Genomic DNA, 51,011 nt, shown 5'->3' with positions numbered 1-51,011 from the left:
GCTTTGGCCGAATAGAGGACGCATTCGGACTTTCAAGATCGGGTATCCGCGTGCTTTGGCCGAATAGAGGACGCATCCGGACTTTCAAGATCGGGTATCCGCGCGCTTTGGCCGAATAGAGGACGCATCCGGACTTTCAAGATCGGGTATCCGCGCGCTTTGGCCGAATAGAGGACGCATTCGGACTTTCAAGATCGGGTATCCGCGCGCTTTGGCCGAATAGAGGACGCATTCGGACTTTCAAGATCGGGTATCCGCGTGCTTTGGCCGAATAGAGGACGCATTCGAACAATCTAGCAAGAAACCGAGAAGCTAAGGCATAATACAACAACTATTCGGCCGAAAATAGAATAAATGACTGTTTCAGAAAACAATCGTTTTTTACTGGAACTTGATATTTGTTAGATTTTCGCATCTTGTGCTAGCTTCAGAAGTTATTCAAGACATTCTTTTTAATCGATAGTTTCTAATGGTATAAGAGAGCATGCACTTAGGCTGCGAACCAATTGTGCATAAATATTATCCACAGGTTGTTAATAATGTGGATAGAGTTGAATATTACAGATTTCAATTTAAATAAAAAATGTTAGTAAAATGGGCTAATATTGAGCCAAAATCTGTGGATAATGTTAATAACTTTGTGGACGACTGTTATATTAGCATTTCCTCTGTGGATATTTTATAGCGATGTTGCTATGCAGTCCATCTCCTGTAAAATCAAGCACTCACATAAAATGGACCAAATATTGTTTAACAAAGTCGATTTAAAAAAGACAAAAAAACAGTGCTTCATTTTAGAAACACTGTCAGCCTGAAGGGCAACTGCTATCTATCATTTTTGACTCTTCTCACTCTAACTGTTATGTAGATGGTTACATTTCTATGATCGATTGGATATTGATCATATAGGGCTTGAGGCGATACTCAACTGACTTTTTAGCAACCAAATCTGCAATAGCTTTTTCTTGTGAATCCGCAGTGACTAAGCTTCGGCCTTCCAACACAGAACCCTCTTCAACAACGGCAAACCATGTGATTCGATATGACTTCATTCCCACACCCCATATTTAGTATACTTCCTGATGTAAAACTATCATACTACTTATTTCTATTTAAAGAAATCGATTTAAAAAAATTGAATAATTTTTACAATTGATCTGTACAACTTGGAAAATATTTGATTCAATATACAGAGAACCCTTCAAGTTTTAAACATAATATGACTAAGTTTTTTGAAAGGGAATATTATGCATGGAAAAAAATTATGAAACGAAGCATATTTTTTTAGCAATTGCTCTTGTTATTGCTATATTTGCACCGATTTTTTATTTTTTCCTTCCACAGACCATTGCAGACATTGTCCATAATAAGGACGATGTTTTTTTCGTAGCGGTACCAGATGAAAATTTCACCATTTTTGCTATTGGCTATGGATTTATTTGTTTAGCTTCTTCAATACTCTTTTTATTTAATATTCGTAAACTATCCATCGCCATCAGTATTTTGTGTTTAATCCTAGCTTTTTGCATCTTTTATATCGGCTCTCAATACTATCAGACTCTTGCAGCTAGCACCATTTCGTATAGCCCTCTATTCACTTTAAAAAAAGAAACGTATTCTTGGGATGAAGTCACGCAAATCATACACTATCGAAGCGAAAATGGGGATATTTCTGAATATGAATTTGTATTTGCTGATGGCAATCAGATGAAGATAAACGACAATCATTATTTTCAACATGTTTCCTACAAATTTTCAAAAAAGCTGCATGAGAAAGGTTTAACAGTGGAGCTTATTCTCATTAAATAAAAATAAGCCCCTATTGGTTTTCACCACAGGGGCAGCGTTTTTCTATGCTTTCGTCCAGATGTTGCGTATTGGTACACCTGCATCCTTGATTGTTCTAAATAAAGGGCAGCGTAAGTCCACCATTTCTTGCAATTCATTGATCCTCGCTTGCGTTTCACTCGTCTGTAAGATTGCTTTAACCGTTACTTCCTGAAACTTTGGATCGACTTCTAAATCTCCCATCAATCCACTAATATCAATACTTCCTTCTACATCAAATGAAATCTTTTGCAAATCAAAACTCATTTCTTTGGCGATGATTTGTGCCATCACATTTTCGCAAGCAAGTAAAGCTGCTAAAAAAGTTGATAATGGATCAGCAGCAGAGTCATTGCCACCCATTGAAGCCGGTTCATCGACAGCAATTTCATGCTTTCCGGCAGTTGCATCTAATCGCATGCCTGAACCAAATCCATCGACTTTTACTTGTAACATCTGCGTCATTCTTTCTCCTCCTAGACCATTTCTCGCAAAACTCTTGCAGCTTCTGCCATCGTTTTTAATTTTTCGAAGGCAACCTCATCACTATTCATCGGACGTTGGGCAAAAGTCCCGAAGCCACAATCAGGGTTCAAAAAGATTAATTCATCACCTATGATTTCGCGAACTTCCTGAACACGGCGCACCACTTTTTCCACCGTCTCAATTTCATCCGTTCTTGGATTGATCACTCCGAAGCCCAATTCTTTTCCAGCAAATTCCTTTATAATATCTATTTCTCCAGCGCGTGGAGTAGAGTATTCCAGAACAAGCTGATTGACCTTGACATTTGCTAAATAAGGAACTAACGGATCATAGGGTCCTCTAAGAAGGACATCTTCTTCTGTACTCCAATTTCCGCGGCAAACATGAACCCCTATCTTTGTTCCGCGCTCCGTCATCCCTTCAACCACTTGATTCATTAAATCCAATGCAAAGGCGATCTCTTCTTTTGCATCAGCTTTGGCTGTTAGCGCGCCGCACATAAAAGTACGGTTTGCATTTTTCTTCGTAAAAACAACCTCTGTTAAAACCGGTTCATCAAATTGAACAAAATCAGCTCCTGCTTGAATTAAGTCTTCTAGTTCTTCCCGTAGCACTTTAATGATATCTACCGCCAAATCTTCCTTTGTAGGATAGGAATCCTTCGATAATCCTTCGACCCACATTGAGCGTGTTAAAAGATACGGTCCTGGCAAGGTCACCTTTATGGATTTGTCTGTGTGCTTCTTAAGAAATAAATAATCATTTAAAGCTAACGGTTTCCTGCGCTTTATTTTTCCTGTAGCAGCTGGATTTGTCATTGAATAGGCAGGCACATCCAATGTTCCGAGAATTTCTTCAAAGCTAGCCTTATCTTCCACATAATCCAAAAGCTCAGCAACTGAAAGCATGCGGACATTATGCAAATGCTCAGCCACAAAGGAAATGTAATTATCTCTCCTTTGTTCACCATCTGATACATAATCAAGTCCCGCTTCTTCCTGCCATTTCACAATTTGCAAAATCGCCTTGTCAGCAATTTCCTGAAATTGCTCCTCTGTTATTCGGCCTACTTTTTTATCACGCATTGCTCTTTGAACTTCTTTCGTTCTTGGCCAGCTCCCAATCATACTTGTTAAAAATTTGCGATTACTCATTTCGAACTCATCCTTCATTGAAGTTACTTATTGATCATTTGCCTAGAAAACGACGGAAAGCTTAATGTCAATTTGAACTGTTTCTATTAACGTTTGGTAAATCGGTGACCTTTTTAATGTATCACGCCAAATTTCTTCGACTTGCTCTTCTTCATGTGGAGATGAAACATAAAAAGTTCCCAAAATTTTGCTGATTTTCGGACTGCCCTCATTCTCGATTTCCATATGATATAAAATATTGTCCAAGCTTCCTTTTAATGTTAGCTCAGCATCGTCAATTTCCACGTTTCTCTTTGAAGCGAGCGCCTTAAAACCAACAACCAAACAGCTTGCTAGCGATGCAAGTAAGTAATCGATTGCGCTAGGAGCGTCCACCTTTGCACTAAAGTCAGCAGGCTGCCCTGCCACAAAGGTGTGATTTCGAGAATGCACCTTTGCCGTTAAATCTCTCCCGCTTTGCGTACGTACACTCCATTGATAACCCTTTGCTGCAGCTAAATCTTGTTTTAAATCGGACTGTGACTGACCTTTACGGATAAAATAACGGGTCGTGCCCTCGCCTGGCTCTGAGCCAAGGAAATCGTGTTCTACCATCCGACACCAGGCAGGCAAATCTTCAGCAACTGTTCTTTCCCTGCTTCTGACCTCCAATATCTCGCCTGAGGTTATTGGGTCGATCGCCTTTTTTATAATGAGGAGAAGGCCTGAACCGCAATCCAAATCCCCTCCATCACAAACTGCATGAGGATCATACACTTACCTCACCCTCTATCTCTTCTTTAGTTGACTATACGATTAATAAGTGATAGATGCTGCTCCCTGACTGAGGAACTCTACTAATTTCGCCCCTCCGACAATGGTTGCCCCTTCAATCAAATCCTCTTCCTCTAATCCGCGTTTTTTATAGCAAGGGCTGCATACCCAAAGCGTTCCACCTGCTTCAACAAATTGATTCATTAACTCTTTTAACGGTGCAAATCCTTCCTCATTAATATCCTCAGCGTATCCCCTGGCAGCCAAATATGCGCCCTCAACATTTAAAAACACAACTGTTTCCTGCCCTGATGCCACAGCAGCATTAGCTACGACAAACCCAACTGTAGCTTTATCACCATCATTATTTGCGTGTGTAATACTTACTAGAAATTTTCCTGACATGTCCATACCTCCATTTTTATCTATGACTCATTTTTTTTGAATGTAATATTGGCTTACTTTTCCTTCATCTTCCCGTTTCAATAGAAGATGATTCTGCAGCCTGCACCAAGCTGGAATATCCTCTCTAGCACCTGGATCATATGAAATAACTTTAATGACTTGCCCATTTCTCATTTTTTTCATCGTTAAAAATAGATTCATAATCAGTTCGCCGCAGCCTGTTGGACCTGCGTCATACGTATGATCCGGCTCTATTCTGGCTGTCACTTAGCTACCTCCTAACATGAAAGCGCATACTAATAATAAAAAAGAGCACACACTTGTCATAATCTCTTAATATTTACAGCCCTCTTTCATTATAAAAAAGTGATAAACTTATATAAATTCAAGTTATCGATAATTCCCATATAAATGAATCGTTTTGATAAATATGTTTGATTGGAGAGTTTTAAAATGGAATTACATCAACTATTCGTCTTCACAAAGGTCGTGGAGCATAAAAGCTTTTCAAAAGCTGCTGAAGCAGTATACTTAAGCCAATCCACCGTCAGCTCTCATATACAATCATTGGAAAAAATGTTAAATGTCAGGCTCTTCGATCGGGTCGGCAGAGATACGATTGTCACTCCATACGGGGAACGTTTGTATCAATGGGCATTAAGATTGCTTGAACTAAAGGATCAGGCTCTTTACGATATTAAGGAAAGTGTCACTGATTTAAGAGGAAAAATCCACATTGGTGTTAGCTCGGTCCCAGGACAATTTTTAGTGCCAAAAATGATTAAAAAATTTCGGAAAGAATATCCGAATGTAACATTTTTAATAAGCGAATTCCCTTCGAAAATCGTTGCGGAAAATGTGACGAGCGGAAAAGTAGATGTGGGGTTTCTCGGTGAAAAATACGAGGATGAACGCCTTCATTATCTTCCTCTCCAAAAGGAAAAGCTGGTCGTCATTTCATCTGATGAATATCATTTGGATGCCCGCTTATCGATTGAAAATATTGTCCAGTATCCATTTATAATGAGGAAGTCTGATTCAGGAACGAAAGCAATTTTAGAGAAGTTTTTAAAAAGGAAAAAGATTAAAGAAGAGCAGTTGAACATTGTTGCCCATACAGACAGCAGCCAAACATTAATTGAATTCGTGAAGCAAGGAATTGGAATTGCGATTATTTCCGAAATTGCTGCTAAAGAGTACGCTTTAGCGAATAACCTTCATATTCACGAACTAATCGGGTTTGAAGATGAGCGCTATTTCTACCTTGTCTACAATGAGGCGAAAACATTATCTTTCGTTTCCAGACTGTTGATTGAGATGGTCAGTAAAAAGGTTCCCTGCTAAACAGGAGTGATCAAGAAAGACTATCCTCCTGTTCAGTTGCGGACGCTTCTTGAGCGTTAAGGCTATGTAAACCATATTCTCGCTATTTGCAATGGATTAACAACAGACTTTAACCTGCCATCTTCATGATATAGTTTAATAGCTTCCATTTTAGCAAAATCATACGCTGCGTCTTCCAAGTTTTTCATCAATGTAAGCGTCTCTTTTTCGTCCAGTTTAAAAGTCAGAGATTGACCAGCCATTAAAATATCCGCCTTTATCCCTTTTGAGTTGCTCCTTCTCCCTATCATGATCTTCTTCCTTCCATTTAATATTAGAAAAAACCCCCAACCCTATTATAACAGAACAGTTTAAGAGATAAGCTGGGCGACCAATTCCCCATTTTCTGCTTAATAGTACTTAATACCATGTTTTCTTTGCACGCGTAAATGGCTTCTTTTGCTCATCCTATTGCAAAACTAACCTAAAATTATGGAGGTTTCGGCTTATCGACAAAAGGGAGCAAAGTCATGATGTCTTTTATTTCATGAGATAACATTCGTAATTTCCGTTCAAAGGAATTGCTTTGTGTTCACCAAGCCTCCATGTCGGTCTTGTAAAGCGCAATTGGTCCGAAGCTTGAGTTCTCTACTCCAATTGAAGATGTATCGGACGCGAAAAAATCCTTTGGTTCCTGTCAAGTAGAAGCTGTATTGACAGAAAGAAACACCACGTCCTCGAATTTTCCGCTCGAATCAAAAACGCGAAGCAAAGCCAGCATGGTATAACGAAAAAGAGCTTAAAAAAACTGTAAACAAACTAATGGTTTGTCTACAGCTTTAATCTCAAATTTATTTACAACTTAAAATCCCCACTTGCCCTTTTATATATTTTGAACATATTGCTCGCTTGGAACTTTATTTAACATGACATATAAACTCGTATTTTCACCTGTGTCATTGACAAAGGCAAACTCCTCTTCGCCATCAGCGACGATTACATCATTGGCCTTTGCCTTTACATCCTTCCCATCAATTGTAAAGGTGCCTCCGCCGCTAAGAACGAGCAAATAAACATTCGTTCCTGGGTGTTTATGTTTTGGTAAAGATTGATTCGCTGTAAAGTTAAGGACAAATACGGTACTTTCTCCTTCTTTAAACACAATCCGCTTCGTAAAGTTATCTGGGCTATACTCAATATATTCTTGTAGATTAGCTTGTTTCACTGACATGCACACCTTTCTATTCCTTATGAGCTTTGACATCTTCATCATAACTGCTTTTATATTTTTACGGTGTGATCGATATCATCCGTTCGTCAATTCGAGCAACAATAGATAAGATGTAGTTTTGAACAAAATTTTTTCTTTTTTCGGCAGCACGCTGGAAAAGTTTCAACTATAACAAAAAGTAGTATAATGAAAACAGACTTCACACTTTTATCACAATATTTTATAAATTGCACCAATCTGCAAAATAACGATTAGGGGTTGAAAAAATGAAACAAAAGTTAATGGAGAGGCTCATTCGATATGCAAAGGTGGATACTCAATCAAATGAAGATTCAACTACATGCCCTTCAACATCAGGACAGCTTGAGCTTGCCAATATGCTTGTCGAAGAGCTAAAGGCTATTGGCATGAGTGAGGTCACAATGGATCAAAACGGATATGTGATGGCGACACTACCAGCAAACACCGAAAAGAATGTGGCGACAATAGGCTTCTTAGCTCATGTAGATACAGCCACTGATTTTACTGGGGCAGGCGTAAATCCACAAATTGTCGAGAACTATGATGGCAATGAAATTATCCTGAATGAAGAATTGAACGTCATCCTATCACCTCAAGATTACCCAAATCTAAAAAAATACATAGGTCACACTTTAATTACAACAGATGGAACGACCCTTTTAGGAGCGGATAATAAAGCTGGCATCGCCGAAATAATGACAGCACTTGAATACCTATTAGCACATCCTGAGATTGAACATGGAAAAGTGCGGGTTGCCTTTACTCCTGACGAAGAGATTGGCAGAGGACCTCATAAATTTGATGTCAAGGCATTTAACGCAAAATATGCCTATACGATGGATGGCGGACCACTCGGACAGCTTCAATACGAAAGCTTCAGTGCTGCTTATGCGAAGATCACCTTTAAAGGCAACAACATTCATCCAGGAACTGCAAAAGGTAAGATGATCAACTCCGGAAAAATGGCGATGGAATTTAACGGCAAGCTTCCTGCAAATGAAGCTCCGGAGTATACAGAAGGCTACGAAGGCTTCTACCACCTGCTCTCTGTCAATGGTGATGTTGAACAAACAACTCTTTATTACATCATTCGTGATTTCGATCGGGACAATTTTAACCAGCGGAAAGAAACGATCGTAAACATTGTTGAGGAATTGCGGGGAAAATACGGTCAAGATAAAGTCATTCTTGATATGAACGACCAATATTACAATATGCGGGAAAAAATTGAACCGGTCATGGAGATTGTCGATATTGCCCACGAGGCGATGACCAATCTCGGTATTGAACCAGTCATTGAACCTGTTCGCGGCGGAACAGACGGGTCGCAACTTTCTTATATGGGCTTGCCAACTCCTAATATTTTTACAGGTGGAGAAAATTATCACGGGAAGTTTGAGTATATTTCCGTTGATAACATGGAAAAGGCAACAAAAGTCATGATTGAAATTCTCCGATTATTTGAAGAAAAAGCATGATCACCGATTAATAGCGAAGCTTGAAAGCTTCGCTATTAATCCGTTATTGCCCAGCAATGTCATGCTTTTTTAATAATCAGAATTATTAAAAAATGTCTATAACTTTATTACAGGAGTGCTTTTACATGGAAAAGGCTCACGCACTATCATCTAAAGTTCATGCTGCAAAAAATCCCCTTCTCATCGCAGGAATTATTTTTGTTGCCTTTAACTTAAGGCCTACTATATGAGCAATAAAGAATATCTTTCTTGGCTGCAGCTCACTCTAATTCAATAAAGGAAGTGTATTTTCTTCCAGAGGTTGAAACCATTCAAACGTATTTTCACTTTTCGACGAAACAACTGCCCATCGACATCAACGATGACGGAAAGCGAAATGTATGTTATGTATATAGTTAGAATCGAGGTGCTAATGATGAAGAAAAAAGAGATAGAATATAAAATTCAAGAATTGAAGTATGAATATATTCGCCTGCAAAACGATCTGGAAAAATTGGAGTTTGTGCAAGGAAAGCTTTCCCCACTAGAAAAGCAAATTAGTGAAATTGAAGAAGAATTGAAGGCCCTTCATAAACAGCTAGCAACTCTTTAAAATAGCCATTGGTTTTTTTGATATCCGGTTTGACATGAAACGCGTTTCATCATTTACGCTCTTATTATAAAGGATAAGGAGGCGTAAATGTGATGCTAGGATTAATCATTCTTTGTTTAATTATTTTATCTTCTTCTTATTATTGTTTAAAGGCCTCTGGCCAATCGCTGGATGTTCATCCATTTGAGAATTTTGATGATTATTTTAATCATAAGAAATGATTACTCAAAAACGACAACTTTAAAGGTGAAGTTTATGACAAATATTAAAGACTTAGCTAAAATGGCCAATGTTTCTGTTTCAACTGTCTCTCGGGTATTGAATAACCATCCATACGTAAAAGAAGAAAAAAGACTGGCCGTCTTAGAAGCAATTAAAAAATGCAATTATCAACAAAATATCAATGCAGTTCACTTAAGCAAAGGGAAAACACAGCTCGTCGGCGTCGTTCTTCCTTTTACCGATCTTCCCTATTTTGGACAGTTGTTAAAAGGCATTGCCAATCAGGCCCTTGAACATAACTATAAGCTCATCATATTCCAAACCAATTATATCGAAAGCCGGGAGCTAGAAGCGCTGCAAATGCTTAAACAAAAACAAATTGACTCATTAATTATCTGCTCCAGAACTTGCAACTTAGCGCTTATTCAAGAGTATCTCTCCTATGGTCCGATTGTTCTTTGCGAAAAGGTCGAGGATACTCATCTTGCAGCCACTTTCGTTAACCACTATCAAACATTTATGAAAGCATTGGATTATTTATATGAGAAAGGACATCGACGGATAGGCTATACACTTGGGAGAAAAACAGGAACAAATAGCCACGAACGACAATCTGCATACGCCGATTTCATAAAAAAATATCAGCTCCCTAATAATCCGGACTATATTATTACTGGCTGCTACCACTTAGAAGACGGCTCACAAGTGGTGCAAAGCATCCAAGCAATGTCAGAACCTCCTAGTGCATTGCTTGTAACCTCAGATCAAGTCGCCGCCGGAATCGTTGCATATTGTCAAAACCAGCAAATTGCAATCCCTGACGAACTGGCACTTATTGGCTTTGATAATCAACCAATTGCCAAAATGTTAGGAATTACAACGATTGAAATCCCAATTGAAGAGATAGGAAAAAACCTTTTTCTGCAAGCAATCAATGAAGAGATATCCTCAATTGAAATGGAAGCAAAGCTGATAGAAAGAGGAACAGTGTAGCAAACGTTCCTCTTTCATTTTTAATCGAAAAGCTTTGTTATATGTCGGTGTTGATTTTTGGCTCATTTTCTCTCTGATTCCATGAAGCGACAGAGAAAACTTGTTTTCTCACATCGCTTCATGGAATCAGAAGTTCACACAAAATGAGCCAAAAATCGTTTAATCAACCATATTGTTTAACAAAGCTAATCGAAAAGATAAACATCATCACCTACGGCAATATTTCCTGTTTTTATGACAGAAGCATACACACCAAAATAGTTATTTCTTTCTTTATAAACTGTCTTTAATAAGGATGAATCCAAATTACCGTCATTTGGATCAATATTGATAATCTGACACCGCTCGCAATGTCGTTTCACAATGATTTCAACCTCACCGATTTTTACCCTCTTGCCAAACCATGTCTCTTCAATAAAAGCTTCATTCCCGTCTAAGGAAAACACTAAATTAGGGCGAAACCTTCGATAGTCGACGTGCTTGCCCCATACTTCAGATATCCTTGTCAAAGAGGCTTCTGTTGTAATGAGCAAATGCTCTTCTTCAATTGCTCCAATCGGCACAGATAAAGGAGAATATTGAACCGGAGTTATTTCCCGGTTGGACAGACTCTCTAATTCGTCTTTTAATCCTTCCTCTCCCCATTTGTAAACATGGCCAGTCGGAGACTTTATTGTGAGTGATGGAAAACGCTCGAAACTTTCTTCTCCGGTAAATGAAGCATGATAGTTTGCAAGCTGCGGGATTTGAGTAAGAGTTAAGTATTTTCCCGGCCTCGAATGATCTAAAAAAGCGTGGCTTCGATCTCCATATACTCCATAAGATAGAATCTTTGTTTTTGAAACATTTTCACCACGAAAGGATTTTACAGGATGTCGTACAATTTCCTTTATTTTGCCTACTTTCACTTTCTCTCCTCCTTATGACCCTTTCTTCTATTTTACATATATCGATTGGATTTTGATACCTCCGCCTAGCAAAGGGAAAAACTATTACTACTATTACCACTATTACTTCGTAATTATTATTTCGAAATATAAAAATAATCCCGTTTATTTACAATTATACTAATATAACCCTTAAAGAATAGGAATTTACTCCTAATCCAACAAATTATTTTGACAATACAGAACTATTAAAAGTATTATAGAATAATGTTAAGGAGGATTCAGAATGAGTAATGAAATGAAACAGAAAATTGTGGAGAGCGTTCCTCAAAAGGGGTTTTTTGGTCACCCTAAAGGTTTGTTTACCCTCTTCTTTACAGAATTTTGGGAGAGATTTTCTTACTACGGAATGAGAGCAATCCTTGTTTTTTATATGTATTATGAGGTTTCCAAAGGCGGCCTTGGACTCGATCAGACAACAGCACTGTCAATTATGTCTATCTATGGGTCACTCGTTTATATGTCTGGCATCATCGGCGGTTGGCTAGCAGACCGCATACTGGGGACATCTAAAGCGGTTTTTTACGGCGGAATTTTGATTATGCTCGGTCATATTGCTCTCGCCGTGCCTGGCAACCTAATTTTATTCTTTATTTCTATGGTATTAATTGTACTCGGTACAGGATTATTGAAACCAAATGTCTCTAGCGTTGTCGGTGACATTTACAGCGAACAAGACAATCGTCGGGATTCTGGTTTTAGTATTTTCTATATGGGAATTAACCTTGGTGGATTCCTTTCACCTCTTATCGTCGGTGAAATCGGAATGAAGCATGACTTCCATTTAGGTTTTGCCATCGCAGCGATCGGAATGTTTATTGGACTTCTTCTGTTTGTTTTTACAAAGAAAAAGAATCTTGGGCTTGCTGGTACAATCGTTCCTAATCCAATGACAGCTACGGAAAAGAGAAAGACATTTACGATTGTCGGATTATCGGCAATCATTCTTGCCATCGCTATTGCTGTAGCGATTCCAATGGGGCTGCTTACGTTCGATAGCTTTGTTGCACTGATTGGGATATTAGGGATTGGCTTACCAATTCTATATTTCACAGTGATGTACCGCAGCAAAAAAACATCATCAGTAGAGCGTTCTAGATTATTGGCTTATATTCCGTTATTTATTGCCTCTGTAATGTTTTGGGCCATTCAAGAACAAGGCTCTACCATTTTAGCTAATTATGCGGACAAGCGTACACAACTTGAAATAGCTGGATTTTCGATTTCTCCAGCATGGTTTCAATCTTTAAACCCATTGTTTATCATTACTATAGCTCCTATTTTTGCTTGGATGTGGGTCAAGCTTGGGAAGCGACAGCCAACCATTCCTCAAAAATTTTCATTTGGGTTATTATTTGCGGGTCTATCATTCATCGTCATTCTTATACCTGGTTATTTCGCCGGTACGGATGCACTCGTTAATCCATTATGGCTAGTGCTTAGTTATTTCATTGTTGTTTTAGGAGAATTATGCCTATCACCAGTAGGACTTTCAGCAACGACAAAGCTTGCACCTGCCGCTTTCTCGGCGCAAACGATGAGCCTGTGGTTTTTATCCAACGCAGCAGCACAGGCAATCAACGCACAAGTTGTAAAATTCTATACACCGGAAACGGAAATGGTCTACTTTGGTATAATTGGTGGAGTCTCCATCTTATTAGCCGTCATCCTCTTCTTATTTGCTCCAAAAATCCAAGGATTTATGAAGGGGATAAAATAGGGCACTGTGCTCTTTAGAAACTGGCGAATAATAAATTACTATAGTCTAGCGATTATTCAAAAGAAATTTGAAAGAGCTCATCGTCTTACAAACAAGATGAGCTCCGACTAACATTTAGGAATAGAAATGTGCTATCAATTTTTGATTAACTTAATATAAACTTAAAAATCTTAAATTTGATCGTGTTAAGGTCGGATTTAGAGGCTCTCCCTAGATAAGAATCATTCACCATCGTCAATTTTTAATTTTCTTTGCTTAATTATTTTTAGAGTGTCAACAATTCAGATTTGTACAAGGCTAGTAAAGCTTGGCCCTATAAAAAAGAGGACTCCCATTTAAATCCTTTAAATGTAAGTCGTCTTTTTCTAATTTTACTTGCGATTTTATCCCATGTTTTATTTCCCACTCAAATTACTGTACTCTCTCCTTTAAAAAGAGCGATGTCTTTTTTTGTAAATAATAAAAGATGCTAAAACGATGACAAAAAAGGCACCGAGCTGCCATTGTTTAAAATCCCCATCTATTACTATGGCAATAAAACTAATAACACATAAAATTACTGCAATTTTTATATTCATACTCCTACCTCCATCACTAGTTTTAAAAAAGTTGATAGTAATATACGATTTATTCCATTTCTTGGTCCTCATCAAAAATTAGAATATCTACAAGCATGTAAGATTATAATTTTTTGTTTTTGCCCCTCAGATAGATTATTTCCTTTCCTCTAAATTATTACGGAATTATTGGATATTTCAACCAACGAGTTACATAATTCACAAATTATACAATTTTACCATTTGTTTACATTTTAAAGAATATTGATAACTTAGTAATAAGATAATTATTTTCTCTTTTATAACTGGATAAATACTAAAGGTGCATGTTTTAAAAAAACATGTTCTTTGGGAGCAGGCATACGATTACGGGAAGATGTAAAGGAAACAAATGCGCTCATACTCCGTGTCTGCTTTGGTTATCAACGGTTACAGTGAAAAAACGTACAAAAAAAGACAAGCCCATTGCTTTAGGCTTGTCTTTTTCATGCAGAACATATGATTGAAATCTATTATTTCTTCTCATCTTTTTTTCGATGATTCAGATCGATAACCAGCTCTCCAATCCCCATTGCAATCAATCCATTAAGCAATGCGAATAATGGTATTGCTGTTTCTCCACCATGTTTTGAGAAAATCGACATCACGACTAAAAGGCTGCTAAATAATACAAACACCAACCCTAATATATACAACGCACGCCCGACGAACATTCTCTTCACCTGCTTTACAATTTATACGGAGCATTTGCCTCAACAATATTGTTCAAGCCGAGTTACTTGTGAGCTATACGAAAGCCCTGCATTCTTATTTCGATGCCTTGACTGTCTTAATTTTCGTAATAAAATAATAGTATTTATAAATGACTACTAAAATGAGAATCACTCTTACAGACCATTTGTCGACGGTAAAGAAAGCAATCGCAATCATACTGTCGGCAAATAAATTTAACGTTATTTTTTGCTTAAGAGTCATCGTTTTATTGGTCACAAACTCCTCTAAATGCTTCTTGTATATCGTCGTTCCTTTAAACCACACCGCAAATTTTTCCGATCCTTTTACAAAACAATAGGATGCTAATAGCAGCAAAGGTGTCGTCGGGATAACTGGTAAAATGATCCCTAACAGACCAATTCCTAAACTTACAAACCCTGCACAAATTAATAAAAAATTAGTTACTTTTTTGATACAATCACCTTCAAGACAAGTTTACTGATCTTTATTATAAACGAAAAATCGATCAGGCGTCCCCAATCGATTGTTTCGGTCATTATTTTTGCCCAGTATAAATATGAACGGCATCTCTTAGAAACGCTGCCATACCAGGCTGTTCCTTATCATAGTATGCTGTGAATCTTTCATCTTCAACGTACATTTGAGCAAGCCCTGCATGTGCCTCCTTACTGTACTCTGTCCAGTAATAGGTGAGCCAGCGCTTATGCAGTTCCGCTGCCTTTTGAGCCAGTTCACCAGCAGGATCTCCTGTTGCAAAAGCTTCCGCCAGAGCTTCCCTTACTTCCGCTTCAAGCTTTGTCACAGCCTCATAATCCTCTTGACTCATATTCATCAATTTTGCATTTGATTGATTCACCGTGTCTTCCCCATATTTTTCACGAATTTCTTTCCCGTATTTACGCTCATTCTCATCAATCATTTTCTTCTTAAAGCCTTCAAATTTTTCCTGGTCGCTCATATTCATTCTCCCTTCTGCTGAAGCAATTGTTTTCTCTACATTTGTGATGAGTAAATCCAACTGCTTTCTTTTTTTAAGAAGCTGTTCTCGATGCTCGTTTAATGCTTTTTCAGCATCGAAAGAAGGTGCAGTCATGATTTCCTTAATCGTCTCTAACGCTATGCCCAATTCACGATAAAACAGGATTTGCTGTAATCGATCGACTTCCTTTTGACCGTAGATGCGATATCCTGATGAATTAACTCTTGCCGGTGTCAATATCCCGATTTGATCGTAATAACGCAGTGTTCGAGAACTGACTCCCGCCAATTGAGCCAATTTCTGCACCGTATATTCCACAATCGTTCACCTCCTTCTGTTTACACGATAAACCTTGACGTAACGTAAAGGTCAATAGGTTTTCTTAAAAATTTTTCTTCATCTATAAAAACAGGAATTTCAATCAGGTTTACCGAATAATTAATGAGATAAAAGGAGCTGAGATCATTTGTATATTCCCTCTTATTTTAAAATTGACGACAAAGCGACTATGCTTTCCCTTATAAAAGATTATAGCTTTGCAACACTCTTTTCAATCCATGATGGCATCCCAGTAGCTACTCATTTACCACTCATATTGAACAGGGATAACACCTATTTATATGGACATTTTGCCCGACCTAATCCACAATGGAAGGACATAAAAGCTCAAACAGTATTAGTAATTTTCCATGGTCCCCATTGCTATATTTCACCGTCCTGGTACGAAACGAACCAAGCTGTTCCAACATGGAATTACGTAACGGTTCATATATATGGTGAGGTTGAATGGGTCGAAAATGAACAGGAGTTAAATGAATCTCTTCATGAAATCGTGTCAAAATACGAACCTCCTAATAGCCCGTATAACTTAGAAGAAATAGATGATGCTTTTCTTTCTGGCATGAACAAAGGAATCCAAGGATTTAAAATAAAAATCAATAAAATGGAAGGAAAAGCAAAATTAAGTCAGAATCATCCGGAAGAGAGGCAACGTCTTGTCGCAACTAAACTGGAACAAAGTTTACGGACGGATGAACAAGAGATTGCAAAATTAATGAAAGAAAACTTAAAGAAAGAGTTATATTAAAAGCCGTGACTGCTTTGCCACGGCTTTGATTTATTTGATCCTGATTTTTTCTTCTCCATAAATCCATTCCGGAAAGAAGGAGAGTTCTAACGTTAGCGGATTAGGTTGGCTTTTCAAATGGGGAATTTGTACCCCTATTGCTGCATATCCTTCATCACGATATCCAGACCAAAAGCTTGAGTCAATATCGATTTTCTTTCCTTCTCCATTAACTACTTCATTAAAAAGTCCGTACGGAAATTCTTTCTCCGTATATAAGTTAACCCTGATCTCATTCGTGGATACAGTGAGATCTCTCAATTTATTTCCCTTAGGCTGTTCGATGATTTCTTCCTTTTCCGTATCAATCACAAGCGAACTATCTTCTTTATCAAGTGCTTGAATTTTATTGAAAGCAAGATAAAGTTCTTCCGGCTCCTTAAAATAATTGCTTTGCAAATAGATGAGCCATTCATCTCCCGAAAGTACATTTTTAGTAATTCCATTTTTGATTTTTGACCATGTCTCTCCATTCCCATCGACAAGGCGGAGATCTTCAAACTCCAATAGCTTCTTCGTGTTGTTCGGATCCAGTTTGACATGGACACCAACCCTTAACGGATAAACAGTCGCCTCTACCAAATGAATTTTCTGTCCTTCGATTGTTACTGTTTGATTAATCGCATACGTCTTTTTCGCTTTAATCTCTCCTTTTAAAGTAAAAGGAAGGTTGTACGTATCACCTTTCAATTCTATCTCGAGCTGCAACTCTCTTTCAGCAAATGGATTTTCAAAGAAATATTCAATCGTGCCGTTAAAGGTTTTTTCCCCTTTTTCGGAATAATGAGGTGTACCGAAGGAGTGTGAGCCATACTTCACTTCCTCCCCTTTCATATTTTTCAACACGACATTTTCCATCATGATTTCCGTTTGCTTCTTTTCTGAATTTATCGTATAAAAAAGGACCAATCCATGCTCATCCACAATAGCCCCATCAATGACTACCTCCATCCCATTCTTTTTCTCCGAAACTTCAATCGGCTCGTAATAGTCATGTTCAATCGCCGTCATTATTCCTTTATCATGGCGGATCAACTCGACGATTTTCTCCATTCCAGGAATCTCAGCAATATAGTTCGCAAATGCAGGTGACACACGAATGGATGTGAAAAAAATGAAAAACAAGGCTGCAACCACCGCAGCATTCAACCACCATTTTTTTCGCTTTTTCTTATCAAATTGAGCTTTGCGGAAACCAGCTTCAATGGCTTCATTGAGCTTATCCTCATTCAAGGCTAATTGTTCCAGGTTTTGATTGTATTTCATGAGCTTTTCCTCTTCATTCGAAAACATTTAGTTCTCTCCCTCCTCGGAAAATTTCGATCTCATCTCTTGCAGTGCTTTGTGAAGCCATGTCTTAATCGTCCCTTCTGGACAATCCATGGCATAGGCAATCTCCTTTATTTTCAATCCATGTAAATACTTAAGAGTAAGCAGCTCTCGAGACCGTGAATCTAAGCTTTGCAACACATCCTCTATTTCCAATGCTGAATGAGACTCTGACACCCCTTGCGCTTGTATATAATCCTCATTCAAGACTTCTCGCTTTTTTTTCTTCAGTTGATCTTGGCAATAATTGATCATAATTCGCATCAGCCATGTCTTAAAGTAGGCTGGTTCTTTAATTTTTCTAATGCTCTTGTAGGCCCGATACGTTACTTCCTGAATAGCTTCAAGCGCTTCTTCTTCATTTTTAAAAAAAGAAAGGCCGGTTTTATATAAATCTATTTTGTACATTTTCATAAGCTCTATAAAAGCAGCTTCATTTCCAGCAATTGCTTTTATAACAAGCTGTTCATTCGTCGTCAACTCATTCCCCCCTACTCTGTATATATTAGACCGCCAAACCAAAAAAAGGTTTTAACATTTTTTTCGAAAAATATGGCATATAGTTGCATTTCATGTATAATTATTCCGAATCGGATTTAATTCTCATTAATAGATTCAAAGTCAATCGTATCATAGTCTTTACAAATATTTGCAAGAGGGAGGTTGCCATGTTTTGAAAAACGAAACGATTATTCAATTTCAGCATGTAACAAAACAATATGATGACGATCCACCAGTCCTTAATGATGTAAGTTTTGAGATCGAACGCGGGAAGTTTTACACACTGCTTGGTCCGTCAGGTTGTGGAAAAACAACGATTTTGCGTTTAATCGCAGGATTTACAGAAGCTTCAAAGGGCGAGATTTACTTTAATGGAAAAAAGATCAATGATGTCCCTGCCAACAAAAGACAGGTGAATACGGTTTTTCAAGACTATGCTCTTTTCCCTCATCTAAATGTGTACGAAAATGTTGCATTTGGATTACGGATAAAAAAGATGAACCAAATTGACATAGATCAAAAGGTAAAGGAAGCTCTTAGCTTTGTGAACCTCAAGGGCTATGAGAATCGAGAAATTAAGGAAATGTCAGGCGGTCAAAGACAGCGTGTCGCCATTGCTAGAGCGATTGTGAATGAACCAGAGGTCATTCTCTTGGATGAACCACTCTCAGCACTTGATTTAAAGCTCCGCTATGAAATGCAGTATGAACTGCGCGAGCTGCAGCAGCGACTTGGAATCACATTTATTTTTGTCACCCATGATCAAGAAGAAGCACTCGCCATGTCGGATGAAATATTTGTCATTAACGAAGGAAAAATTCAACAAAGTGGCACACCAAAAGATATTTACGATGAGCCGATTAACCGCTTTGTTGCCGACTTCATCGGAGAGTCTAATATTTTGAAAGGACGAATGCTTGACGATTATCTTGTCGAATTTGTCGGCAAACGGTTCGAGTGTGTAGACCAAGGATTGGACAAAAATGAAACAGTGGAAATCGTCATCCGTCCTGAAGATTTAGAAATTACCAGCTTCGATAAAGGAAAGCTGCAAGTGCGTGTTGATTCACAGTTATTCCGTGGCGTTCATTATGAAATTAGCTGCTATGACAAGGACGGCAATGAATGGCTTGTCCATTCTACAAAGGCAGCAAATGTTGGGGATGAAATCGGCCTTTACTTTGACCCTGAGGCCATTCACGTTATGCGCTTGGGAGAAACAGAAGAAGAATTTGATAAACGATTAGAAGCTTATGGCGATGGAGATGATAGCCATGGAGAATAAGCTCACCCGCAATCTATATATGGTCCCTTACGCATTGTGGATTGCCTTGTTTGTTATTGCGCCGATTATTCTTGTCCTTTATTATTCCTTTTTTGATATTGAAGGTAATTTTTCGCTTATAAACTACCAGAATTTTTTCACACCTGTGTATTTGAAGATGACATTAAGTTCCTTTTGGTATGCCTTTTTAATCACCCTATTTTCGTTATTGGTCGCATACCCAACGGCTTACTTACTAACGAAAACAAAGCATAAGCAATTATGGCTTTTATTAATTATTGTACCTTCTTGGATCAATTTACTCTTAAAGGCATACGCGTTTCTTGGAATTTTCGGTACTTACGGTGTGACAAATAACTTTTTAGAAGCAATTGGAATCGGAACACAGCAAATATTATTTACGGACTTTAGCTTTATTTTTGTATCGGTTTATATCTTTATTCCGTTTATGATCTTACCGATCTTTAATGCTTTAAATGAATTAAATCCAACATTAATTGACGCGGCGAACGATTTGGGGGCGTCAAGATGGACAACATTTCGCCGTGTCATTTTCCCTTTAACACTTGATGGCGTAAAAGCAGGCTGTCAGGTTGTCTTCATTCCTGCGTTATCTCTATTTATGCTTACTCGTTTAATCGCTGGAAACCGAGTGATTACATTAGGTACAGCAATTGAGCAGCATTTTCTTGTCACACAGGATTGGGGCATGGGGTCGACGATTGCGGTTTTCTTAATTATTATTATGTTTCTGTTTATGACAATAACAGGTACTAGAAAGCGGGGTATATAAGTTGGAGAGAAACATATCCCCTTTATCGAAAATCTTTTTATTCATCATCTTTTTCATTCTCTATGCACCGATTTTTTTCTTAGTGTTCTACTCTTTTAACAGCGGTGGAACGATGTATAACTTTGAAGGCTTTACATTGGATTGGTATAGGGAGTTATTTCAGGATACAAGGCTTTTAATTATTGTCTTAAACACGCTTGTAATCGCGCTTTTATCCGCATTAATTTCGACGATCATCGGTGTTTTAGGAGCGCTAAGCATTTATCAAGTAAAGAAACGTCGGGCGAAAAATACGATTCTTTCATTAAATAATGTCTTGATTGTCAGCCCGGATGTTATTATCGGAGCCTCCTTCCTTATCCTATTTACAATGGCTGGAATTAAGCTCGGTTTTTATTCCGTTCTGCTTTCCCATATTGCCTTTAGCATTCCCATTGTCGTGTTAATGGTTCTGCCAAAACTAATGGAGATGAGCCCTACATTAATTGACGCCGCGCGGGATCTTGGTGCAAGTAGGTGGAACGTGCTGACTAAGGTCATTTTGCCTTTTATAACGCCAGGGATATTTGCTGGTTTTTTCATGGCATTAACGTATTCACTCGATGATTTCGCCGTCACTTTTTTCGTAACGGGAAATGGATTCTCCACTCTTTCCGTCGAAATTTATTCTTTAGCACGCAGAGGTATTTCATTAAATATTAACGCTCTCTCCACATTATTGTTCTTGTTTACCATTCTCCTTGTCGTGATTTATTACTTTATTACGCAGCGTAACAAGGCTCAGGTTGGAGGGATTCGCAAATGAACAAACTAATCCGCGTTTTTGCAGCTGTCGTGATTGCATCCCTGCTGTTGCTGTTTGCAATCAATCGCTTAAATTCAGCAGTAGGCTTCTCAAGCGACAATACATTAACCATTTATAATTGGGGAGACTATATTGACGATGACTTAATTGACCGTTTCGAAGAAGAAACAGGCATGAAAGTCATTTATGAAACCTTTGATTCAAATGAAGCGATGTTAACAAAGATTCAACAAGGTGGAACAACATATGACATCGCTGTTCCATCAGAATATATGATCGCAAAAATGCTGGAGGAAGACTTGTTACTGCCATTGGATCATTCAAAGCTGCCTAATCTTAAAAATATTGACGAGCGCTTCATCGATCTTCCATTTGATCCAGGCAATAAATTTTCTGTTCCTTATTTTTGGGGAACTGTCGGTATTGTCTTTAATCGGGAAATGCTTGGTGACATGGAGATAACAAGTTGGAATGACTTATGGGACCCAGCATTTGAAAATGAGATTTTATTAATTGATGGCGCCCGAGAAATTATCGGCATGGGCTTAAATAGCTTAGGCTATTCCTTAAATGATACAAATGTCGACCATTTAGAAAAAGCAAAAGCAAAGCTTGATACGCTTACCCCAAATATTAAGGCCATTGTTGGTGACGAAATCAAAATGCTCATCGCTAATGAAGAGGCAGCAATTGGCCTTGTCTGGTCTGGCGATGCTGCAGATATGATGTGGGAAAATGAAAACCTCGATTATGTCGTTCCATCTGAAGGCTCAAATCTTTGGTTTGATAATATGGTTATTCCTAAAACAGCGAAAAACATTGAAGGTGCCCATCAGTTCATTAATTTTATGCTTGATGCAGAGGTTGCTGCCCAAAACACTGAATGGGTAAGCTACTCCACCCCTAATAAAGAGGCTCTTCAATATATGCCAGAGGATATGGTTGAGGATGAACGCTTTTATCCGTCACCAGAGCTAACTGAAAAACTTGAGGTCTATGAAAATCTTGGCAAGAAAAACTTAGCCTTATACAACGATTTATTTCTTCAATTTAAAATGCATAGAAAATAGAGAAAACACATCCTGTTTAAAAATAAATGGGTTCCTAGTAGACTGAGTCAATTTTATTCATTCCACATTATAAAAAATAGGTCTTAAGTGATATAAATCACACTTAAGACCTATTTTCGACAAAATCGTATTAATTTCAAAAAAAATTTCAAAAAATCCCCAAAAAATAGTCAATATATGTCGAAATATATAAAATTATGGGTTATAATAGTTCAATAAATGATTCTATTTCAGCAGGAATATAGGTCGTTGACTTTTTCAAAAATAATCATATAGACCTATATAGACCAAAATGAAATTGATTCGACAATTAAATAAGGTTAATTTGGCAAAGCCATTGAAAAATGGGGACGCAAAGCTATAGGGGCTAAAGTATTCACATACCATGCCAGCCAGTTGCATGAAGAAAGACATAGTTGTTTTTATGATCCCTCATGCGTTGAGGGATTTTTTATGTTGAACATCATTTGCTTCCTTGATTACGGTCCGCTTTGCAAATAACTTAATAATTTCGTTAAAGGGGAATGTATCTTGAAAGTATTGACTCAATCGACACGATACGATTTACTGCGTGCTCAATTTAACTTGGATTCACAATCCGCTATGAATGATGAAATGAGAAACTCACTTAATCGAATTTTTTCGTATGTGTTTAACCACACAAAAATCATGTATCTTGAATTTATCGACGAGAAGGTTTGCTGCAACTACATTAAATTTCATCATGCTAACCAGTTCGAAGAAGTCAGTTACATGGAAACATTAAAAGATATTAAAAACTTTAACAATTTTATTCAAAACATAAAGTCAATAAAAAATGCACCAAATATAAAACCTTCTATTATCAATTATTCCTTCTGGATGAGGTTAGATAAATAATTTCTAAAAAAGCGGCCTAAACGGTCGCTTTTTTAATAAGGAAAGACAAACGGCTAATTACGTTGTAAAAAATGTAATCAGCTGCTTGTCTTCAAAACAAAAAGGATACGTAATTTTGAATTTTCTTACATCAATTTGTCCGTCCTGCCGCTTATCCCGAGGTTGTTTTTCCTCTGAATCCCAGCAAGAATAAACTTCAATTGTTTCTCCCACTTGCAAGTGCTCCTTTAAATAAGCAAATAATTCTCTAAAACATTTTTCATTGCATTGATACTGAATACGGTTTTGAAAATAATCCTCCCCAGTCAACTGAAAAGAACCGTCTAATTCATACATATAACGCTTATTGATGGGTAAATCCTTTGCTAAAGCTGAATCCCGCAGCTCACTAACTGTAATAAAGGCAAAATCGATTTCCGTTTCGTATACCTTAACCCACTCGTTTTCAAGATCGGATAAATCCAAAACATTCCTCAAATCATGTTTATTTTTTGGCTTTGGAATGTCTCTCATCTTTTTTAGAGTATATTTTTCCCCAAAACTCCCTAAAAGGAGCGGTTTATCCGCCCCTAAATAATGGTATAGTGTCATATAATCAGCTCCAACAAATTAGTTCATCACCCATTTATCCTTTAAGAAAAGAATTCGACCAATAATGAAAAAGACAATAATACATGCTACATTACTTCCCACTACTAAAAGGATATGTCCTAAATCAATTACACCAAACATTAGCTCCTTTATTAAACTATATAAGTTTAAAATTGGAATAACAAAATGCTGCATCGTCAATTCATTAACTCCTGTACTAGTTAAAAGCATCATTGGTAAAATACTTAACATCATGATGGGTGAAGCATAGCTTCCCGCCTCTTTAATTGTTTTTCCTACAATACTCGTAATCATTAAGATTGAAGCATTAAACATCGCATATAAAATCGTAATCAAAAAGGCAACTAATATAATTAAATAAATATTTTCATCAAAAGTAAGTGCCTGTTTCAAATTTTCGGTTAAAAAAGTAATTTCTAAGACGACAACTAAAAGGGTAATAAGTCCGGTGACAGCTCCTATCGTTGTAATTGTCAACCATTTGGAGACAAGCAATGTTGAACGACGTACTGGTGTCATCAGCAATGCTTCCATCGTCTTTCTTTCCTTTTCTCCGGCAAAGAGGTCTGCAGCTGCTGGAGAAGCGCCAACTCCGATAGCAACTACTAAAATCATCGGCAATAATAACCCTAAAATTTGAATCATTGAATTTTCTTCAGAAAGTTCCCTTTGTTCCACAGTAAACGGGTGAACAAGGTTCGAATCGACCCCGGATTCCTGTAGCCTTGTATCAATAACAGCTTTCTCGTAAATATTTAAGGCATCTGTTACCAAACTGATAAGATTAGCCGAGTTTTGGCTAAATGAATCACCAACGATCGTTGCCGTCGCAGCTTCTCCAGCTTGTACCTTCGATGCAAAACCTTCCGTTAACAATAATGCGGCTTGTGCTTCACCAGCTTGGACGACAGCTTCCGGATCCGCAGTTTTCATCAGTTCAATATTTTCATAGACAGCAAAAATATTTTCTTCTTCGGCTAAAATTGTTGAACTCACGGCTAGTGTTAATGAATCATCTGCGCCATCCGAGCTCAGTTTTTCATAAAATAGCGTTAAACCGCTCATCATGATAATTGGTAAAAATACAGTTAACAGTAATGTACGACGGTCACGGAAACAGTCCTTTATTTCCTTTAAATAGATATTAAGAAGCATAATGCTCATTCCCCCTTACAAGTTTGCTCATGAAAATATAATTCAAATCAGTGCTTCCTTCTTCCTTATAAAGCTCCTGCAAACCACCATGATAGACAAGCTCGCCTTTATGCATCATCGCAACAGAGTCACAAAGCAATGACACTTCCTCCATAATATGGCTGGAAAAGACGATTGTTTTCCCTTCCTGTTTAAGCTGATGGACTAGCTGACGAAAAACATTTGAAGATGTAATATCCAAACCTGTCGTCGGCTCATCAAAAAGAATTATCTCAGGATTATGAATCAACGCTCTTGCAATCGCCACCTTTTGCCGCATTCCCTTTGAAAATCCTCCAACCTTACGATTTAAGTAATCTCGCATTCCAAACATTCGCGAAAGTTCATCAATGCGCACCTTCGTTTCATGCTTGCTTAAGCCGTATAATGTCGCAAAATACTCTAAATTTTCTCGAGCTGTCAAGCGATCATATAATCCTGTTTCTCCTCCGAAAAGGACACCAATCCGCTTTTTGATTGCTTCCGGATTTTTGGTGGTGTCATATCCTGCCACTTTGACTGAACCATCAGTTGGTGTAAGCAATGTGGCAATCGTTCTTAGCAGCGTTGTTTTCCCTGCGCCATTCTCTCCGAGAAGCCCAAGTACTTCCCCTTCTTCCACCTTAAACGAAACATGTTTTAGTGCTGTAAAAAAAACTTTTTTATCTTGAAACTGCTTTGTTACTTTTTGAATTTCTATCATCTTTCTTCCACCTCATTTGTGTCATTTCTTGTGTTTATCATACAAACAAAATGAAATGAAATCTTCACTTATGTCGTGAATATTCCATTTCATGTCGTAAATAGGTCATTTTTTCATCTTTTGATGGTAAAATGGAAAGAAAAGTATTCGAAAATTGTCATTTCAAGAAAATTGCAGCGAGGCGAAATAAATGAGAATTGGTCTTGTAGATGATCGTCCAATTGATTTGGATAAATTAAAGGGTATTATAGATGGAATATCAGGAATAGAAATTGTTTTTGCCACTCTTTCTGCTGAAGAGGCCTATGAACAAATTAAAAAAGAAACGATTGACTTATTGATTGCTGATATTGAAATGCCCAGTCTTTCAGGCTATGAGCTAGCAGATATTATCCATTCACACGCGCTTAATATAGCCGTTATTTTTGTAACGGGAAACAGCGGTTATGCTGTTCATGCATTTGAATTAAATGTCCATGACTATATTATGAAGCCTTATTCGAAAGAACGGCTCATCCACTCAGTTGAACGTTTATTAGAAAAGACAAAATCAACAGATATTGCTGGAAGGCTTTATATAAAGAGGAAAAATGACATCCATATCATTCAAAAGAAAGATATCGTTTTTATCGAACGTTCTGGACGTTCAACAACAATTTTTACAAATTCGGGTCCAATTAAAACGTATCAAACTTTAAATGAATTAGAAGGGGAATTACGGGAAAGAGACTTTATCCGTTCACATCGCTCTTTCATCATCAATATTCATTACGTTAAAAACTTTTCCTTATATGCAAAAAACTCCTATATTGTAACTTTCGAAGGAATAGAGGAACAAGCTATGATCACAAAGGAAAAGGTTGACTTTTTACAAGAGAATTATTTTTAGAGGTGAAACAGTTGAAAATCAAGCTTTATTGGGGGATGCTCTTCTTGTTTGGAGTACTTCATCTCTTCATTGTATCGGGAGCACTCATCCCTGCATTCATCATCGCAGCCCTATTTACCTTCATATTACAGAAGAAAATGATCATCCGTATCTTCTCTCTCGACAACACGGTGAATGGCCTTTTACTAATCATCCAAATCGTGCTTTTTTTATTGCAACTACAAGAAGCCTCCATTTGGGTACATATGATCTTACTGCTCAGCTGTATAATCATCGAATATATTCGTCTTAAGCTGTCGCATATATTCTTTTTCATGAAAAAAGAAATTGCTGGATTTGAAGAATATCGGCACCAATTAAACGAGACCTTTCGCATCGTTAGAAGCGAACGTCATGACTTTCTAAAACATATTTCTGCCCTCCATTATTTGCTGGAGAAAGAGCAAAATAACGAGGCGAGAGTTTATTTAACAAACTTAGTAGATGGATATGAAGAAACAAATCTTTCTATTAAAGGCGAACAGGGCAGCGTCGCAGGGATTCTTCATCAAATGTATCAAAGAGCAAAATCTGCCAATATTGAGGTTGTTTATGACCTTGAAGTTCCGCTATCTTCCCTTCCCCTTGCCGACAAGGAGATTGTCACATTAGTGGGAAATCTTTTAGCAAATAGCATTGAGGCCAGTGAAGAATGGCAAACAGCACGCGGAAAGCAAGCCAATATAACACTGCAGTTTTACAAAAAAAGCGGTCTATTCCTTTTAATTTGCAAAAATAATAGCTTGCCAATTCCTGTCTCCATCCTCGATCAGCTCTATGATTCTTATGGGCATACGACAAAAGGAGATGGCCATGAGGGACTCGGCACAAAGCTCATCCAAAACATTGTTCAAGACCATCAAGGCTTTCTCGATTTTACCCATAAGAATGAAGAATTTCACGTAAAAATTAAAATCCCCGCGATTCGATAAAAAAACAGTGGCTCTCATGTATTTGGCATGGGAGCCACTGTTCTTATTTCAGAAGGCTGTATTTGTCGTCTCGGATTGCTCCACTTGGAGTGGTCTATGAGGACATGCTTGGCTTTGTTTTCGCTATGCTTTGTCCTCATGAGCCCTTTATGAGGACACACTTTGCCTTTTTTGGCTGTTCTTTGTCCTCATGAACCCTTTATGTGGACACCATTTGCTTTGGTTGGCTGTTCTTTGTCCTCATGAACCCTTTATGGGGACACCATTTGCCTTTTTTGGCTGTTCTTTGTCCCCATGAGCGCTTTATGTGGACACCATTTGCTCTTTTTGGGCTTTCTTTGTCCTCATGAACCCTTTATGTGGACATCATTTGCTTTGTTTAGCTGTTCTCTGTCCCCATGAACTCCTTATGTGGACACCATTTGCCTTTTTTGACTGTTCTCTGCCCCCATGAACTCCTTATGTGGACACCATTTGCTCTTTTTGGGCTTTCTCTGTCCTCATGAGCCTTCTATGAGGACACCATTTGCTTTGTTTGACTGTTCTCTGTCCTCATGAGCCTTCTATGAGGACACACTTTGCCTTTTTTGGCTGTTCTTTGTCCTCATGAACCCTTTATGTGGACACCATTTGCCTTTTTAGCTGTTCTCTGTCCTCATGAGCCCTTTATGTGGACACACTTTGCTCTTTTTGGGCTTTCTCTGTCCTCATGAGCCCTTTATGTGGACATCATTTGCTTTGTTTAGCTGTTCTCTGTCCCCATGAACTCCTTATGTGGACACCATTTGCCTTTTTTGGCTGTTCTTTGTCCTCATGAACCCCTTATGAGGACACACTTTCCTTTGTTTTAACTGTTCTTTGTCCTCATGAACCTTCTATGAGGACACCATTTGCCTTTTTTGGCTGTTCTCTGTCCCCATGAACCCCTTATGAGGACACACTTTCCTTCGTTTTGACGATCTCTGTCCAAATGAACCCTTTATTGGGACAAACTTACTCTGAACTGAGCTTTCTTTGTGCCTATGACCCCTCTAAAAAAACATACTGCGCGAGTTTTGTCTCCACCAAGCCATGATAGTAGTGATGCGCTAATAAAAAGAGGAGTTGCACCGTTCTATTGCTTTCTCATGTATTCAATTGTCCGCCTTAGTCCTTCTTGGTAGGACGTGCGCGGAACTTCATCAAACATTTGTTCATATTTAGAGCCGTCAAGCACAACTGGTTCTTCATTTAAGTAAAACATTTCCACTACTTCTCGCATGAATCGATTAAAGAGGCCAAGGAATTTAATCATATTTTTTGAAACTGTGGAAACACCTTTTTCATAGCCAGTTAATTCCCGCAAAATCGCAATGATTTTCTTTCCAGATATCGTTCCGTAGGCTGGAATATTCCAATTTTGACCATAGCTTCTCTCATCGAAAGCTAAATTCACAATTGCTTTGGCGCCGTCAGGGGTAAAAATAAATTCCCTTCTAATATTTTGATCACCGACATAGAGGGCTCTTTTTCCTTTTACAACACTATCAAGTGTATAATGCAACAGCGTATTTTGTGCGTTAGGGCCATAAAAATCGGGAAAGTGAGCAATTAGGGCATCCACTTCTGATTGTTTAATTAAATTTTCCACATTTAAGCGCACTCGTCCTTTTTGCGTATGGGGATTTTTCGGGAAATTTTCATTTACCTTTTCTCCAGCACTGCGCCCATATGCATATATATTATCTACGCAAGCAAGCTTTGCCCCACAATCTTTAGCAGCCAGAATAATATTTTTCATAAATAGCTCCAGCTTTTCTTCCCATTCAGGATATGGAATATTAGCCGATTGAAAAATGACATCCACATCCTTCGCTGCCCTCTTGATATCTTCTACCTCAAAAATGTCGCCTGCAAAAAAATGCAAATTTGGAACGTCACCAAAAAGGGATTCAAGTTTACTTTTTGTTCTCGCAAATGCAGTGACCTCTACTCCCCGTGCTATTAATTCGTTAACAATCGAAAATCCCATTCCACCTGATGCTCCTAAAACAAGTGCCTTTTTCATTCTTCTTCCTCCCTTTATTGACCACTGGTTAAATACATTTAAAAAAAATTAGTGAATGGCTCTTAACAGAAAATTTGCATGAGCCTCGGCCAAGCCCTTCACCTCTTCAAATCCGACAACATGACGGCAATAGTGCGTCACAAAGCCGTGTAATGAAAGAAAAATGAACCATACATCTTGGATTGAAACATTCTTTCCACATAAAGAATAAACACTTTTCGCAAATTTTTCATACGTATGGTTCGGTTCCTCATTAATAAAGTTTCTTACCTCTTCATCTTTGATTAGAAACATTATTTCATAATGGCTTTGATAAGTTAGCCCAAATTTGATAAAGCCAATAAAAATCTCCTTTAATTTCTCACCAGGTTCCATCTCTTTTTTCATGATCTGATCTAATACTGTATTTAACATGGAAAAATGATTTTCTACTAGCGCATAAAAAAGCTCTGCCTTATTTTTAAAATGATAATAAAGCGCTCCATGACTGTACCCTAATTCCTTCGCAATTTGTCGCATTGATACATGCTGGTAGCCTTTTTCAGAAAAGAGATCTCTTGCTGCATCCATAATCATTTCTTTTGTCAATTCTTGTTGTACAGTCCTTCTCGGTGTCATATTGCCCTCCTAACTAATCTTTTAATAATTACAGTTTAAAATATATTTAACCACCGGTCAATTAAAACAAAGAAAAAAGCAGAAATTTTTCAATTTATTCCTGCTTTTCTCCTTTCAATACGATAACCTTGCTTGCACCGCTCGTTAACATCCTCGACTACAAAAAGATGGTTTTCTGGCTTTCTCCACGGTCCGGAATATAACAGAGCTGTCCATCACTTAAAGAATCTAGCTCCATTTCAGTACCTGCAAAAAATGCATTTAAACTAATAAGTATAGCAAGAATAAAGAATTCAACACCTTAGAAAGTCATCTACCAAATTGATTAGCCTATATGAATCAAAGCAGAATGAGCTTTTTCACCTTCTACTTAAATAGCCTCTTCATTAAGCTGATCGACGGCTTGCGTTCAATCTTTAAACTCCGGCACTCTCTTATTACTGTACCCTGACCTTCAAGGGGTTGTTATGTTACATTGCTTAAAGGATATTTACACTCTAGTTGTTTGCTTCTCGACATCTTCATGATCTTTAGATAAAAACCATCCTGCTGCCGCAATTCCAATTAAAACAGTATAGAAGATCAGCTTCCATAATGTCGAGTGAGCGAACTCATATGGGATGACTGCAATATCTGGATGCGCTAATGTTAATACAACCAGTTTTACCCCAACCCAGCCGACAATGGCAAATGCAGCCAACTCAAGACCTGGTCTTGCATGAAGGAGCTTCACAAATAAATTTGCTGCGTATCTCATAATGATGACTCCGATTAAACCTCCGGCAAAAATAACTAAAAATTTTCCTCCATCCATTCCGCCAATGTGAGGAAGGTTTGTGTTTGGCAGCGTCATTGCCAAAGCAACTGCTGCCAAAATAGAATCAATCGCAAAAGCAATATCCGCAAGCTCTACTTTGAAAACTGTCATCCAAAATCCAGACTGCTTTTTGGGCTGTTTTTCCTCTTTCTCTTCTTCATAATTTTTCTTCACAAACTTTCGTACGATGTGATTGATCGAGATGAATAATAGGTAGAGGGCACCGATAGCCTGAACTTGCCAAACATCAACAAGAAAGGAAATGACAAACAAAGAAACAAAACGAAAAACAAACGCACCCGCCAACCCATAAAATAAAGCCTTTCTTCTTTCATCTTCTGGGAGATGCTTTACCATTATCGCCAGCACAAGTGCATTATCTGCAGCTAACAGGCCTTCTAAAGCAATAAGCAAAAGCAACACCCAACCATATTCTAATAAAATTGAAATATCCATGTTAATTCTCCTCCTAGTTCGTATCATTATCTTTTTATCTTTTCCAAAAATCGCTTAAATCACATTGCCTTCACCTTCCTTATTCTCACTAAATAGAAAAGGCCTTTACCGATATCGGTAAAGGCCTAAAAACAAACAAAAAGACCTTTACCAGTGGTAAAGGTCTTGCTAACTGTCGGTTTTAACGATTATGACAAACCAGTCGCCAACAAAGCCGAGAGACAAATATCTCCGAAATGACGACTTTGTTGTTAAAGCTACTCCCCTTTAGGAGAACGATATTTGATTATATATTTACTATAATCGATCACTAAAACATTCGTCAATCATTATTTCGTTGTTTTAAACAAAATAATACAATTGTCCTCCATAAATAGTGTGATGGTGATGCTATTTTCTATAGGAGGAATTACGATGGAAAACAACCGTGATCGACGAGCGGTCGAAAAGCAATCAAATTGCTGATTTTGTTGGCAGTGTAACCCTTCGAAGGCTTGCTCTATCCTATTTGGAAGAACAAAGATATCTTATTCATTCAGCGCATTATTTAGAGCTTCTGTGAAAACGTTAATAATATCAGCCGGATGCTCGATGCCAACGGATATTCTCACTAACTCCATTGTAATTCCTAGAGCTTCGCTTCGTTCAGGTGGCAAAGCTCGATGAGACGTCTTTAATGGATGAGAGACCGTCGTTTCAACTCCCGCTAGAGTTGGGGCAATTTTTATCCATGCTAACGATTTGAAAAAAGTATCCACATCTACCTTTTCCCCCAACTTTATTGTGACAATAGCACCAAAGCCATCGTTGGTTTGTTCAAACGGGTAATAGACCTTTTCAATATTTTGATTATCGAGCAACGCCTTGGCCAATTGTTTTGCATTTTCTGATTGGCATTTCATCCTCAGCGCCAATGTTTTGAGGCCGCGGCTTGTCAACCATGCTTCAAAAGGACTGACATTAGCGCCGAGATTCACAACCTTGGCTCTTGCCTTGGCAATTAAATCCTCTCTTCCTACTAACACTCCTGCAGTCACATCACTATGACCGCCGATGTATTTGGTTGCACTATGAACAACTAAATCGATCCCGATAGTATAAGGATTGCTGTGAAAAGGGGTCGCAAAAGTATTATCTACAAGTGTTTGTAAGTTATGTTTTTTTGCAAGCGTCACCACTTGATGCAAATCTTCTACTCTCAACAATGGATTGGTAATAGACTCTGTATATAAAAGCTTTGTATTTGGTTGAATGGCTCTCTCAACTTCTTGATAATCTGAAAAGGAAACAAATGTTGTTTCGATCCCAAGGTTTTGAAGCTCTTCTTTTAACAAAAAGAAGCTTCCTCCATATAAATCATCTGCAGCAACAATATGTTCCCCACTTTTCACAACAGCAAGAACCCCTGCTAAAATCGCTGATAACCCGGATGATGTGGCAATGCCAGCTGGAGCACCTTCAATTGCAGCCACCGCTGCTCCTAGTTCATCTGGATTTGGATTACCTGTACGTGAATACAAGTAATTTCCTTTCCCTTGATAATAATCTTCAAGCTCCTCCAAATCAGTAAACACAAAGGCAGAAGTTTGATAAATAGGGGTTACTTTACTCTTTATCGGTTTCTTATCCTCTCGATTTGGATGCAATAGGATCGTTTCAAACTTCTTTTCCAAAATATTCACCTTCTCCTTTAAATTCCATAGATTGATCATTAGATCAAACCTTTTGGAATTGCAAGCAAATATTTTTAGATAAGCTCGTGAACATCTTTATTTTGAATCGTCATTTTAAAAATTCGGTCGTATAAAATGGCAGAATAACGGTAGCTCTTAAGGCAATCCAAATCCTATAACTTTCAAGTAAATGAATCACTTGAGCATGATCAAATTCAAACTGGTATCCGATCCCTCCTAATATGAAAGCAGCTGGGAGAATAACTGAGCGGTAATTTTTTACTGTTTATATCACAATCGCATTAAATTTTTTAGTCCCGTGAGCCTTTGGTTTATGATAAACAGCAAACCAATGCCTATCGTGCGCCATTTTTAAAAGAAGAAGCATAGTCGTGCTTGTGACTATGGCACTTTCTCGTCCCTCGAAATGTTTGTCGGTGCGCAACAAAAATAAGGCTGCAGACAAACCTGATCTTCCCGTTTATCTACAGCCGTATCTCTTGATATAAATTAAGTTTGCTTAGTTGCCAACAAGTTTCGATTTTACTTGCGGTTTTGCTGTTTCTTGTTGGGGATCTTCCGATTCTGTTGAACGTTTAATAAAAAATGCTAGGATAAATGCCAATATCGTAATGATCGAAGCTATGAAAAAGGCATCATTAATCCCTTCTAACATCGCTTGCGCTTCAATTTGTAATTTCATTGCCTCTGTCGGCTGTGTCGTTAATGATTTCGCAATTTCTGTTGCATGTGTTTCAGTGCGGGTTGACATAACAGTGACTAACAGAGCCGTACCAATCGCACCTGACACTTGGTTAAGAGTATTGTTCATTGCCGTACCGTGCGGATAGAATCGTTTTGGCAATTGATTTAATCCGTTAGTGGAAACAGGCATCATGACCATCGACATGCCTAACATGCGAATCGCATGTAAAATCATGAGATGAGTATAACCTGTTTCAAACGTAAGTTTACTAAATAAAAAGGTTGTTACGATCATAATGCTCAACCCAATTATTGCTAAAATCTTTCCGCCAAATTTATCAAATAGTCTTCCTGTAACTGGTGACATCAATGCCATTGCTAACGCCCCCGGCAACATTAATAAGCCGGCATCCATTGGCGATATCCCACGCAATGTTTGGACATAAATGGGAAGCAAGAGCATTCCTGAAAACATTGCCATGTTGACAACCATCGTAATTGATGAAGAAAGGGCAAACATCGGGTATTTAAAGACATGGAAGTTCAACATTGGTCGCTCTAATTTTGCTTGGCGAAGAATAAACCACACTAATGTAACGACCCCTACTGTAATCGCGCCATATACGTGGATACTATCCCAGCCTTTATTTCCTGCTGAACTAAATCCATATAAAACTCCACCAAAGCCTAAGCTTGATAAAATTAATGAAAATAGGTCAAGGTGAAGATTTGATTTTTCCTTTTTATCCTTCAATAAGAAAAAGCCAAGAATGAAAATTGCTGCAGCTATTGGCGTAATGAAATGGAAAAGCATTCTCCAATCATAGTGCTCAATAATCCACCCTGATAATGTTGGACCAATTGCAGGTGCAGCCATAAGGATCAATCCAAACATCCCCATTGCTGTTCCCCTTTTTTCAACGGGGAAGCTTACTAGCATCACATTCATCAAGAGCGGCATCATCACCGCTGAACCTGAAGCTTGCAGCATCCGTCCCGCCAGCAAAAGCGGAAATGCATGAGCCATTCCTGCTACTACTGTGCCAATAGTAAATAAACCCATCGCCACTAAAAACAAACGGCGAACACTATATTTTTCAATTAAAAAAGCGGAAGTTGGAATTAATACTCCGTTAACGAGCATAAACCCTGTCGTCAACCATTGTACGGTTGACGGACCCACTTTCAATTCTCCCATAATGGATGGCAATGCAATATTTAATAACGTATTATTTAAAAACGCAATAAATGCACCAACCATTAAGATCGCAATGATGCCATATGGTGGACGACTAGACTTTCCAATCGTGTTATCCATTGTGTTTCCCCCTTAGACGTATAGTACATTATATTATACTCAGATTTCACATAAGACTTATCATATACCAGCCGTTCAAAAAAAGCAATTGAAAAAAACCAGTTTTTTTACCACATTGAGGAATTAATCAAAATCATGTACTATCGAATTAGACATTTGGTACAATCTCTCTATTAAAGGTGATGAATATGAAAGACAGAAAACAGCATGTGATTAAAATGGCGCATCAACTATTTATCGATAAAGGCTTTCAAGCAACCTCTATTCAAGACATCCTCGATTATAGCGGCATTGCTAAAGGAACCTTTTATAACTATTTTTCATCTAAAAATGAATTATTAATCGCTCTTTTCACAACCCTTTATAAACAGATGGAAAAAGAACGAAACGAATTGCTAATCGGACAAGATCCTTCAGATATAGAAATTTTTATAAAACAAATGGAGCTGCAGCTCGAAATGAATCGTTCCAATAATTTAACAGCCCTTTTTGAAGAAGTTTACGTTTCTAATGATGAGGAGCTTAAACAATTTATTAAAATTGGCTCCTTTAAAAGCTTACGTTGGTTATTTGAACGATTTGTAGCGATTTTTGGCGAGGATAAAAAGCCATATTTATTAGATTGTGCCAGCATGTTTATGGGCATTTTAAGCCATATGCTGAAAAATTATTCGATTGCTGTAAAATCTCCACGTGCGATCCATCTCGTAGTCCGCTACAGCGTCAACAGGATTGCTAAAATTATTGAAGAGGTCTCCCACTCTGGCGAACAGCTCCTTAAACCAGAACTTCTAGACGCGTGGAGCCCGAACGGAAAAAAGAATAATCAAGCCTTTCAACAAGCTTTGCATCGCATCATCCTTAGCTTAAAAAAGCCATTTACTCAAAATATTGGTTCAAAGAAACAGCTCGAGTTACTTGATTTCATTTATGAAGAATTAATCAATAGACAAGAGCCCCGTCTTTCTCTAATTGAAAGTGTCCTTGATACGCTAAAAAAGGATCCGCAATTAAAAAACACAACGGGTATGCAAAAGCTTGAAAAGTTCATTAATGAATATGTAAAAAATGAGAAATAAAGATTTTTTCATTGATTTCTTGGCAAGACATTGTTATATTTTAAAAATAATTTCATATTGAATCATTTTTAAAATTGATTCACTTTAGCGATGAATGTTATGGGTAACACTATAACAGGAGCAGCTTCTGGAGAGACCCTTGCGGCGCCGAAGGATTCACAATCTCAGGCAAAAGGACAGAAGAGTAACATTTGTTATTCTACGTCTAATGGAGATTGGGAAACCAGTCTCTTTTTTTAATACTATTTTTTGAGGTGATTTAGTTGGAACAAAAAAGAGCCATCGTCAGTGTAATTGGAAAGGATCAGGTAGGAATAATTGCAAAAGTTACGACGATCTTAGCTGAAGAAACAATTAATATTCTCGATATTAGTCAAACTATCTTACAAGATTTTTTTACAATGATGATGATCATTGATGTGACAAAATATGAGGATTTGGAAGCTTTACAACAAAAGCTTGCCGATTTAGGGGAAGCTCTCGGATTAACGATCAATGTCCAGCTCGAAGACATTTTTCAGGCCATGCACCGAGTGTAAGAGAGGAGAACGAACATGAATTTTGCCGTTAATGAAATGATGGAAACAATCAGAATGGTGCAGATGGAAAATCTTGATATCCGCACAGTGACGATGGGTATTAGCTTGCGAGATTGCGCAGATTCTAATTTTGAGCAAATGAATAAAAAGGTTTATGAGAAGATTACCTACTATGCAAAGGATTTAAAAATCACTGCTGAGAAGGTAGAGCGAGAATTCGGAATTCCGATTATCAATAAACGGATTTCGATTACGCCGATTGCGGAAATTCTTGGTCATGCTTCCGTTGAACAAGCTGTCGAACTCGCAAAAACGTTAGATAAAGCAGCGATCGTTCTTGGCGTTGACTTTATTGGTGGCTATTCAGCTCTCATTCATAAGGGCATTTCCGTCGGTGAACAAACGCTGCTGGATGCTCTGCCCGACGCCTTAAGTGGTACTGAAAGAGTATGCGCCTCCGTTTCAGTAGGAACGACACGCGCTGGCATCAATATGAACGCTGTTCGCAAGATGGGAGAAATTATTAAAGAGGCAGCGGAAAAAAGCAAGGAGCAAAATGGTCTTGCCTGTGCAAAACTCGTTGTGTTTTGTAATCCTGTTGAGGATAATCCTTTTATGGCTGGCGCCTTTCACGGTGCAGGTGAAGGAGATGTTGTCTTGAACGTGGGAGTGAGTGGTCCAGGTGTTGTATTAAGTGCATTGAAACGATACCCTCATGCAGACCTTGGTGAAGTAAGTGACATCATTAAGAAAACTGCATTCAAAATAACTCGTGCAGGTGAACTTATTGGTCGTGTCGTTGCCGAAAGGCTTGGCGTTCCATTTGGAATCATGGATCTCTCCCTCGCCCCAACCAATGCGATGAATGATAGTGTCGCGGAAATTCTGGAGGAAATTGGCTTGGAACGAGTTGGCACGCACGGAACCATCGCAGCTCTTGCATTAATGAATGATGCCGTTAAAAAAGGTGGCGCGATGGCCAGTTCCTATGTTGGTGGCTTAAGTGGCGCATTTATCCCTGTTAGTGAGGATAACGGAATGATTCGTGGGATTCTGGATGATGCCCTATCGTTATCAAAGCTCGAAGCGATGACTTGCGTCTGCTCCGTTGGCCTCGATATGATTGCATTAACAGGGGATGCTACTCCGGCTACATTAGCAGGGATTATTGCCGATGAAGCTGCAATTGGAATGATAAATAAAAAGACAACGGCTGTTCGAATCATCCCCGTTCCCGGCATGAAAGAAGGGGATATGGTCGAATTTGGCGGATTATTAGGACGAGCCCCTGTCATGGGAGTAAACCCTTATAGTTCTGAAAAGATGATCAATCGTGGCGGACGCATTCCTGCTCCGTTACAGTCGTTAATTAATTAGTCAATGAGGCGGATTTTATCCGCCTCATTTTTAACGAGTTTATGCGTTTCACCAATATCGACTTTTTGCTCATCTTATTTTGCATAAAAACTAATGTACATCTCTATCAACATATTTTCCATAGTCCGGAAGAGCAATTTGCTCAAATTCTTGCACCAATTTCGTTAGACTTTTAGTTAAAAGTTCTCCGGACATCGGTAGTCCATGCCCTGTCACCGCAACAGTTGGATTTAATCCATGCAACCGTGTCACTGATTCCTTTGCTGCTTTCCAGTCATTCGTAAAATATCGTGGTGGTCCGCTAATTTCTTGTTCTTGCGTCATGACTTTATATAAATATTCCTGTTTCACCGTCACAAAGGCGTCTCCAACAATTAATGCCCGATCCGAGTCTCGAAAAAGTGAGACGTGACCAGGCGTATGTCCAGGTGTGTGTATCCATTTAAATCCTGGCATAAATGGTACTGTACCATCATTTGGTAGCTTTTGGACATGCTTCCCTAAATTTACTGGTTCATTTGGAAAGAATTTCGACATCTTCGCTACCATTCCACCTTCCACTGTTGGATCCGGTTCAGGGTAACTCTTTTCTCCCGATAAAAATGGCAGTTCTAGTTCATGTCCATAGACGGGAACATTCCAATGTTCAATTAGTTCAATAATACTTCCAACATGATCAAAATGCCCATGAGTTAATAGTATTGCTTTTGGGCGACTCCCAATTCCGAAGCGCTTCTCAATTACTGCAATGATCTCCTCCGACGCTCCGGGCATTCCTGCATCTACTAAAACAAATGCGTCAGCAGTGCCGACTAGAATGATGTTTACAATTTGAATCGTATGTGAATACAAATCGGGTAATACTTCTATTCCAATTCCGCTTCCTATCGAAGTGGCGGGAATAAATGTGTAGTCACTACCGTAATTCATTTCTTTGTCCACTAAAATACCTCCTAGTATGTCTCAGCTAGCATTATTTTCCCCCTTCAATAAAAAAATGATGCCCAGAGAATTCTGAGCATCATTTTTTTATTCTTATAAATCTTCAATTGAATCTGCTTCAACATAAGTAGGTACGACAAGACCAATTGCTGCACCTTCAAGGTTTGGACCTAAGTCTACCAGCTTATCTCCGTACTCTTCCATGTACGATGCATGTGTTCCTGGTAACCATGCTGCTACCATTCCATCTGCATCTCCTTCAGCAACTGCCGCAAACATTGGACCTGCATCTAGTTGTAGAAGATCGACATCATAGCCGATGCTTTCTAATACTTTCCCCACAACATTTGTACTTGCAATTTCAGAATCCCAAGCGACATAAGCAAGCTTGATTTTTTCGCCGTCAACTTCTTCTGCACCATTTGTCCATTCAGCCACTTTATCTGAATTTTCTTCTACCCATGCAGCAGCCGCTTCAGCGGGATCAGCACCTTCTTGAATTTCAACCATGACATTTGCCATATCATCTGGAGTCCAGAAAAATTGGTCTAAAACAGTGTAAGCACTTGGCTGTTCTTCTTGCAATCCTTCACGTACTAACGTTTGAATTACTTCAGCTTCACCATACACACCTTTCGGATCCTCTAAATATTTCAAATCAAACTTCGCGAATTTCCAGTGCGGCGTCCATCCAGTGACAATAATTGGTTCTTTCTTGTCATAAGCTTTTTGAAGCTCTGAAGCCATAGCAGCTGAAGAAGATTCAACAAGAGACCAGTCCGCTAAATTTTCATATTCTTCTAGCGCAGTCTCTGTCGCTTGCATGATTCCTGCACCAGGCTCAATTCCAATAATTTTATAATCTACTTGCTCGCCGATTCCTTCATTACCGCCGTCAGCCGATTCTCCATCTCCACTTTTGCTACCTTCATCATTTCCACCACAAGCCGCAAGCAGCATTGTGAACAAAAGCGCCAATGCTAATAAAAACTTCTTTTTAAACATCAATATGTCTCCCCCTATTTTTGTTTTTTCATTCCTATATTTTGAGAAATCCGGTCTAATACAATCGCTAAAATGACGATCGCCAGACCAGCTTCAAAACCAATTCCTACCTTGATTTGAGTAACAGCTCGATACACATCGGCACCTAAACCTGGTGCTCCAACTAGGGACGCAATGACAACCATTGAAAGTGACAGCATCACACTTTGGTTGACTCCTGCCATAATGGTTGGTGTCGCTAAAGGAAGCTGTACTTTAAATAATTTTTGTTTCGTAGTTGAACCAAATGCATTTGCTGCCTCAATTAAATCCTCTGGCACTTGACGAATCCCTAAGTTCGTTAAGCGGATCGTCGGAGGCATCGCAAAAATAACCGACGCAATAATTCCTGGAACCATCCCAATGCCAAAGAAAAGAATGGCTGGAATTAAATATACAAACGCAGGCATCGTCTGCATGAAATCTAGTATTGGTGTAATAATATTTCGGGCTGTATCATTTTGGGAAATCCAAATGCCGATTGGAACCCCAATTATAATGGAAATAACGACTGAGGTTAGCACAAGCGCTAAAGTGTCGATGGTCCCATCCCAGTATCCCAAGTTATAGATTAATAAAAGTCCAACTGCTGTAAATACAGCATTTGTCCACTTGCTGACCCATAACATAAGTGCTGTAAATAGGATAATAAGAATAGCAGCAGGAACAGATGATAATATCCAAACAATAAATTCAACAAAGCCGCCGATTCCATCTCTTATTAAATCAAATAGGGGCTCTAATTGTACTTGTAAAAAATCAACAAATGTATCGACCCAATCGCCGAGTGGTATTTTTGGTAAGGTCACTTATTTCACCTCATTTCCGTTTAATTGAATATCGTCTCCTGCAAGTGCAGCCAAAATAGCACCGCGAACGATGATTCCTTTTAAACGCTCTTCTTCATCAATTACCGCAACGGGCAATGAGGCGGTAGCCACCTGTTCAAACATATCGGAAATCAATGTATCAGGTGTGACTGTTTGTAAATCGCGAATCATAATATCTTCGATTTTTTGATTTTTTTTCAATGCATCGGCTGCATCTTGAGCTGTAATCGCTCCGACAAGCTTTTGCTTTTTATCAACAATATAGAGACTAGAGATTCCCGCATCCTTCATAATTTGTAAAGCGACTCTTAATCCTCGATCGGCAAGGATTTTTTCTGGACGTTTCATGACGTGCGCTGCTGTTAATACTTTGGATAAGTCAACATCCTCAACAAATCGCTCTACATAATCGTTTGCTGGATTCATAAGGATTTCTTCGGGCGTTCCCACTTGAACAATGGAGCCATCTTTCATTAATGCGATTCTATCTCCGATGCGCAATGCTTCGTCTAAATCATGGGTAATAAAAATAATGGTCTTTTCCATTTTTTCTTGCAGTTCAAGCAACTCATTTTGCATATCTTTTCGAATTAACGGATCGAGAGCACTAAATGCCTCATCCATAAGCAAAACATCAGGATCATTCGCAAGAGCACGGGCCAAACCTACCCGCTGCTGCATTCCTCCACTAAGCTCACTAGGGTAACTGTTTTCATAGCCTTCGAGACCTACGAGCTTTAATGCTTCCAACGCCTTTTCCCTTTGCTGTTTTCGATCTGATCCTTTAACTTCCAAACCGTACTCTGTATTACTTAAAACCGTACGATGTGGAAATAGGGCAAACCTCTGAAAGACCATACTTATTTTTGAACGTCGTACTTCTCTTAATTCATTCGGCTTCATCTTGACAATATCTTGTCCATCTATAAGCACTTGACCATCGGTAGGATCAATTAATCGATTGAACATTCGGACTAATGTTGATTTCCCACTTCCCGACAGGCCCATTATCACAAATATCTCTCCGCTCCTCACTTCGAAGCTCGCCTTATTGACCCCCACAGTCATTCCGGTTTTTTCAAGTATTTGCTTTTTACTAAGACCTTCATTTAGCATTTTTACTCCTTGCTGAGGAGATTTACCGAAGACCTTCGTCACATTCCGGACTTCTATTTTTGCATCACTCATTATTTCACCTCTATTAACTTTCTAAGGCAACAGCACGACATTTTTTGAAATTTTATCCATGGTTATTAATTATACTCTTCTATAACTTTATGAACAAACTCGAAAAACAGCTTTATTCTGTTAAAAACGTATGTTCAGAAATAACTGTACAAAGTTAAGTGGAGTATCCTTATAAATCATCCATATTCCTCCCAGATACTCCCGGATGCTAGAAGTTCATAGAGAAAAAGCCCGCCACATCAAGCATTTGGATGCATGGGCTTTTAATATTAGGCTTTGTTAAACAATCTTGTTGATAAAACGATTTTAACTCATTTCGTGTGCCCCCTTTCACCTATGCTGAAAGGTCCTCTAATGCCATGAAAAAAATCAACATACCAAAGCCTTATATTAAAATACTTCAAGCTGCTGTTCTTTATTAAATAGGCTAGGATAGATTAAAAAACCTAAAATGATCGCTGTTAAAGTCGCTGCCGACATAATTAAGAAGACAATTAATAATTGAAATTTGACTGCCTGTATGGGGTCAGCGCCGGCAATAATTTGACCGGTCATCATTCCTGGGAGCTGGACAAGACCGATCGTTTTTTGTCCTTCAATTGTCGGGATTAAGCTTGCACGAATCGATTGCTTCAAAATTGGGAAAATCGATTGCTTAACGCTGCCTCCCAACGATAGAACTAAATCGATTTCCTCTCTTCTCATTTCTATTTCTGCTTTTAGCCGATTTAGAAAAAGATTCGCTATAATCATTGAATTGCCAATGATCATGCCACTGATGGAAATAATATATTGCGGTTCTGCAGGAACAATTTTTAATCCTAATAAAAAGCCTTGCGTGATAATCTCCACAACCGCGATCGTCAAGAAGATCTTCCAAAATGCATATGGGATTTCCCTCCCACGTTTAGCCGCATTTTTGGCGGCGACTAGAATCATGATTAAAAGCATTAGAATGATGACAAAAGGATGATCAAAACCGAAGACAAATTTTAAAATATAGCCGACGATAAATAATTGAATGGTTGCACGAACGCAAGTAATGATAATATCTTTTCCTAGGCCTAGTTTAAAAGCATTAGATAAAAAAAGAGCGAGAATAACAAAGACAAAACTAAAAATAATTGCTGTTAAATTCATAAGCTACTCCTCAATAAATTTAAAAAGTCCTTTGTACGCTCATCCTGTGGCTCAGAAAAAAATTGTTTTGTTGGTGCACCTTCAACAAGTTGACCATCTTTAATCAACCATGTTTCATCTCCGACTCTTTCTGCCTGAGACAAATCATGCGTGACCCAAAGAATCGTAACAGAACGCTCTTTGTTTATCCGTTGAATCAGCTCCTCTATACCTTGAGAAGCTTTAGTATCAAGAGCGGAAGTTACTTCATCTAATAGTAGAACAGAGGAGTTGTTCACCAATGTTCGGGCAAGCGATAAACGTTGCCTCTGCCCTCCTGAAAGCTCCTTTGCCTCTCTCGATAGCAGTTCCGCTGATAAACCAACATACTCCAAATAGGTTTCCGGATTTTCTAACGTCTCTCCACGAAGCTTCAATGGCAAGGATAAGTTTTCAAGAACGGTTCCTTTTGTCATAGGCGCCGACTGAAAAGCAATCCCCACATAACGCCGAAGTTCCTGAACATTCCATTTTCTAACTTCCTGCTTATTCACATAAATCTCGCCATCATCCGGAGTTTGTAATAAATTACATAGGGACAGTATCGTACTTTTCCCTGATCCTGATGGCCCAACTATCGTAAGCAGAGTGCCTTTTTCAATCTTGGCACTGATCCCATTTAATACCGGAACCTTTTTGGAGCCATCAGCAAATGCTTTTCTTATATTATGTAGCTCGATTTCCGTGTTTTTCATACCCACTTCTCTCTCTTTACTATTGTTGGCTTTGAATAAAACGATTTTGGGCTCCTTTCGTGTGAAACCTTGGTTTCACATGTCTTTCAGTTATGCTGAAAGGTTAAGAAAATGAGTCATTGTCACAAAGCCATTTTTTTAGGTGGCTCTAACATTCATTTTACCATTTCACCTCCAAAACATAGCATATTTCTTCTATAAATATATCAGGAGATTGAATGACATTCCCATTTCCGTTTTAAGTTCAATTGCCTAAAACATGCTCAAGCGATAATTTTCTGATAAAAGCTCAAGCAGCTTGATTCCAGCAATACTATTTCCAGTTTCATCAAGAGCCGGTCCGAATATGCCAATCCCGTATTTTCCAGGCACAGCCCCCATAATGCCACCAGCCACACCGCTTTTTGCTGGTATTCCGATCTTTATGGCAAATTCCCCTGAAGCATTATACATTCCACAAGTAACCATAAACGTTTTACAAATTCGCGCAACTGCAGAGGGCATTAACTGTTTTCCAGTGTCTGGATCTTTCCCATCCATCGCAAAAACAAGACCAATCCTCGCCAAGTCAAGGCAATTCATTTCAATTGCGCATTGTTTCGTATACAAATCAATTAATGGTTCAACCTCTTCTTGAATAACTCCATGCTCTTTCAAAAAATAACATAAAGCACGATTTAAATGGGCGGTTTCATATTCAGACTTTGCTACTTCCTTGCAATAATTCACTTCTGAATCGGCGGATAAAGTTTGAATAAATGATATTAGACGATTCAATCTCTCATCGACAGAATTTCCTTCAATCATGTGGGTTACAACCAATGCTCCTGCATTAATCATCGGATTAAGCGGCTTAGCAACAGCCATCGTTTCCAGCTTTGCAATCGAATTAAAGGGATCTCCCGTCGGCTCCATCCCCACCCTTTCAAAAACATCTTCTTTTCCCTGTTCCATTAATACTAGGGCAAGACTAATAACCTTTGAAATGCTTTGTAGCGTAAACTTCTTCTCTATATCTCCTGCTGAAACACATTCTCCATTAGGAGAATGGATCGCAATTGATAAATCATGTGGATTCGCAAGACCGAGGGCAGGTATATAATCCGCCACTTTTCCAGCCTTTGTCCATTTCCGTGCTTCTTCTACCATCAGTTTCAATTGTTCATCAGACCTACATATCATTGACATCACCAATTTTAGTATGAGCCCATTAGCATAGCTGTATGTGGGATAATTTGACTAAAATTGTGTTTTTATGAGAAAATCAACTAAACTGAATTTTCTAAAATCAAACCATTTTCAAATACTTTATAGAGTCTTTCTCATTTTCATATGTAGAAGACAATCATACTTTAAAAAGGAGGTTCTCATGGCTTGGGATTTCATTAAGAGCTTACTCGTTTTTCTAATCATTATATTTGCGTTTGTGCTTCTCTTATTGCTGCCAAGAGAGATGGATATCACGCATCATGGAGGACTCGTATTCACTGCAGATTTTCCATTCACATTCGATTTGTATAAGGAGAAGATTGCTGCTTTCGTTGAGCATTTTCGTATGGAAAAGGGCTTCGGAAATAACAGTATGGGCGTACCGATTTTGGAAGAAGTTCAAAAACTATTACTGCGCGATTTTACAATTATCGTACCCGCATTGCTTTTAAGTATGGGGGCTGGTACTTTACTAGGAATCGTACAATTTTATTTTCGCGATAAAATTATCGGGAAAGTCCAGGCTTTTTTTTCATGGATCTTTTCTTCCATTCCTGATTTTTTTCTTTTTATTGCCCTCCAATATTTATTGATTAAGTTATTTTACATAGGTGTTCCAAAATTCAGTTTGTATGGCAATGATCATTGGTATAACTTTCTTATTCCGATGATTGCCATTACTGTATTTCCAATGGTCCATATGGTGAAATTCACATCTGCTGCACTGGAAAATGAAATGGGCCAAGACTATTTGCGAACAGCTCGTTCCAAGGGCTTAACAACATTAAACATCCTCAAACATATGATTTGGAATTGCCTTTATTCGATTTTAAATCAAACTCAATTTGTCATGCTTTACCTGTTAACTAGTTTGCCAATCATGCAAAAGTTGGCCAGCTTCCAAGGAGCGGGCTACCATCTCTTGACTAGTATTCAAGAATTTGATGAACCTCGAGCCCTAGCCTTTATGCTGCCATACCTTTTGATGATGTTTGCAACAATTGTCCTATCCAAGCTATTGAAATATAAACTATTACCACAAAAAGCGGGAGCGTTACAATGACTGTTCTGAATTTTTGCAAAAAAAATCTGGTATTAACCATCGGAAGCATTATGCTATGTTTTCTCCTTTTTATGACCTTTTTCGGAGAATATTTACCATTTATTGATGGTGAACTGCAGGAAATTGATTATCTTTGGGACGAAAACAAAATTCCGGTCGCACCCCCTTATGAACCTTCAGCACAATTTCCATTGGGGACAGACCGTGACGGACGAGACATGCTGAGCTTAATTGTCATGGGCGCGAAAGAAACGCTGTTAATTATTCTCTCAATCACTTTGATTCGTTATCTATTAGCCATTCCCCTTGCCTATTTTGCTCATAGACAATGGCTTGGTGCGAATGCTTTGCTGAACGGGCTCAACGGCTTTCTCTCATATGTTCCGACCATTATTGTTGTCATTTTGCTCGTTACCATACCGCCACTTATTATGTCAGCATTTCGGCCATATTTCGTTGTGCTTATTATTGCAGCCATGGAGATTGGCAGGGTCGCAGACATGATCAAGTTGGAATTTCATCAAATTTCTAAAAAGGAATTCGTAACAAGTGGAAATTCTCTAGGTGTATCCCCTTTTAGGCTTTTTAAAAAATATTATCTGCCTTTTATTTATAGTAAATTATTGATTAGCATAGTGGGAGATTTAGGAAAAGTTATGTTCTTGCTTGGTCAATTAGGCTTCTTAGGGGTTTTTGTCGCACAAGTGTTTGTACAAGTAGATGCCGGGGTGTTTACTTTTGAGAATACATCGAATTCTTGGCCTACGTTCTTATCCAATGCATTTAAAGACATACGCGGCCCTGTGTGGATCGTTTTTTACCCTGCTCTAGCTATGACCTATGTTATTTTCACCTTTAATATGTTGGGACATGGTCTGCAAAAAATCTTCCGTTAATATCATGTCTCCTTTTTTCACAGCTGTGCTAAAACATCTCATTTAACACTGCCCCGATGAAACGTAGGGAAAACAAGCTTTCTCCTAGCATTTCATCGGGGCTGTTCCACCTTACTACACAGCTTTAAAGACATGAATTTCACGAAATGCGAAAAAATCATAGAACATGGCCTTTTCAAAGATCTTTTGATAGTGTAAACAAAAATGACTGAATACACTTGACAAGGCGCAGCGAGTTGAAGTTACTATTTTGCTAGAATTTCTATACGGATGTAGTATTCTTTGCTAAGATGGAGAGACTATTATAGAGAGAATTAAGCGAAAAGAGGCAGGAAGTATGAAATATACTGGAGAAAGAGTCATCCCAGAATTAATGAAGCAAATGAATGGTCTTTTGTTGGAGCATTTAGCAAGATACCATTTTTCGATTCATTATGCCAAGGGGCGCATTTTAGATTTCGCTTGTGGAAGCGGGTTTGGCAGCAACATCATGGCTGTGGCAGCAAAAAAGGCCATTGCAGAAGTAATCGCCGTCGATATTGACCCAGAAGCTATTGCCTATGCAAAGGGAAAATATTATCACCCGCTGATTTCCTTTCAAGTGGAAAATTGCGTAGATCCCTCTCTCCCAGAAAGATTTGGACAATTCGATTTGATCGTAAGCTTTGAAACTCTTGAACATGTGGATAACGAAGAAATATTCATGCGTAATATCTATCAAATGCTGAAACCTGGTGGGACAGCAGTTATTTCGACCCCTTTTGGCCAAGGACGGGGAATGCCGACAAGCGAACCCTTCCATGTCCATCAATTAACAGAAGGGGAATTTCAAAACCTCTTTACTTTATACGAAGAAGTGCAATTTTATTATCAAAAAGGCGTGCTAATTGAACCAGCACCTGGCCGGGAAGGCCGCCACTATCCAATCGGAATTGCCGTATGTAAAAAAGGCACAAAAGCATAGGACAGCTTGTTCATCGCCGTACAAGCTTAAAAGGTCTTTGAGAAAGGAAACTTGAATGACAATAGCAATTTCTTGGTTGACCTATTGTAAGGAGGACTGGCTGCTTGCGCTCGACAAAGATAATAGACACATTAAACGCAAATGAAATCCTACTTTTGCAACCCAATAAAAAAACTAGTCAATAAATCTCTGACTAGTTTCCATACAATTCTTTATAAGCAATAACCTTTAAGGCTAAAATCTCTTCTTCTGATAATTTGCTCTCCACTTCTTGAAGAATCTCTTCCTTGGAAGCAGATCCGTCCTGCACTTTGACACGAATCTCATTGAGGCTCGATAAACCGACCTTATTAACAAGAACTCTCGTTGCCTCCTCCTTCGTTGTGAAAGGCAGTTCCTTGGCATCAGCAGTACTTGCTTCTTCAATAAAAGATTTCAGCTCCGGATCGCCCTCGATCACTTCTTTTATATTGTCTATCTCTCCACTGTTCTCCAGCTCTGTAGTCACAACATCCATTAATTTTTCCGAAGCCATATTTGTACCTACATAGTAGACAGCGAAACCGGCTATTCCAAGTAACACGAGCGGGATCAACAAATACTTTATTAATTTCACTTACCAACACCCTTTCATAACCCCATCATACAACGAAATGACTCTATTTGTAAAAACTTATGATCAGTTGTTAAAACAAATTCCGAACTTTCGTACTATTTTATACTATAGAAATAGTTTTAATTTACTAGTAAAATAGTATAAGATAAAGTTACTATCTTTCAAATTTGGCAAACAATGTTAATATTCAGCTCATTTCATTTATTCTTTTAGCTGTTTACAAGAGAACATTGGAAACAACAGCATTTACATACCTTTAAAACTGAAAAAACATAGGGGGCACTTGAATGAAAAAGCAAATAATGAAAAAAGCAAAACTAAAAATGCCAAAGGTAAAGAAACCAAAGCTAAAACTGCCAGAAATGAAACAACTCAATTTGAAACTATCCGTTTCCAAGAAGATGTATATCGGATTTGCATCCGTCCTATTAATTATGGGAATTTTAGGCTTCGTTGCGATCAATTCAACGAATAACATCAGCAAAAGAAGCTCTGAAATTACCAATGTGTGGCTGCCGAGTGTTGAAGCTATCAATACCATTAACTACTTAACGGAACACCTTGCTTCCCTCGAATATAAATATGTTATTGAACCCGATGAAAAGAAGCTTACATTACTAATAGAAAAAATGGATGAAACCTTTGCAGAAATTGATCATGTTTTTGCAAATTACGAAGCTACCATTAACTCTGAAGAAGAGCGCCAACTTTTCGAGACTTTACTAGATAAATGGGCAAGATATCACGCCGTTCATGTAAAATTTATTGAACTAGGTACCGAAATGAATATTGTTCAAGGAACCGGTAACGTAAATGGCATTCGACTTCTATCAACGATCGGTGAAGCGGATAACATGTTCTCAAGCATCCAGTTTACCCTTGAAGAACTTGTTGCCTATAACCATGATAACGCTCTGGCTGCTAGCGATGTAGCAAATCAAGAAACGAGTCGCAGTATGTTTATAATTATTGCTTTCTTAATCGGTGGAGTAATCGTCGGCTTGTCTATTGCTTATCTTACTTCGCGAATGATTTCAAAACCATTGAAGTTTGTTACAGACAATGTGAAAGAGGTCGCAAAAGGAAACTTAACAATGGACCCGATAAAAATTAAAAACAAAGATGAAATTGGCGATCTTGCAGAGGCATTTAATGAAATGGGTACTAGTCTGGCAAATCTAATTCGTCAAGTAACCGTAACATCAGAAACTGTTGCTGCGTCCTCTGAGCAGCTATTGGCAAGCTCTGAACAAACCTCAAAAGCAACCGAACTAATCACGATTTCGATTCAGGAAGTTGCTGCTGGCTCTGAACATCAAGTTCAAAGTGCTGTCAATGGAAATCAATCGATGCAAGAAATTTCTAAAGGCATGGAGCAAGTCGCAGGGGCGATCCAAATTGTCTCCGATTTAAGCCTTTCAACCAATGAAAAAGCTGAAGCTGGAAATGTAGTCGTTTCTGAAACAGTCACACAAATGAATACTGTTCAAGAACAAGTCACAAAAATCGCAGACAATATTCAGGTTCTTGGCACTCGCTCCAAAGAAATTGGTCAAATTGTCGATTTAATCTCACAAGTATCCGAGCAAACCAATCTCCTTGCGTTAAATGCTGCTATTGAAGCAGCAAGAGCAGGAGAGCACGGAAAGGGATTTGCTGTTGTTGCAGATGAAGTCCGCAAATTAGCTGTGGAATCCAATAAAGCGACGGACAATATTCGCGCTCTTATTGGTCAAATTCAAAAAGAAATCAAAGAAGTCACCGTCTCCATGGATGAAGGCAAAAAATCGGTAAAATCAGGGATCGAAAAAGTCAATGAAACGGGCGTATCTTTCCACGAAATTACTGATATGATCTCAAGCATTAGCACTCAAGCTCAAGAGGTATCTGCCATTGTCGAGGAAGTCAATGCAAGTACTGAAGAAATGGTGCAAAAAATGTCAGAAATTACAACTGTTTCTCAGCAGGCTGCTGAAAACTCTCAACAAGTTGCAGCCTCTGCCGAAGAGCAAAACGCTTCTATGGAAGAAATTTCAGCATCTGCCCATACATTAAGCAGCATGGCACAAGAACTTCAGGAAAACGTCTCAAAATTTAAAGTATAGCAAACAATTATTTTAAAACCGATGACTCCCGAAAATTTTATTCAAAAAGCAAGTGGCGCAAGATTGAACTG

At 38.4% G+C, this 51,011-nt stretch carries 53 protein-coding genes and 2 riboswitches; of the genes, 22 read left to right on the top strand and 31 right to left on the bottom strand.

All coding sequences use genetic code 11. The annotated features are described in order from the left end of the window. Positions 1 to 872: 872 nt before the first annotated feature. Positions 873 to 1,052, bottom strand: a complete 180-nt coding sequence (locus FCJ93_RS22295) for a hypothetical protein (RefSeq protein WP_095314117.1) — start codon at positions 1,050 to 1,052, stop codon at positions 873 to 875. Positions 1,053 to 1,251: 199 nt separating this feature from the next. Between FCJ93_RS22295 and FCJ93_RS22290 the strand changes: the two genes are divergently transcribed. Then, positions 1,252 to 1,809 carry a hypothetical protein gene (locus FCJ93_RS22290; protein WP_095314119.1) on the top strand — a complete coding sequence of 186 codons (558 nt, stop codon included), beginning with the start codon at positions 1,252 to 1,254 and terminating at the stop codon, positions 1,807 to 1,809. Between the two features lie 42 nt (positions 1,810 to 1,851). Here FCJ93_RS22290 and FCJ93_RS22285 read toward each other — a convergent pair whose 3' ends face one another. From FCJ93_RS22285 to FCJ93_RS22265, 5 genes are read right to left on the bottom strand one after another with little or no spacing between them, the layout of a single operon-like run. Then, positions 1,852 to 2,292 (bottom strand): OsmC family protein, encoded by a 441-nt coding sequence (locus FCJ93_RS22285; RefSeq protein ID WP_095314121.1) that lies wholly within the window; start codon positions 2,290 to 2,292, stop codon positions 1,852 to 1,854. Positions 2,293 to 2,303: 11 nt separating this feature from the next. After that, positions 2,304 to 3,467 carry a cobalamin-independent methionine synthase II family protein gene (locus tag FCJ93_RS22280; RefSeq protein ID WP_137744750.1) on the bottom strand — a complete coding sequence of 388 codons (1,164 nt, stop codon included), beginning with the start codon at positions 3,465 to 3,467 and terminating at the stop codon, positions 2,304 to 2,306. Positions 3,468 to 3,509: 42 nt separating this feature from the next. Then, positions 3,510 to 4,223: a sulfurtransferase TusA family protein gene (locus FCJ93_RS22275; protein WP_095314125.1), complete on the bottom strand. Its 714-nt coding sequence runs from the start codon at positions 4,221 to 4,223 to the stop codon at positions 3,510 to 3,512. A gap of 39 nt (positions 4,224 to 4,262) precedes the next feature. Next, positions 4,263 to 4,625 (bottom strand): DsrE family protein, encoded by a 363-nt coding sequence (locus FCJ93_RS22270; RefSeq protein WP_095314127.1) that lies wholly within the window; start codon positions 4,623 to 4,625, stop codon positions 4,263 to 4,265. A gap of 27 nt (positions 4,626 to 4,652) precedes the next feature. Continuing rightward, complete coding sequence (locus FCJ93_RS22265) at positions 4,653 to 4,892, bottom strand: sulfurtransferase TusA family protein (protein ID WP_095314130.1); 240 nt, start codon at positions 4,890 to 4,892, stop codon at positions 4,653 to 4,655. A gap of 186 nt (positions 4,893 to 5,078) precedes the next feature. Between FCJ93_RS22265 and FCJ93_RS22260 the strand changes: the two genes are divergently transcribed. Beyond that, positions 5,079 to 5,969, top strand: coding sequence for a selenium metabolism-associated LysR family transcriptional regulator (locus FCJ93_RS22260; protein WP_137744749.1), 891 nt, complete (start codon positions 5,079 to 5,081; stop codon positions 5,967 to 5,969). A 62-nt stretch (positions 5,970 to 6,031) separates the two neighbouring features. Here FCJ93_RS22260 and FCJ93_RS22255 read toward each other — a convergent pair whose 3' ends face one another. Continuing rightward, complete coding sequence (locus tag FCJ93_RS22255; protein ID WP_095314134.1) at positions 6,032 to 6,259, bottom strand: hypothetical protein; 228 nt, start codon at positions 6,257 to 6,259, stop codon at positions 6,032 to 6,034. A gap of 572 nt (positions 6,260 to 6,831) precedes the next feature. After that, positions 6,832 to 7,179, bottom strand: a complete 348-nt coding sequence (locus FCJ93_RS22250; protein WP_321177989.1) for a cupin domain-containing protein — start codon at positions 7,177 to 7,179, stop codon at positions 6,832 to 6,834. 266 nt (positions 7,180 to 7,445) lie between these two features. On the opposite strand from FCJ93_RS22250, the gene pepT reads away from it, so the two are divergent. The 4 genes from pepT (at position 7,446) to FCJ93_RS22240 (ending at position 10,485) form a co-directional block, all read left to right on the top strand. Beyond that, on the top strand, positions 7,446 to 8,678 hold the full coding sequence (gene pepT, locus FCJ93_RS22245; protein ID WP_095314140.1) for a peptidase T: 1,233 nt from the start codon (positions 7,446 to 7,448) through the stop codon (positions 8,676 to 8,678). Positions 8,679 to 9,093: 415 nt separating this feature from the next. Continuing rightward, positions 9,094 to 9,270 carry an SE1832 family protein gene (locus FCJ93_RS25145; protein WP_170211385.1) on the top strand — a complete coding sequence of 59 codons (177 nt, stop codon included), beginning with the start codon at positions 9,094 to 9,096 and terminating at the stop codon, positions 9,268 to 9,270. 89 nt (positions 9,271 to 9,359) lie between these two features. Beyond that, the gene (locus tag FCJ93_RS25720) at positions 9,360 to 9,491 is read left to right on the top strand and encodes a hypothetical protein (protein WP_268951627.1); all 132 of its coding nucleotides are present in this window, start codon (positions 9,360 to 9,362) and stop codon (positions 9,489 to 9,491) included. Positions 9,492 to 9,525: 34 nt separating this feature from the next. Then, complete coding sequence (locus FCJ93_RS22240) at positions 9,526 to 10,485, top strand: LacI family DNA-binding transcriptional regulator (protein WP_095314183.1); 960 nt, start codon at positions 9,526 to 9,528, stop codon at positions 10,483 to 10,485. 185 nt (positions 10,486 to 10,670) lie between these two features. Here the strand turns inward: FCJ93_RS22240 and FCJ93_RS22235 are convergent, their stop codons facing one another. After that, complete coding sequence (locus tag FCJ93_RS22235; RefSeq protein WP_095314143.1) at positions 10,671 to 11,393, bottom strand: MOSC domain-containing protein; 723 nt, start codon at positions 11,391 to 11,393, stop codon at positions 10,671 to 10,673. 265 nt (positions 11,394 to 11,658) lie between these two features. Here FCJ93_RS22235 and FCJ93_RS22230 point away from each other — a divergent pair, with 265 nt between their 5' ends. Then, complete coding sequence (locus FCJ93_RS22230; RefSeq protein WP_095314145.1) at positions 11,659 to 13,152, top strand: peptide MFS transporter; 1,494 nt, start codon at positions 11,659 to 11,661, stop codon at positions 13,150 to 13,152. Between the two features lie 428 nt (positions 13,153 to 13,580). Here the strand turns inward: FCJ93_RS22230 and FCJ93_RS25140 are convergent, their stop codons facing one another. The 4 genes from FCJ93_RS25140 to FCJ93_RS22215 all read right to left on the bottom strand — a co-directional run bounded on the left by FCJ93_RS25140 (position 13,581) and on the right by FCJ93_RS22215 (position 15,741). Further along, positions 13,581 to 13,730 carry a hypothetical protein gene (locus FCJ93_RS25140; protein WP_170211384.1) on the bottom strand — a complete coding sequence of 50 codons (150 nt, stop codon included), beginning with the start codon at positions 13,728 to 13,730 and terminating at the stop codon, positions 13,581 to 13,583. Between the two features lie 491 nt (positions 13,731 to 14,221). Further along, the gene (locus FCJ93_RS22225) at positions 14,222 to 14,422 is read right to left on the bottom strand and encodes a hypothetical protein (RefSeq protein WP_095314149.1); all 201 of its coding nucleotides are present in this window, start codon (positions 14,420 to 14,422) and stop codon (positions 14,222 to 14,224) included. Between the two features lie 94 nt (positions 14,423 to 14,516). Continuing rightward, a complete protein-coding gene (locus FCJ93_RS22220; RefSeq protein WP_268951626.1) occupies positions 14,517 to 14,870 on the bottom strand; it encodes a YbaN family protein in 354 nt (117 codons plus the stop codon). A 109-nt stretch (positions 14,871 to 14,979) separates the two neighbouring features. Further along, the gene (locus tag FCJ93_RS22215; RefSeq protein WP_095314152.1) at positions 14,980 to 15,741 is read right to left on the bottom strand and encodes a MerR family transcriptional regulator; all 762 of its coding nucleotides are present in this window, start codon (positions 15,739 to 15,741) and stop codon (positions 14,980 to 14,982) included. A gap of 148 nt (positions 15,742 to 15,889) precedes the next feature. On the opposite strand from FCJ93_RS22215, the gene FCJ93_RS22210 reads away from it, so the two are divergent. Further along, complete coding sequence (locus tag FCJ93_RS22210) at positions 15,890 to 16,510, top strand: FMN-binding negative transcriptional regulator (protein WP_095314154.1); 621 nt, start codon at positions 15,890 to 15,892, stop codon at positions 16,508 to 16,510. Between the two features lie 30 nt (positions 16,511 to 16,540). On the opposite strand, the gene FCJ93_RS22205 is transcribed toward FCJ93_RS22210, so the two are convergent. Beyond that, on the bottom strand, positions 16,541 to 17,842 hold the full coding sequence (locus tag FCJ93_RS22205; RefSeq protein WP_095314157.1) for a DUF4179 domain-containing protein: 1,302 nt from the start codon (positions 17,840 to 17,842) through the stop codon (positions 16,541 to 16,543). Then, a complete protein-coding gene (locus FCJ93_RS22200) occupies positions 17,843 to 18,358 on the bottom strand; it encodes a sigma-70 family RNA polymerase sigma factor (RefSeq protein WP_235879570.1) in 516 nt (171 codons plus the stop codon). It lies immediately after the preceding gene. A 193-nt stretch (positions 18,359 to 18,551) separates the two neighbouring features. Here FCJ93_RS22200 and FCJ93_RS22195 point away from each other — a divergent pair, with 193 nt between their 5' ends. From FCJ93_RS22195 to FCJ93_RS22175, 5 genes are all read left to right on the top strand, one after another. Continuing rightward, positions 18,552 to 19,664, top strand: coding sequence for an ABC transporter ATP-binding protein (locus FCJ93_RS22195; RefSeq protein WP_095314159.1), 1,113 nt, complete (start codon positions 18,552 to 18,554; stop codon positions 19,662 to 19,664). Further along, positions 19,654 to 20,457 carry an ABC transporter permease gene (locus FCJ93_RS22190; RefSeq protein WP_095314161.1) on the top strand — a complete coding sequence of 268 codons (804 nt, stop codon included), beginning with the start codon at positions 19,654 to 19,656 and terminating at the stop codon, positions 20,455 to 20,457. Before FCJ93_RS22195 ends, FCJ93_RS22190 begins: the two co-directional genes overlap by 11 nt. A 1-nt stretch (position 20,458) precedes the next feature. Then, on the top strand, positions 20,459 to 21,262 hold the full coding sequence (locus FCJ93_RS22185; protein ID WP_095314163.1) for an ABC transporter permease: 804 nt from the start codon (positions 20,459 to 20,461) through the stop codon (positions 21,260 to 21,262). After that, positions 21,259 to 22,332 carry an ABC transporter substrate-binding protein gene (locus FCJ93_RS22180; RefSeq protein ID WP_095314166.1) on the top strand — a complete coding sequence of 358 codons (1,074 nt, stop codon included), beginning with the start codon at positions 21,259 to 21,261 and terminating at the stop codon, positions 22,330 to 22,332. Before FCJ93_RS22185 ends, FCJ93_RS22180 begins: the two co-directional genes overlap by 4 nt. A gap of 317 nt (positions 22,333 to 22,649) precedes the next feature. Next, positions 22,650 to 22,736: riboswitch (cyclic di-GMP riboswitch) on the top strand. Positions 22,737 to 22,863: 127 nt separating this feature from the next. Next, positions 22,864 to 23,211, top strand: a complete 348-nt coding sequence (locus FCJ93_RS22175; protein ID WP_095314168.1) for a hypothetical protein — start codon at positions 22,864 to 22,866, stop codon at positions 23,209 to 23,211. A 57-nt stretch (positions 23,212 to 23,268) separates the two neighbouring features. On the opposite strand, the gene FCJ93_RS22170 is transcribed toward FCJ93_RS22175, so the two are convergent. Genes FCJ93_RS22170 through FCJ93_RS22160 form a run of 3 tightly spaced genes read right to left on the bottom strand, consistent with a single transcriptional unit; the run spans position 23,269 to position 25,720 of the window. Continuing rightward, positions 23,269 to 23,802: a hypothetical protein gene (locus FCJ93_RS22170; RefSeq protein WP_137744748.1), complete on the bottom strand. Its 534-nt coding sequence runs from the start codon at positions 23,800 to 23,802 to the stop codon at positions 23,269 to 23,271. An 18-nt stretch (positions 23,803 to 23,820) separates the two neighbouring features. Continuing rightward, entirely contained in the window at positions 23,821 to 24,978 is a 1,158-nt protein-coding gene (locus FCJ93_RS22165) for an ABC transporter permease (protein WP_137744747.1), read from the bottom strand. Next, the gene (locus FCJ93_RS22160) at positions 24,968 to 25,720 is read right to left on the bottom strand and encodes an ABC transporter ATP-binding protein (RefSeq protein WP_095314173.1); all 753 of its coding nucleotides are present in this window, start codon (positions 25,718 to 25,720) and stop codon (positions 24,968 to 24,970) included. The genes FCJ93_RS22165 and FCJ93_RS22160 overlap by 11 nt, the downstream gene beginning before the upstream one ends. Before the next feature lie 190 nt (positions 25,721 to 25,910). On the opposite strand from FCJ93_RS22160, the gene FCJ93_RS22155 reads away from it, so the two are divergent. Both FCJ93_RS22155 and FCJ93_RS22150 read left to right on the top strand, forming a co-directional pair. Further along, positions 25,911 to 26,609 (top strand): LytR/AlgR family response regulator transcription factor, encoded by a 699-nt coding sequence (locus FCJ93_RS22155; RefSeq protein WP_137744746.1) that lies wholly within the window; start codon positions 25,911 to 25,913, stop codon positions 26,607 to 26,609. A gap of 11 nt (positions 26,610 to 26,620) precedes the next feature. Further along, positions 26,621 to 27,580 (top strand): sensor histidine kinase, encoded by a 960-nt coding sequence (locus FCJ93_RS22150; RefSeq protein WP_235879569.1) that lies wholly within the window; start codon positions 26,621 to 26,623, stop codon positions 27,578 to 27,580. A gap of 1,114 nt (positions 27,581 to 28,694) precedes the next feature. Here FCJ93_RS22150 and FCJ93_RS22145 read toward each other — a convergent pair. The 5 genes from FCJ93_RS22145 to FCJ93_RS22125 all read right to left on the bottom strand — a co-directional run bounded on the left by FCJ93_RS22145 (position 28,695) and on the right by FCJ93_RS22125 (position 35,214). Next, complete coding sequence (locus FCJ93_RS22145; protein WP_137744745.1) at positions 28,695 to 29,627, bottom strand: SDR family NAD(P)-dependent oxidoreductase; 933 nt, start codon at positions 29,625 to 29,627, stop codon at positions 28,695 to 28,697. A gap of 48 nt (positions 29,628 to 29,675) precedes the next feature. Beyond that, the gene (locus tag FCJ93_RS22140; RefSeq protein ID WP_095309495.1) at positions 29,676 to 30,245 is read right to left on the bottom strand and encodes a TetR/AcrR family transcriptional regulator; all 570 of its coding nucleotides are present in this window, start codon (positions 30,243 to 30,245) and stop codon (positions 29,676 to 29,678) included. 490 nt (positions 30,246 to 30,735) lie between these two features. Beyond that, the gene (locus FCJ93_RS22135) at positions 30,736 to 31,518 is read right to left on the bottom strand and encodes a TerC family protein (protein ID WP_095309497.1); all 783 of its coding nucleotides are present in this window, start codon (positions 31,516 to 31,518) and stop codon (positions 30,736 to 30,738) included. A gap of 527 nt (positions 31,519 to 32,045) precedes the next feature. Continuing rightward, positions 32,046 to 33,191, bottom strand: a complete 1,146-nt coding sequence (locus tag FCJ93_RS22130) for a trans-sulfuration enzyme family protein (RefSeq protein ID WP_235879568.1) — start codon at positions 33,189 to 33,191, stop codon at positions 32,046 to 32,048. A gap of 520 nt (positions 33,192 to 33,711) precedes the next feature. Then, entirely contained in the window at positions 33,712 to 35,214 is a 1,503-nt protein-coding gene (locus FCJ93_RS22125; RefSeq protein ID WP_095309504.1) for a DHA2 family efflux MFS transporter permease subunit, read from the bottom strand. A 188-nt stretch (positions 35,215 to 35,402) separates the two neighbouring features. On the opposite strand from FCJ93_RS22125, the gene FCJ93_RS22120 reads away from it, so the two are divergent. From FCJ93_RS22120 to FCJ93_RS22110, 3 genes are all read left to right on the top strand, one after another. Further along, positions 35,403 to 36,293, top strand: a complete 891-nt coding sequence (locus tag FCJ93_RS22120) for a TetR/AcrR family transcriptional regulator (RefSeq protein WP_095309505.1) — start codon at positions 35,403 to 35,405, stop codon at positions 36,291 to 36,293. A gap of 117 nt (positions 36,294 to 36,410) precedes the next feature. After that, positions 36,411 to 36,483, top strand: a riboswitch (glycine riboswitch). A 73-nt stretch (positions 36,484 to 36,556) separates the two neighbouring features. After that, entirely contained in the window at positions 36,557 to 36,832 is a 276-nt protein-coding gene (locus tag FCJ93_RS22115; protein ID WP_095309507.1) for an ACT domain-containing protein, read from the top strand. Positions 36,833 to 36,847: 15 nt separating this feature from the next. Then, entirely contained in the window at positions 36,848 to 38,209 is a 1,362-nt protein-coding gene (locus FCJ93_RS22110; RefSeq protein ID WP_137744744.1) for a PFL family protein, read from the top strand. Positions 38,210 to 38,299: 90 nt separating this feature from the next. On the opposite strand, the gene FCJ93_RS22105 is transcribed toward FCJ93_RS22110, so the two are convergent. The 7 genes from FCJ93_RS22105 to glsA all read right to left on the bottom strand — a co-directional run bounded on the left by FCJ93_RS22105 (position 38,300) and on the right by glsA (position 45,269). After that, positions 38,300 to 39,151, bottom strand: a complete 852-nt coding sequence (locus FCJ93_RS22105; RefSeq protein WP_137744743.1) for an MBL fold metallo-hydrolase — start codon at positions 39,149 to 39,151, stop codon at positions 38,300 to 38,302. A gap of 93 nt (positions 39,152 to 39,244) precedes the next feature. Beyond that, a complete protein-coding gene (locus tag FCJ93_RS22100; RefSeq protein WP_095309513.1) occupies positions 39,245 to 40,156 on the bottom strand; it encodes a glycine betaine ABC transporter substrate-binding protein in 912 nt (303 codons plus the stop codon). A 14-nt stretch (positions 40,157 to 40,170) separates the two neighbouring features. Continuing rightward, the gene (locus FCJ93_RS22095; protein WP_095309515.1) at positions 40,171 to 41,004 is read right to left on the bottom strand and encodes an ABC transporter permease; all 834 of its coding nucleotides are present in this window, start codon (positions 41,002 to 41,004) and stop codon (positions 40,171 to 40,173) included. Then, entirely contained in the window at positions 41,005 to 42,213 is a 1,209-nt protein-coding gene (gene proV / locus FCJ93_RS22090) for a glycine betaine/L-proline ABC transporter ATP-binding protein ProV (RefSeq protein ID WP_095309516.1), read from the bottom strand. Between the two features lie 390 nt (positions 42,214 to 42,603). Further along, positions 42,604 to 43,353, bottom strand: a complete 750-nt coding sequence (locus FCJ93_RS22085) for an ABC transporter permease (protein ID WP_137744742.1) — start codon at positions 43,351 to 43,353, stop codon at positions 42,604 to 42,606. Next, positions 43,350 to 44,087: an ABC transporter ATP-binding protein gene (locus FCJ93_RS22080; RefSeq protein WP_137744741.1), complete on the bottom strand. Its 738-nt coding sequence runs from the start codon at positions 44,085 to 44,087 to the stop codon at positions 43,350 to 43,352. Before FCJ93_RS22080 ends, FCJ93_RS22085 begins: the two co-directional genes overlap by 4 nt. A gap of 252 nt (positions 44,088 to 44,339) precedes the next feature. Further along, positions 44,340 to 45,269, bottom strand: a complete 930-nt coding sequence (gene glsA, locus FCJ93_RS22075; protein ID WP_211344146.1) for a glutaminase A — start codon at positions 45,267 to 45,269, stop codon at positions 44,340 to 44,342. Positions 45,270 to 45,456: 187 nt separating this feature from the next. On the opposite strand from glsA, the gene FCJ93_RS22070 reads away from it, so the two are divergent. The 3 genes from FCJ93_RS22070 to FCJ93_RS22060 all read left to right on the top strand — a co-directional run bounded on the left by FCJ93_RS22070 (position 45,457) and on the right by FCJ93_RS22060 (position 48,219). After that, a complete protein-coding gene (locus tag FCJ93_RS22070; RefSeq protein WP_137744740.1) occupies positions 45,457 to 46,359 on the top strand; it encodes an ABC transporter permease subunit in 903 nt (300 codons plus the stop codon). Continuing rightward, a complete protein-coding gene (locus FCJ93_RS22065; protein WP_137744739.1) occupies positions 46,356 to 47,255 on the top strand; it encodes a peptide ABC transporter permease in 900 nt (299 codons plus the stop codon). The genes FCJ93_RS22070 and FCJ93_RS22065 overlap by 4 nt, the downstream gene beginning before the upstream one ends. 337 nt (positions 47,256 to 47,592) lie before the next feature. Further along, on the top strand, positions 47,593 to 48,219 hold the full coding sequence (locus FCJ93_RS22060; RefSeq protein WP_137744738.1) for a class I SAM-dependent methyltransferase: 627 nt from the start codon (positions 47,593 to 47,595) through the stop codon (positions 48,217 to 48,219). 193 nt (positions 48,220 to 48,412) lie between these two features. Here FCJ93_RS22060 and FCJ93_RS22055 read toward each other — a convergent pair whose 3' ends face one another. Further along, positions 48,413 to 48,835, bottom strand: a complete 423-nt coding sequence (locus FCJ93_RS22055) for a hypothetical protein (protein ID WP_095309528.1) — start codon at positions 48,833 to 48,835, stop codon at positions 48,413 to 48,415. A 287-nt stretch (positions 48,836 to 49,122) separates the two neighbouring features. Between FCJ93_RS22055 and FCJ93_RS22050 the strand changes: the two genes are divergently transcribed. Further along, entirely contained in the window at positions 49,123 to 50,940 is a 1,818-nt protein-coding gene (locus tag FCJ93_RS22050; RefSeq protein WP_137744737.1) for a methyl-accepting chemotaxis protein, read from the top strand. Positions 50,941 to 51,011 lie beyond the last annotated feature (71 nt).

The organism is Robertmurraya siralis (genome assembly GCF_005502275.1).
GTDB classification, from domain to species: Bacteria; Bacillota; Bacilli; order Bacillales; family Cytobacillaceae; genus Robertmurraya; species Robertmurraya siralis.
The sequence above is the reverse complement of the archived record's forward strand: the minus strand, read 5'-3'. Positions and strand labels throughout refer to the sequence as shown.

Bases quoted from the DNA above. Each gene is read 5' to 3' on its own strand.
- FCJ93_RS22295 (WP_095314117.1), bottom strand. From the start codon at position 1,052: ATGAAGTCATATCGAATCACATGGTTTGCCGTTGTTGAAGAGGGTTCT.
- FCJ93_RS22290 (WP_095314119.1), top strand. From the start codon at position 1,252: ATGGAAAAAAATTATGAAACGAAGCATATTTTTTTAGCAATTGCTCTT.
- FCJ93_RS22285 (WP_095314121.1), bottom strand. From the start codon at position 2,292: ATGACGCAGATGTTACAAGTAAAAGTCGATGGATTTGGTTCAGGCATG.
- FCJ93_RS22280 (WP_137744750.1), bottom strand. From the start codon at position 3,467: ATGAGTAATCGCAAATTTTTAACAAGTATGATTGGGAGCTGGCCAAGA.
- FCJ93_RS22270 (WP_095314127.1), bottom strand. From the start codon at position 4,625: ATGTCAGGAAAATTTCTAGTAAGTATTACACACGCAAATAATGATGGT.
- FCJ93_RS22260 (WP_137744749.1), top strand. From the start codon at position 5,079: ATGGAATTACATCAACTATTCGTCTTCACAAAGGTCGTGGAGCATAAA.
- FCJ93_RS22255 (WP_095314134.1), bottom strand. From the start codon at position 6,259: ATGATAGGGAGAAGGAGCAACTCAAAAGGGATAAAGGCGGATATTTTA.
- FCJ93_RS22250 (WP_321177989.1), bottom strand. From the start codon at position 7,179: ATGTCAGTGAAACAAGCTAATCTACAAGAATATATTGAGTATAGCCCA.
- pepT (WP_095314140.1), top strand. From the start codon at position 7,446: ATGAAACAAAAGTTAATGGAGAGGCTCATTCGATATGCAAAGGTGGAT.
- FCJ93_RS25145 (WP_170211385.1), top strand. From the start codon at position 9,094: ATGAAGAAAAAAGAGATAGAATATAAAATTCAAGAATTGAAGTATGAA.
- FCJ93_RS22240 (WP_095314183.1), top strand. From the start codon at position 9,526: ATGACAAATATTAAAGACTTAGCTAAAATGGCCAATGTTTCTGTTTCA.
- FCJ93_RS22230 (WP_095314145.1), top strand. From the start codon at position 11,659: ATGAGTAATGAAATGAAACAGAAAATTGTGGAGAGCGTTCCTCAAAAG.
- FCJ93_RS25140 (WP_170211384.1), bottom strand. From the start codon at position 13,730: ATGAATATAAAAATTGCAGTAATTTTATGTGTTATTAGTTTTATTGCC.
- FCJ93_RS22225 (WP_095314149.1), bottom strand. From the start codon at position 14,422: ATGTTCGTCGGGCGTGCGTTGTATATATTAGGGTTGGTGTTTGTATTA.
- FCJ93_RS22205 (WP_095314157.1), bottom strand. From the start codon at position 17,842: ATGTTTTCGAATGAAGAGGAAAAGCTCATGAAATACAATCAAAACCTG.
- FCJ93_RS22190 (WP_095314161.1), top strand. From the start codon at position 19,654: ATGGAGAATAAGCTCACCCGCAATCTATATATGGTCCCTTACGCATTG.
- FCJ93_RS22180 (WP_095314166.1), top strand. From the start codon at position 21,259: ATGAACAAACTAATCCGCGTTTTTGCAGCTGTCGTGATTGCATCCCTG.
- FCJ93_RS22170 (WP_137744748.1), bottom strand. From the start codon at position 23,802: ATGACACTATACCATTATTTAGGGGCGGATAAACCGCTCCTTTTAGGG.
- FCJ93_RS22165 (WP_137744747.1), bottom strand. From the start codon at position 24,978: ATGCTTCTTAATATCTATTTAAAGGAAATAAAGGACTGTTTCCGTGAC.
- FCJ93_RS22160 (WP_095314173.1), bottom strand. From the start codon at position 25,720: ATGATAGAAATTCAAAAAGTAACAAAGCAGTTTCAAGATAAAAAAGTT.
- FCJ93_RS22155 (WP_137744746.1), top strand. From the start codon at position 25,911: ATGAGAATTGGTCTTGTAGATGATCGTCCAATTGATTTGGATAAATTA.
- FCJ93_RS22145 (WP_137744745.1), bottom strand. From the start codon at position 29,627: ATGAAAAAGGCACTTGTTTTAGGAGCATCAGGTGGAATGGGATTTTCG.
- FCJ93_RS22140 (WP_095309495.1), bottom strand. From the start codon at position 30,245: ATGACACCGAGAAGGACTGTACAACAAGAATTGACAAAAGAAATGATT.
- FCJ93_RS22135 (WP_095309497.1), bottom strand. From the start codon at position 31,518: ATGGATATTTCAATTTTATTAGAATATGGTTGGGTGTTGCTTTTGCTT.
- FCJ93_RS22125 (WP_095309504.1), bottom strand. From the start codon at position 35,214: ATGGATAACACGATTGGAAAGTCTAGTCGTCCACCATATGGCATCATT.
- FCJ93_RS22120 (WP_095309505.1), top strand. From the start codon at position 35,403: ATGAAAGACAGAAAACAGCATGTGATTAAAATGGCGCATCAACTATTT.
- FCJ93_RS22110 (WP_137744744.1), top strand. From the start codon at position 36,848: ATGAATTTTGCCGTTAATGAAATGATGGAAACAATCAGAATGGTGCAG.
- FCJ93_RS22100 (WP_095309513.1), bottom strand. From the start codon at position 40,156: ATGTTTAAAAAGAAGTTTTTATTAGCATTGGCGCTTTTGTTCACAATG.
- proV (WP_095309516.1), bottom strand. From the start codon at position 42,213: ATGAGTGATGCAAAAATAGAAGTCCGGAATGTGACGAAGGTCTTCGGT.
- FCJ93_RS22085 (WP_137744742.1), bottom strand. From the start codon at position 43,353: ATGAATTTAACAGCAATTATTTTTAGTTTTGTCTTTGTTATTCTCGCT.
- FCJ93_RS22080 (WP_137744741.1), bottom strand. From the start codon at position 44,087: ATGAAAAACACGGAAATCGAGCTACATAATATAAGAAAAGCATTTGCT.
- glsA (WP_211344146.1), bottom strand. From the start codon at position 45,269: ATGATATGTAGGTCTGATGAACAATTGAAACTGATGGTAGAAGAAGCA.
- FCJ93_RS22070 (WP_137744740.1), top strand. From the start codon at position 45,457: ATGGCTTGGGATTTCATTAAGAGCTTACTCGTTTTTCTAATCATTATA.
- FCJ93_RS22065 (WP_137744739.1), top strand. From the start codon at position 46,356: ATGACTGTTCTGAATTTTTGCAAAAAAAATCTGGTATTAACCATCGGA.
- FCJ93_RS22060 (WP_137744738.1), top strand. From the start codon at position 47,593: ATGAAATATACTGGAGAAAGAGTCATCCCAGAATTAATGAAGCAAATG.
- FCJ93_RS22050 (WP_137744737.1), top strand. From the start codon at position 49,123: ATGAAAAAGCAAATAATGAAAAAAGCAAAACTAAAAATGCCAAAGGTA.